This window comes from Candidatus Pseudothioglobus sp. Uisw_050_01 (genome assembly GCF_048085775.1).
Lineage (GTDB): Bacteria > Pseudomonadota > Gammaproteobacteria > PS1 > Pseudothioglobaceae > Pseudothioglobus.
In genome coordinates this window covers 517,742-575,412 of the sequence record NZ_CP159804.1, presented here as the reverse complement: position 1 = coordinate 575,412, position 57,671 = coordinate 517,742, and the positions used below count along the sequence as shown (strand labels likewise).

Sequence of the window (57,671 nt, the reverse complement as noted above, 5' to 3'; positions counted from 1 at the left end):
TTAGTCGATTGCTTAAGGTCTTTCATTAAATTTTGATAGCCAGGGTTATAAGATATAACCAATTGGAAATCAGGATGCGCTTCAATCAATTCGCCTTTCTTGTCGAGCGGTAAAGTTCGGCGATAATCTGTCAAAGGGTGAATCACAACGGTTGTATCTTGCCTGGCCTCTACGACCTCATCTAGATAACAAATACCGCCATAACGAGCGGCCATTGCAAGAGGACCATCTTTCCAAATTGTACCTTCCTTATCAAGAAGAAATCTCCCTACTAAATCACTGGCTGACATATCTTCATTGCAAGCAACTGTAATTAAAGGCTTACCTAATTTATACGCCATATATTCTACAAACCTAGACTTACCGCACCCAGTGGGGCCTTTCAACATAACCGGCATACGATTCATATACGCAGCGGTATACATATCTATTTCATCATTTTGAGGTTGGTAAAAGGGTTCTTTTGCAATTTTGTATTGATCTAATTCATTCATTTTTATATCCTCTTCAAAAAAAACCCCTGCACTTAGACAGGGGTTTATCCAATCAAGCTTACCTAATTTTACTTGATTATTTAAATCCTTTGCCTCTGTAAATAACCATTGAAGCGCCCTGTGATTGAGCGTAATTATCATAACCAATTAGTCGAACATGATTATCTGGGTTAGCATCATGGCACTCCTTACATTCAGCAAGAATTGTATCAACATCTGTCTCACCAAATAAAGGAAGTTTCCACATATACCAGTAATTTTCCATAGCATTTTCAACTTCAGTATGCTCTACGCCAGGATTGTAACCCTGATCAACAATGTACTGTACTTGTTGTCGAATTTGTTTATCATTCATTGCAGGTAAGTATGAAAATGTTTCAAACTTTCTGCTCGAGTTATCGCCAAGGCGTGATGGGTAATCTTGAACTTTGCTCATAATATTTTCCTTATATTAGTTTTTCTTGTAATAAAAGTTGATTGATGCATTACTTGTGCACTATGTCCAGCTTATCAACTGTATCGAACTCAAATTTAATCTCTTTCCATGTCTCCATTGCAATCTTAAGCTCAGGTGAGTGTTTTGCTGCACTAGTAAGAATCTCTTTAGATTCCTTTTCTAAGTCTTTTCCAGCGTTCCTTGCTTCAACACATGCTTCAACAGCAACTCGATTCGCAGCAGCACCTGCCGCATTACCCCATGGATGGCCAAGTGTTCCACCACCAAATTGGAGAACTGAGTCGTCACCAAATATATTTACAAGTGCTGGCATATGCCAGACATGAATTCCGCCTGAAGCGACAGGTAGCATCCCTGGCATTGACCCAAAGTCCTGATCAAAGAAAATACCTCTTGAGCGATCTTCTTTAATAAAGCTATCACGCATGCAATCAATCCAGCCCAAAGTAGACTCTCGGTCACCTTCAAGCTTCCCTACAACAGTTCCTGAGTGCATATGATCTCCTCCAGAAAGGCGTAAACACTTAGCAAGCACTCTGAAGTGAATGCCGTGATTTGGATTTCTATCTACAACAGCATGCATTGCTCTATGGATGTGAAGCAATAAGCCGTTATCGCGGCACCAATTTGCAAGACCGGTATTTGCTGTAAAGCCTGCCGTAAAGAAGTCATGCATAATAATTGGAGTTCCTAACTCTTTCGCATACTCAGCTCTTTTGTACATCTCTTCAGGCGTTGGAGCTGTTACATTTAAGTAGTGGCCTTTTCTTTCACCTGTTTCTCTTTCAGCCCTTTCAATTGCATCCTGAACAAAACCGAAGCGGTCTCTCCAGCGCATAAAAGGCTGTGAATTTACATTTTCGTCATCTTTTGTAAAGTCTAATCCACCACGAAGTCCTTCGTAACATGCACGTCCATAATTTTTAGCTGATAAGCCAAGTTTGGGTTTAATGGTACATCCCAACATCGGCCGGCCATATTTATTCATTTTATCTCTTTCAACCTGGATTCCATTAGGAGGGCCTCCACACGTCATAACGTAAGCTATCGGAAAACGAATATCTTCAAGTCTAAGAGCTCTTAATGCTTTAAAGCCGAATACATTTCCTACGAGAGAGGTAAGAACGTTAACGATTGAGCCCTCTTCGAATAAATCAATTGGGTATGCAATAAAAGCATAAATTGCATCATCTGATCCTGGCACGTCTTCAATGCGGTAGGCGCGTCCCTTGTAGTGGTCAAGATCTGTTAACAGATCAGTCCAAACCGTAGTCCAAGTTCCTGTTGAAGATTCAGCTGCAACAGCGGCTGCAACCTCTTCTCTAGGAACGCCTGGTTGGGGTGTAATTTTAAAGCATGCAAGAATATCAGTATCTTTTGGCTCATACTCGGGCATCCAATATGTATCGCGGTATTCCTTTACACCTGCATCGTAACCTTTCTTAGCCATAGTTCCACTCCCTGTTTAATATTAATATAAAAATGGAATCATTATAGTAGGTGAAATAAATAATGTAAAATAATATTTATTTAAATAATCATCAATTTATATTATGATTAATTATACATTAAAACAGCTCTATAGCTATGAATCAGTCATTAGATTAGGCGGATTTACAAGTGCAAGCAAAGAGCTCCATATCACTCAGCCTGCAGTATATATGCAGATACAGCAGCTTCAAGATAGTATTGGAGCAAAATTATTTGATATTAATGGAAAAAAAATCAGCGCTACATTTATTGGAAAAAAGCTTTATGAAACTGCAGTAAAAACGATCAGTACACTTGAAAATTCAAAACTTGAAATGGATGAAATACTCAGTCCAGATTCTGGCCATCTTCAAATAGCAGTTGCAACAACTGCAAATTCATTTATTAGCGCATTACTTGCAAAGTTTAAAAAAGAGTTTCCTAAAATGACTTTCTATATCGATGTTACAAATAGGCAGTCGCTTCTTAACAACCTAAAAAATAACAATGCTGATCTCGTAATAATGGGAGAGCCTCCAAAAAATATTCCATTAATTTCTCAAGCATTTATGAAAAATCCTTTGATTGCAATCGCTCACCCTGAGAATGAGCTGCTAAATAAGAAAAGAGTCACAATTAAAGATTTAGCCAAGGAGACTTTACTTACGAGGGAGGTTGGTTCAGGCACTCGCATAACAATTGAAAAGTTTACTGGTTTAAACTTTAATTCAGATATTCAAATTAACTCGAATGAAGCTATTGTTGAGGCGGTTCAAGCAGGATTAGGGATTGGTTTTGTTTCTATGCATTCTGTGAATCTTCAACTTAAAAACAATATTATCAAGCAGCTTAATGTTGCTCCCTTTCCGATTGTAAGGCAGTGGCATATTGTTCATCATGCAGAGGCAGAGTTGTCTCCAATTGCCAGAAAGTTTAAACAGTTTGTAATTGAAAATACGAAGGCTGAAAAATATCTATAAACCTTAACTGCGATATTCCGCATTAATCTTGACATAGTCATACGAAAGGTCTGTTGTCCATACGCTCTCACTAGTGTGCGCAGCCCCCAAACTAATCCTAATTGTGATATCAGACTTTTGCACTTCCAAGCTTCCAGAAGCCTCTGTGTAGTCTTTACTTATCTCACCTGAAGAGATAATTTGTAAATCATTTATGAAAATATCAATATTTTCAATAGAGATTCCATCTACTTTTGACCTTCCTACCGCAGCCAAGATCCTACCCCAATTTGCATCACTTGCAAATAATGCAGTTTTAACTAGTGGAGAGTGGGCAACGGTATACGCAACTTCCAAACAATCATCAACTGAAGACAGACCGCCAACTTTTATTTCTACAAATTTAGTGGCGCCCTCTCCATCTTTAATAATCATTTGGGCTAATGTTTTTGTTATTTCATTCAGTGCATTTTGAAATTCTTCTTTACAATCGTTGAGATTAACGCTAGATTGATCGGTAGCACTTAAAGTGCAGGCGTCATTTGTTGAAGTATCGCCATCAACTGTAATCCGGTTGAAAGACTGATTTACTGCAATATCTAAACAGTTATAAAGCTCTTCTTTTGATGCCCCAATATCAGTAACTATAAAACTTAACATCGTTGCCATATCCGGTCGAATCATTCCTGAGCCCTTAGCAATCCCTGATAGAGTGACATTATTTCCATTTATAGCAAAGGAAATCGAGCAAGATTTTTCAACTAAATCAGTAGTTAATATGCCTTTAGATACATCACTCATATTACTTGATGAGAGGCAATCAACTAGCTTTTCTGTATTTTTTTCAAATGGCTCTAGGGGTAATAACTGTCCAATTACTCCAGTTGAAAAAGGCAAAATTTGATCTGAATTAATATCCAATTTTCCTGCAAAAATCTCACACGTCTTCAAACAAGCCTCCAAGCCTTTTTGGCCGGTCCCTGCATTGGCGTTTCCACTATTGATAAGAAGGGCTTTTATATTTGAATTTAAGTGATTTTTTGCAACAAAAACTGGGGCAGCACAAAAAATGTTTTGAGTAAAAACTGCTGCAGTTTGAGTGCCATCAATTAGTGAAATTAATGACAGATCTAAGTCATTATTTTTCTTTATGCCAGAAGCAATAGAGGAGAATTTAACGCCTTTTACTTCAAGTAAATCATTACTCATAAAAATAATCTATTAGGGTAAATAATAAAATTATTTTACCTAATTCAAATAACAGCTATTTTTTTTTATAATCTGGCCATTGATGCTTTAATATTTCTCACTATCTAGTTTATTAAATATAAGCATTATAATTGCACCAAAAAGAACCATGATTAAAGCAGGTATTGCAGCTCTTTCATAAAGTCCCTCAGAACTTAACTCAAAAACACGAATTGCTAGAGTATCCCAGCCAAAAGGCCTTAATAAATAAGTCGCTGGTAGTTCCTTCATGACATCAACTGCTACCAATAACCCTCCAGCTAAGATTCCAGGCATCATCATTGGGAGGTAAACCTCGTTAATTAAGCGGAATCTTGAAGCGCCAAGGAGCCTTGCACTTTGCCCGTAGATAGGCTTAATTTGCTCAGCTGAAGCGCTAGTTGAATTATATGCAATTGCCATAAATCTTGATACATAAGCAAATAGCAACAATGCAACTGAACCAAATAGAATATGGTTAATTGATGAGCCGCCAAAATAAATGCTAATTAATGAGATATTTTGAACGCCATATAGCAAACCAACAGCCATTACTGATCCTGGGAGAGCATAACCAAGAGTTGAAAATCGTATCAATAGTTGAAGAGTTTTACTTTCTGATTTTCGGCGACTAGGGAGCGCCAATATTGTAGCAATAACAACTATAAGAGCTGTAGCGCTAATAGTTAGAATACCACTTGAAGCAAAATAATCAAAATAACGATCACTCCATTCTAATGAAAACACTTCAGAACTCCAAATTAATATTTGAAGTAATGGCATTGCAAATGAGAGCATAAATACTCCAAATACAAATATAAAAATTAACCAACCAGTAATTCCTTTTGCATAGTAAGCTTTTATATTTGAGACATCAGAAGAGTAATATTTAGCCTTGCCTCTGGCCTTTCTTTCAAAATAAATTAGAAAGAAAGATACGACTACAAGCAATGAAGCAAGCTGCGCTGCAACTTCTATTGAACGAAAGTCCCCCCATGCAGAATATATAGCAGTTGTGAAGGTTGAGTAATTAAATAAAGAAACAACACCAAAGTCTGCCAAAGTTTCCATTAGAGTTACTAGTAATCCAGCAGCTATTGCAGGTCTAGCTAGTGGGACAGAAATTCTCCAAAAAACTCTTAAAGGTTTGGCACCCAACATTTTTCCAGCCTCGATCATTTGAATTTTTTGTCGCTTGAACGAAGCTCTTGCCATCATATAAACATAAGGATAAAAAACTAGCACGAATGTTAGTATTATTGCCCAATGACCCGAGCGTATATCGAAGCCTGGAATCCCTAGATTTTCTCTTAACCATACTTGCACATAGCCTGAATAATCAAACACTCCCAGATAGACAAAAGCTAACACATAGGCTGGAATCGCAAATGGAAGGAAGAGCGCCCACTCAAGCCATGCTCGACCAGGAAAGTCGACCATAACAACAAGGTATGCCAATACAGTTCCCAAAACACTTACCCCAATACCAACACCAATAAGCAAAATTAGCGTCGAAGAAACTAGTTCAGGAAGTAATGTTTGAGCAAAATGAGACCAGAGATCAGTGCCTGGTAGAAACCAAGCTGAACCAACAACAAATATAGGGAGAGCAATAGCTAACGCTAAAGCGCCTAGCCAAATATTTGATTTGAAGAAGTTCTCTTTCATTGATAGAAGGCTGTAGAAATTTCTTCTATTTTAATACAAATTATCCAAGGCTTATAAGAAGCCCTGGATAAAGTTAAATTAATATTTAAATTACTACTTATAGCCTAACCTTTGCATCAACTTGACTGCATCCGCTTGAAGTATTCCAGTAATGGAAAGATTCATTTTGTCTTGTTTAAAGCTTCCCCAAGATGAGACAATTTCATCAGAACCAATATTTTGATTTGCAGGATACTCTTTATTAAGAGAGCCATAAATAGCTTGAGCTTCTGCTGATGATAACCATTCAAGTAGCTGCGTTGCTCCACTTGGATTTGAGGCATGTTTAGTAATACCCGCACCTGAAACATTTACGTGAACGCCAGTAGTCTCTTGATTAGCCCAAAAAAGCTTTACTGGAGCATCTGGAGTTTTCTCAATTAATCGACCATAATAATAAGTATTAACAAGGCCAACGTCACACTGACCGGCGATTATAGCGTCCATTACATGTGAGTCTTTAGCATTTGGAACTGCAGCTAAATTGTCTACCCAACCACTAATTACTTTTGAGGCTTGCTCTTCACCATGGTTATGGATGATTGAAGCAACTAATGATTTAGTATAAATTTTCTTACTAGTTCTTAGACAAAGTTTTTTATTCCAGTTGCTTGATGCTAAGTCTGAATAAGTTGATAGTTCAGATGGATTAACACGCTCTGTGCTATAAACAATCGTTCTAGCTCTAACTGACAAACCAGTCCATAATCCTTTTGGGTCTCTTAAGTAAGAAGGAATATTACTTTTAATTGTTTGTGTATTTACACTTTGAAAAATATTTTGAGTTCCGGCATACCATAGATCACCCGCATCTACTGTCATAAACATATCAGCAGGAGTATTTGAACCCTCTAACTTAAGTCGCTCTATTAGATCTCCCCCACTTCCAGTTAAGTAATTCACTTCAATACCAGTTTGCTTAGTAAATTGATCAAACAAAGGTTGAATTAAATGTTCTTTTCTTGAACTGTAGACTGTAATATCATCTCCAGACGCTGCCTGAATTTGAGTTACAGAACCCATTAATAGAGTTGAAAGTGTTAAAGAGATAACGATTAAACGTTTTGTATTCATTGCTTATTTCCTTAAATAATTGAAGTTAAATGTTGTTTTGTATCAAATGATAATGATTATCATTTGCGAATGATACACAATATCAATTAAGAAGCAACTGTTTTTTTTCAATTTTTCCAATTTTATCTGCAAAGGCCATAGCTTCCGCTTCATCATGAGTTACGAGGATTGAGGTAACTAACTGATTCTTTAATATCGAGCGAACATCTTTAACCAGTTCGTCACGGTGGGACTTATCTAAACTAGAGAAGGGCTCATCTAGTAATAAAAGCTTAGGAGAGTTTGCTAAAGCTCTAGCTAATGAAACGCGCTGTTGTTCTCCACCAGATAACTGGTGAGGATATTTTTTTTCAATTCCATTAAGATTTATTAATTCAAGGAGCGAGGTAACTTTCTCAGTTTTAGTTTTTTTAGATAGATGATCTATACTAAAACTAATATTTTGAAACACTGTCATGTGAGGGAAAAGAGCGTAATCCTGGAAGACCATACCAATTTCTCTTAGCTCTGGCTTTACTGAATGCGCCCCATTAAGGCTTAAGTTAGCTCCATCAAGCACCACTGATCCATTCTTTGCATTTTCAAGGCCAGCAATAAACCGAAGAGCTGAACTTTTTCCGCTTCCACTATCGCCTAATAGGGCAAAAATATCACCACTTTCAACGTTTAGATTAAACTCTTCCAAAACTTGACTCTCGTCAAACGAAATTGATAAATTACTTACACTAAGCACTGTTTAAATACAAATAGTAATGATTCTCATTATTATATAAGAGTAATTCTCTTTATGTAAGCTTATGAAGCAAAAATTTAAATCTACTGAATTATTGGTAATTTATCCGCAGCTCTTATACTGAGCCACTCAGGTCCGTTTTCAGTAATAACAATATTTTCTTCGTGAACCATTTCTTTACCTGGAAGAAACGCCATTCCTGGCTCTAAAGTCAAAACAACTCCTGGCTCAAGAACAGTATTATCAGTTGAAGTATTAGATGGCCACTCAGTTAACTGCATTCCAAGCCCGTGCCCAAGCCTGCCAACTGTGTTGCCTAAGGCTCCACCTTTTTGAAGGATATCATTCATTGCATTAAAAATATCTGAGGTTGTATTTCCGACTTGAGCAGCATTAAATCCTGCCTCGGTAGCATCATAGGCAACTCTATAAGCTTTTTTAGCTTCATCACCTATATGTCCAAATGCATAATTTCTATCAAAGTCACAAAAATAACTGTCAAAAACTGAGCCAGTATCTATTATAAAAAGATCGCCCTCTTCAATGATTTTCTCAGTTGGCCCCATAATAATTGAGCCATATCCTTCTTGTCCCGAACCTGAAACAATATAAGGAGTGTCATCTGCCCCTAAAGATAGAAGGTGCTGCTTGAATCTCTTACAATTTTCACGCTCGCTTTCACCAGCCTTAAGAAACCCTTCTAAATCTATAAAGCCTTGTGAAGTTAACTGACAGATATGTTTAATCTTTGCAATTTCTGCTGCTGATTTTACAAACCTTACTTTTCTGAGAATTTTGTTTGCATCTTTAATCTCAATACCATTTAAAGCGTTTATTAAATATTCGTAATCACCCAGTGGCATCCTTAGAGTGCTTTCGAGGGTTTTGGGAACGCCAAGACATTTATGAGTCTTCGTTAAGTAGTTTATTGAAGACAAGAGAATACTAATTCCATCGTCTTTTGGGTTGGGAGAGGTCCACGTCTTTATATCATCAACCCATGTTTCTCTCATTCCAGACTCACCGATCGTAGGAATAATTGCTTGAGGTTTACCACTGGCTGGAATCAGAACATACCAAGGCCTTGTTGGACTTTGAAAGAATTGAGTTTTAAAGCCTGTGTAATATTCAATATCAACCTGAGTAGTCAATAAGATAACATCCATCTTAGACTCAAACATAAGTTTTTGAATGTTATTAAGCCTATTTTCATATTCAGAAACCTCAAAGCCTCTAGTTGGAATAATCATTTCTTTATCTCCTGTCAAATTAAAGGCAGCTTAAAACTTCGGATGAAGACCTGCCCACTAATTCTTCGTACATCGTTTCATCCGTGTCGCCCTCTGTTCCAAAAAATAAAATCTTTGAACTCTCATTAATTGACAGTTTTTCTTTAAGGTCACTATCATTGCATGCTATGAGGAATCCTGCCAGTCCAGTAACAGCAGACTCTCCAGCAACAATAGGTTTGTCTCGATTGGCAAGAAGTTGCATCACTTTAGGGATTGATTCATCAGTTATTGACATAAAGTGGGGCACATAACTCTCAAGTATAGACCATGCTAATAAAGATACTTCTCCGCAAGCAAGACCAGCCATTATGGTATCTAGTTCACCATGGATAACAGTTGGCTTTTCATTAACCGCACTCTGAAATAAGCAATCAGCATTTGTCGGCTCTACCAACACGAAAATAGGAGGAAACTCGAGGCTCTCAACTATGAAGGAAACAACAGCTGCTGGGAAACCTCCAACGCCTCCTTGTAAAAAAACATGTGTTGGCATTTCATCCAACTGCTTGAGAGACTCATCCACCATTACAGTGTATCCCTGCATTACATCTTTTGGAATATCCGTATAACCTTCATAAGAGGTGTCAGATACAACCGTATAATCATTTTTATCGGCCACTTCAGCAGCTAAACGAACTGAATCATCGTAGTTCCCTTTAATTCTATTAACTTGTGCTCCATATTTAGCAATTGCCTCTTCTCGCCCAACACTGACATTTCGATGAATATAAATTTCACAGTTACACCCAAAATGAAGAGATCCCCAAGCAACTGACCTTCCGTGATTACCATCAGTTGCGCAGCAGACAGTAATTTTTGAAGTTTCATGTTTATATGTTCCAGCAATCAGATCCTTTGAACTAGCAGTGATTCCAATGTCCTTTAGTTTCTTGATTAAAAGATTGGCTACTGCATACGCACCTCCAAGGGCTTTAAAGCTTTTGAGAGAGAAACGAAAGTTTTCATCCTTGTATGCAATTGATGAAACGCCGGCATCTTTGGCCATATCAGGGAAAAAATGGAGCGGTGTGGGCTTATAATTATCCCACGTGGTGATTTCTTTATTTGCTCGTTCAAATGCCTCTAAACTCAATATATGCTGATGCTTATATTCAAAGTCAGCTTGAATGTTTAAATTCTCAAAATGTTTTGTTGAATGAACTAAGTGTTTGTATTGTGTAATCATAATCGTAAAAAATATTTGGTAGGTTTAGTATTAATTAATGTTGTTAATAAATTTTTTAAGAAACTCTTTAGTTCGTCTCTTTTCTGGATTTACAAAAATATTCTCAGGCTTTCCAGACTCCACTATTTGACCCGCGTCAAAAAATAAAACTCTATCTGCAAATTCTCGTGCAAAGTTCATTTCATGAGTAACCGTTAACATCGTAGTATCGGTATCAGATGCTAACTTACGAAGAACAGTTAATACTTCATCAACAAGCTCTGGATCTAGAGCTGAGGTAACTTCATCGAACAACATAATTTTTGGCTCCATAGCTAAGGCTCTAGCTATTGCTACGCGTTGCTGCTGGCCTCCTGATAATTCATGAGGATAATGATCTTTTTTATCGTTTAGCCCAATTAAATTAAATAATTCTTCAGCCTTATCTTTAGCCTCAGGCTTTGATCTTTTCTTTATTAAGATCTGGGGTTGTTCAACATTTTCAATAGCAGTTAGATGAGGGAATAAATTGAATTGCTGAAAGACCATCCCAATATGATCACGCATTTTATGAAGATGATTTTCAGAAGCCTGAATAATTTTTCCATTGTTTTTTTCATGCCATAAATATTCACCATTAACTGAAACAAAACCATCATCAATAGTTTCTAGCGTCATCAAAATTCGTAAAATTGTTGTCTTTCCAGAACCACTTGGCCCTATCAAAGCTAATTTTTCACCATCTTTCACTTCCAAATTTAACTTATCTAAAACCTTTAAATCACCGAAAGATTTTGAAACATTTTCAAACTGTATAATATTTTTCATAGTATTAAATTTTTAGTTAGTTATTAATTTTGTTTAAGTATTTTTATCAATTAAGGGTTTCTGGAGTTTTAAAAATATTCACATCCACAATTTCCTCTCTCTTTGCTTTTTTCACTTGTACTAAAGTTGTATGGCAAGTTGGTCCTTGACTTAAAGACGAAGTTCCAACATCTTTTGTGAGAACATTAGGGTTGCCATGCCTCTCTAAATTTAAAGTATAGTCTGGATCAAACCAGGCGCCAGTTGACAGTACAACAACTCCAGGCATAACACTATCAGAAATATTTGCGCCAGCCAATACCCTTCCTCTTTTATTAAATAACATCACAATATCACCATCCTGAATATCTCTTTCTAGAGCGTCTGATGGATTAATCATCACTGGCTCCTTGCCTTTTATTTTACTGTTCTGACTATTGGCAGCGTTATCAAGCTGACTGTGGAGTCTGTGCGTTGGCTGATTTGAAATTAAATGCAATGGATATTCATCTATGTTTCCTAACCACTCATATGGCTCAAACCAGTAAGGGTGGGAGAAACAATCACTTAATTTAAAGTTAGATATAGTTTCAGAAGATATTTCTATTTTTCCTGAAGGGGTATTTAAAGGGAAATTAATTGGATCTTTTCTAAAATCATTAAACATAATTTTTTCAATCTTTGGGGCTGGAAGTTCAAAATACCCTTTTTCCCAGAATTCTTCAAAACTTGGAAAACTTATATTTTTTTGATGTGCTTTTGAGCTGTTATTCCATATAAATTTTATCCAATCCAATTCACTCTTATCTTCAGTAAATGATTCTAGAAAGCCCAGTTTTTTTGATAACCCTGAAAATATTTCAAAATCAGTTTTTGAATTTTTATAGCTTTTCATAGCTTTTTTATTCGCTACAACTGTTGGATCTCTTGGATTCAGCATTAAATCATTTCTCTCTAAAGCGGTGTTAGCTGGAAAAATAATGTCAGCGTGGCGAGCTTGAGAATTCCACCAAATTTCATTAACAATAATTGTATTGGGTTTTTGCCAAGCTTTAGTCAGTCGATTTAAGTCTTGATGATGATGAAAGGGATTTCCTCCCGCCCAATAAATTAATTTTATATCTGGGTATGTTAATTTCTTTCCATCATAATCAAACTCCCCTCCTGGGTTTTCCAGCATATCAGTTACTCTTGCAACTGGAATAAAATCTTTAATCTTATTTTCACCTTGAGGTAGGCTTTGCCAAGGAATTTTATCAAATGAATCACCTGTACTATTCACACTAGAGTATCCAAATCCAAAGCCACCACTGGCAGTTCCGATTTGGCCTAGCATTGCCGCAAGAGTAATTCCCATCCACAAAGGCTGTTCCCCTCTCGACGCTCTTTGTAGGCTCCAAGATAAAGAAATCATGGTTTTTTTTGTTATTATTTTATTTGCTAGCTCGTAGATTGTTTTGACAGGAATATTTGTAATTTTTGATGCCCATTCAGGACTGCATTCTTGATTATTTTTTTTGCCTTGTACGTAGTCAGAAAAACTATCGAATCCCACAGTATATTTCTCTATGAAACCCTTATCATAAGATTGATTTTTAATCAAAATATGAGCTAGAGCCAACATTAAAGCAGTATCAGTATTTGGCCGAATAGGAACTTGCTGTGCTTTTAAAAATTTAGGCGCGTCATCTATAAGGGGGCTAATATTAATAAATTCGACCCCTTTATCAAAACATTTTTTTATGCCTAACTTTGTAACGTGCTTTCCTACTCCTCCAGCTGAAACTTTAGAGTTTTTTAATGGCATTCCGCCAAACATTAATATTAACTCACACTCTTTAGATAGAGCATTCCAGGTCGTATGCTCCTCTAGTGTTGTATATAAGTCTAAACCAATTATGTGAGGAAGGAGGGTTTGCGCTGCAGCGTATGAGTAACTTTGAAATGATGAGCTAAAGCCTCCAAATAAATTAAAGAAACGATTAACTTGGCTTTTAGCATGGTGAAATCTTCCAGCACTTGCCCATCCATACGACCCGGCATAAATTGCTGAATTACCATAGACCTTTTTAGTTTTTAATAGCTCTTTAGATGCAAGCTCAAATGCCTCATCCCAGCTGACGGGTATAAACTCATCTTGGCCTCTTTTGCCATCACTTTTACCTATATTATTTAGCCATCCTTTTCTGACATGAGGCTGAGTGATTCTTAAATTATCGATAGCAGCATCAGCCAGACCTAAACCAAATTCTGTTGGAGAAGAATCTAACCCCCAATTATCTAATTGTATTTTTTTATTCTTATCTACTGAAAAATTATAAGTTCCCCAGTGCGAACTCACGAAATTCATCGATTCACCTTTATTGGCTTAAATTTCTTTTCTAATTTCATTGCTATCATTGCTGAGGGAATAGATACGATTAAAAAGAACACACCAACAAGGGTCATAGGCTCAAGATAAGTGTAATAACTATTACTATATTGATCCGCTGCTCTAAATAATTCAACTACTGTAATAAATGCCAACAATGGCGTCTCCTTAAACATTGTGATCAAATAGTTTGCAAGTGGCGGAATCATAGGGGGGATAGCTTGAGGCAAAATAACATGCTTCCAAGCTTGATATGGATTATAGTTTAGAGACTTTGCAGCTTCCCACTGACCTTTAGAAACATTATCAATCCCGGCCCTAAAAACTTCAGACGTATATGTACTAAAGTGAATACCTAATACAATTACCCCACATGTAAACGCTTCTAGGAAAATTCCAAAATCAGGAAGGACATAAAATACAACATATAACTGCACTAGGATTGGTGTTCTTCTAACAAACTCCGTCATCCAATATAAGGAAACACGCACAAACTTGCTTTTAGACATCTTGAAAATAGCTATTGCTAATCCTAAAATATAAGCAATTAAGGATGCAACAATGGTAGCTTCAATTGTAATTACTAAGCCTTTAAGAAGCTGAGGTAAGACTGCATATGCATGATCCCAATTCCATTCCATGACTACTTGTCTCCTGCAGTCATAATATTTCTACCTTTAGAAAACTTCTTAGCAATCATGTCTACTATCTGAACTAAGACTGTAGCAATAATAAAATAAATAATGAGAATTAATAGGAATGGCTCTAATGTTAAAGCAGTCTGAACCCTGATTATTTGGGCCATGAAAGTAAGATCTGAAATAGTAATAAGAGAGCATACTGCTGTTAATTTCATCAACTCAATAAGTAAATTCCCAAATGTAGGAATCATAATTGGAATTGCTTGAGGAATAATAACGTATCTATATTTCTCGTAGCTTGAGTAGTTTAAAGCTTTTGATGCCTCATGTTGCTCCTTGCTAACAGCAAGTATAGCTCCTCTTACAGCTTCTGATCCATAGGCACCAACATTCAGGCCACAAGCAATGACACCAGCAGTTATGGCATCAAAATAAATGCCCCACATTGGCAAAACAAAATAAATAAAAAACATTTGAACAAGGGCTGAACTGCCACGAAAAAATTCTAAATAAATAATTGCTATTACTCTTACTGAGGCGAATGAAGATATTCTTGCAATTCCAACAATAAATGAAACAATGAGCGCTAAGATTGCCCCCATTACAGTCAACTGTATGGTTGTAATAGTTCCTTTAATAATTAATGGGTAAAACTCTAGAACTTCATTCATAAAAAACTCTAAAAAACTGCCCTGTAAAAAATCGACAGGGCAGATTAGGTTACTAAAAAAACTCTAAAAACAAACTCTGTCCCTAATATTTAATGGCAGAGTAAGGTTAGAATAAATTTACATTCCATCAGGACATTGAGTCAAATAAGACTTCGAAGCAGTTGCAGCTGCAGAGAAACCATAAGGCGCAATAATTGCCTCAAACTCTCCAGTAGCCTTTAACATAGCTAAAGCCATATTGTATTCAGACCTGAACTCTAAATCATCCTTGTTAAATGCTGCACCAGCACAACCCATAGGAACACCTGTAACAGGCATTATTAACTCAAGGTTTGGATCATTAGTTTTATTAAGTAGATCTGCTGTACCTAAACCTGATAGAGCAAAAACGTCAACTCTACCTTGTTGAAGCATCTTAATACCACTTGGAGGCGCATCAAAATAAACAATCTGATCCGCACTTACACCACGCTCTAAAGCATATTTTTCTTCAGCACAACCAGCACATGTAGTCATTTTTAAAGCTGGGTTCGCAGCAATGTCTTCATAAGTCAATAGGTTGTTTGGGTTTCCAGCTGGAACAGCAAAAGCTTCAGCGCCACATAAATCAGGCTCAGAATAAATGATAGACTCACATCTACCAGGCTTAATGTAAAGACCAGAAGTTGCCATATCTACTCTTCTTGCTTGAAGAGCAGGAATCATAGCACCATACATAATAACCTCAGCTTTTAACTCTGGAACACCTAGAACGGCAAGAACGGCACGCGCAACATCTGGTGCAGCACCAGTAACGTAGCCATCAGATTTAATATCACTGTAAGGTGGTTCATTTGCAACAGCAACTGTTGCATATCCTTGTTTCTTAAGTCTTTTTAATGTATCAGATTCAGCAGAAGATGTTTGTGCTAAACCTAAAACAAGAAAAAAACATGTAAAAATCGAAATGATTTTTTTCATAAAGTTCTCCTTTTTTATTTATGAAATGAGAGTTTAACACTATCATTAAGATTAGAAAGATTTACATTTGCTAAAATTTGCATAATTTACGCATTATTTTGATTTTTTTAAATAAATTATGTGATAACATCATTTAATGAATAAATTAGATAGTTTTGATTATAAAATTCTAAAAATTGTCCAAGAAAATAATAAGATTACTTCTCAGCAGTTAGCGAAAGAAGTGGGATTATCATCTTCAGCCTGCCAAAGACGATTAAATTCAATGCGTAAAACTGGCATTATAGAAAGAGATGTATCAGTTTTAGATCGCAATCAACTGGATAGAAAAATTACCATTATAGTTCAGATACTGAGTGATATAGAGGGCACAGCGCCTGATATTCAATTTAAAAAAACAATGTTTGATGCCCCAGAGGTTATGCAGTGTTATTACGTTACTGGTGATTATGATTATGTTTTAATGGCCACCTTTAAAGAAATGGGTGATTATGAAGATTTTACAAAAAAATATTTTTTAGAAAACCCAAATATCAAACGCTTTAGTTCAATGGTGGTTATGAATAAAGTTAAAGAGAATTTATCTATTCCAATTGACTAGCTTTGTTACTCAGTTAAAGATGAGTGCACTATTATTACATCTGAGGAGAGTTATGCTGCTTCAACTGCCTCCTCTCGATAGTAATTGAAGCAATTGCTACCATGATTACTCCTAATCCCTGAGTAATAGTAATTGCATCTGAATATGCCATAAAACCGAAAACTAACACCAATAGAGGCTCTGTATAGCCAATATTAGCCGTTCTTATCGGGCCATATTTACGAACAGACATGTGATAAAACATCATTCCTGTAGCAAAAAAAGTTCCCGAAATGAGAGACAGAATTATTCCTTCATTTTGTGGCCAATAAAAACCAGTTTCATTTATAAATAAGTATAAAAAGGTAAGCGCTGGAATAAGAGTAGTATATTTAACAATCTCCCAGTTTTTTAAACCACTCACTCTTGGCGTTGTAATTAGAATTAAAGAGTAGGTCATTGCGGAAAGTAAGGCTAAAACTATCCCAATTGCCATGGTGTAAAAACCTTCTGAGCTCTGAGAGAGCGCAGCAATTCCTAGGGTTGCAAGTATGAACATAAGTATTGTTATTAAATCGAGTGATCTTCGCTTTGTCAGTGAAACTATTAAATAAGTAATTAATGGATAAGTAAAAAGCACTACACTAGCAAGGCCTACCGACATATATTTTACGGCCTCAACATAAAGCCAGGACTGAATACCAAATAAAACAGAAAGAATTAGAATCCAAATGCCCAGTTTTTGATGTTTAATTTCACTAAATGAGAAAAGACTTTTGGTAACAAGAAGTGAAGTACAGAAAGTTGTACCAAAGCGAACAAATAAAAATAAAAAAGCGCTAATCTCAAAAGTATAAATTAACGGCACCATGGTTACATTAAGTGCATAAAAAAAAGAGGATAGAAGTGCAAATCGAATTACAAACATTTTGAATCCAAAACAACAAAAATTTATAAATTTGATTTTATAAGATAAATTTATAGCCAATTTAGTTCATTTCAATTCAAAACTGGTATTTTTTTTCCAATTTTTAAACACTTTAGGATATCATTGCCGCTTCATTTTATTTTAAGGAGAGGAAATGGATTTTGATCAAAATTTAATAGCACCTACACTTGGTGTTTTGGGCTTACTTATTGTTGTATTTATATATCAATGGATAAGTAAACAAGATGGCGGAAGTGGTGACGTTAAAAAAATTGGTGAACAAATTCATATTGGCGCAATTGTTTTCATGAAGCGTGAATATCAAATGCTAAGCATGTTTGCTTTAGCCCTATTAGTATTACTTTATATATTCCTTGGCCCTTTAAGTGCCTTATGTTTCTTTGTAGGAGCAGTAACTTCTGCTACTGCTGGTTATATAGGTATGAACACAGCAACTATTGCTAATGTAAGAACAGCTCAAGCGGCTCATGATAGCGGAAGCTCTGCTGCCCTAACTGTTGCATTCTTTGGTGGCTCAGTAATGGGCTTATCAGTTGCAGCTCTTGGTTTATTAGGACTTGGCGGACTTTACTACTTCTTTGGTGCAGAGCATTCAGAAGCACTTCATGGTTTTGCTATGGGCGCGTCAGTTGTTGCACTATTCTCTCGTGTTGGTGGCGGTATCTTTACTAAGAGTGCTGATGTTGGAGCTGACTTAGTTGGTAAATTAGAGGCAGGGATCCCAGAAGACGATCCTCGTAACCCTGCAGTTATTGCTGATAATGTTGGTGATAATGTAGGTGATATAGCTGGTATGGGCTCAGATATTTTTGAGTCATATTGTGGCTCAATGATTGCAACAATAGCAATTGCATCTACTCTTGCTATTGATGGTCTTACTGCACTTGGTGGAAACCGAGCTGAACTGATGTCTCTTCCTTTAGCGCTTGCATCACTTGGCTTAGTTTGCTCAATTCTTGGAATTTTATTTGTTAAATTATCTTCAAATAAATCACCTGAATCTGCTTTGAGAATGGGAACAATTGGTTCTGCTTTATTATTTATCGTTACATCTTATTTCCTAATTGATTTTTTAGATGTCTCAAATTCTATTTGGGTAGCTGTTCTAATGGGAAGCTTTGGCGGAATCATTATTGGTCTTGTTACTGAATATTATACTGCTGGAAAGCCAATTAGAGATATTGCGGAATCTGGAAAAACTGGTGCTGCAACAGTAATGATTAAAGGCCTAGCAATTGGAATGCAATCTGTTGTAATTCCAGTATTGATGATTTGCTTAATTATTTATGTCTCTAATCTTTTTGTTGGCTTGTATGGTGTTGGTATTGCTGCAATAGGAATGCTTGCAACGGTCGGTATGACTATGGCAATTGATGCTTATGGACCAATTGCAGATAATGCAGGCGGCATTGCAGAAATGGCTGGACTTGGAGAGGATACTCGTAAGATTACAGACTCTCTTGATGAGCTTGGTAATACAACTGCAGCTATTGGCAAGGGATTTGCGATCGGCGCTGCAGCTCTTGCTGCTCTCGCGATTATTACTGCCTACACTGAGACTGTTAGTGCTAATTACGCCGCAATGGGAATGAACTTTATACTTGAGTTAAATAGCGCAGACGTTTTAATTGGCTTATTTATTGGTGGTACGATTCCATTCTTAATTGCTTCTCTTACGATGACTGCTGTTGGTGATGCTGCTTTTGAAATGATTGAAGAAGTAAGAAGACAGTTTAAAGAGATAGAAGGACTTCTAGAAGGTAAGGCTGAGCCAGATACTGCTAAATGCGTTGACATTGCTACAACTGCAGCACTGAAGAAAATGATTCTTCCAGGAGTCATTGCAGTAGCAGCCCCCGTTATAGTAGGATTCCTTATTGGTCCTGAGGCACTTGGCGGAATGCTTGGTGGCGCTCTTCTTGGTTGTGTTCTAATGGCTCTAATGATGGCTAATGCTGGTGGTGCTTGGGATAACGCTAAGAAGTATGTTGAAAAAGGAAACTTAGGTGGGAAAGGTACTGACACTCATGCAGCAACTGTTGTAGGTGATACGGTTGGTGACCCGTTCAAGGATACCTCTGGTCCAGCGATGAATATTCTTATCAATGTAATGGCGATTGTAAGTTTAGTTATTGCGCCGTTATTGTAAAAAGATACTCTATCAGCCCTGCCATCCTGGTGGGGCTGATAAACTTATTAATGCCTCCAAAAAGCTCTATGGAAAATGGCAATAATGGTCAAAACCTCAAGCCTTCCAATCAGCATTGAAAAACTCAAAATCCACTTAGCTGTTTCGCCCAGGGATCCATAGTTTTGTGCTACTTCTCCAAGGCCTGGTCCAAGATTATTCATCGTTGCTGCTGTTGCAGAATAGGCAGTTACCTGATCTAAACCTGCAAACATTAACAACATCATAATAAAAATAAAAGAAATTGCATAGAGTGAAAAGAAGCCAAGTACTGAAACCAAGGCTTTTTCATTAATACTAGCCTTATTTAGTTTAATACTAACCTGAGCATTAGGGCGAATAAACTTATGTATTTCTTTCATTCCCAATCTAAACATGACAAGCACTCGAACCACTTTAATCCCACCTCCAGTAGATCCAACACATGCACCAATAAAACTAACCATTATTAGGAAAACGGGTATTGCTGCAGGCCAGTTGCTGTAATTTTGTGAAGTAAAGCCAGTTGTGGTAGCTATTGAAATAGTTTGAAATAAGCTGTGTCTTATTGTTTCTGAAGTTGAGCCATACTCACCATTAAGAGAAAGGGCAAGTACTACAATAGCAGATGCAGAAAACAAAACCATTGCGTAAGTTTTAAATTCAGAATCTTTAATATAATCAACTAGTGAGCGGTTATTCCACGCCACAAAGTGTAATGAAAAATTAATACCCGCTAAAAACATAAAAAACATAGCAATCATTTCTATTGATACCGAGTTGAAATAACCAATAGAGCTGTCATGCGTTGAAAAACCTCCAATTGCAACCGTAGAAAAGCTGTGGCTAATAGCATCAAAAATAGACATTCCTAAAAAGAAATAAGCAAGTGCGCATAAAACAGTCAACGAAAGGTAAATTTTCCAAAGAGCTATCGCAGTATTTCGCAACTTTGGCGTAAGCCTATCTTTCGCAATACCACTAGACTCTGCATGATAAAGTTCCATTCCTCCAACACCCAATAAAGGCAGGACTGCAACAGCAAGAACAATAATCCCCATGCCTCCAAGCCACTGAAGTTGCTGTCTATAAAAAAGAATACTTTTGGGTAAATCATCAAGTTGGCTTAAAACAGTAGCGCCCGTTGTTGTTAAGCCAGACATTGACTCAAAAAATGCATTAGAAAATGAAAGATTACTAATCGATTCAGTAATTAGAAAAGGAAGCGTTCCAAAAAGAGACAAAACAATCCAAAAACTAACGACTATTAAAACGCCTTCTCTAAGTCGAAAGCTTTTCTTTATTGCTCTAAAAGGCCACCATAATAAAAGGCCTCCGAATACTGTCAGGATAAATGAAAAGACAAAAGTTAGATACTCACCTTCTGAGTATATCAAGTCAACTAATATTGGAGGTACCTGGGCAAAGCTGAAAACCATTAAAAGAAGGCCTAAAGTTTTTGCAACAATACTTAACTGCATTTAGTCCATACCTTTTTAGTATTTAATTGAAAGTAACTACTAATCATTCTCAAGGAATAAAGCCTCAACTTCATGAATTTTACCAACATCCATTAATACCATTAAAACATGGTCTCCCTCTTCTATAACTAGTTTTTTTGAGCCCATTAATAATTCATCATTTCTTACAATAGCTCCAACAACTACATCTTCAGGTAAAGGCAAATCTTTAATTTGAACTCCAACTACCTCAGATGTTTTTTCATTACCATGAACCACTATCTCTATCGCCTCAGCTTTTCCATGCTGCAAGGAATGAACCTTCATACAGTCACCCTTTCTAAGATGAGATAAGATTCCACTTACTGTAATTTGATCAGGAGAAACAATAATATCTACATCTCCACTTTGCTCAGCGAGAGCTGCATAAACATCGCGCTTTACCAGTGCAATAGTTTTATGAGCGCCTAAACGCTTAGCTAAAATTGATACAATAACATTTACTTCATCTGAATCCGTTAAAGCTAAAAATAGATCTGTATTTTCAATGCCTTCTTCCTTTAGCAGGTCTTCATCAGAAGCGTTACCTTGAAGCACTAAAGTATTATTAAGCTTCTCACTTAAATACTTAGCTCTATCTTCACTTAGCTCAATAATCCTTATATTGTGAGTGTCTTCAAGAAGTCTAGCAACATTAATACCAATACTTCCTCCTCCAGCAATGAAGATTTTTTGATAAGTATTTTCAGCACGTCTAAACTCTTTTAAAGCTCTAGAAATATGATCTTTTTTAGCTAGGAAGTAGACTTGGTCTCCCTCTCTTATAATAGTATCACTTTTGGCAGGGATAGCTTTTTCATTTCGATAAAGGCTTACTATGCGTATTTTTACATCAGGCATATGCTCATGGAGCTCTTTAACTGGTCTATTAACAATTGGCGTTCCAATGAAGGCACGCGTTTCAACAAGTTGCACCAGCCCATTTTCAAAATCAAAGACTTGAGAGGCCCCAGGCTGTTCAACAATACCCTGAATATATTCAGTGATTAAATTCTCAGGGGTAATTAAAAAGTCTATTGGTAACGCATCATTAGAGAATATTTCCGGTCTGAGTAAATATTCAGTAGTTCTTATTCGAGCAATCTTTTTCTTTACGTTATATAACGTATGTGCCATCCTGCAAGCAACCATATTTCGCTCATCAGAGCGCATTACAGCAATAACAACGTCCATTGATTTAATACCAGCCTTTTCTAAAATACTAGGATAAGCGCCATAGCCAATGACAGTTTTTATATCTAAATGCCTCTGTAATGGAGTCAACATTTCTTCTTTTTGATCTACAATCGTAATATCATTATCATCATCTGAGCAAAGGTACTTTGCAAGAGTTGAACCAACCTGACCAGCACCTAGAATCAATATTTTCATTTCTTGTCAATCCCTAAATCTTTAAGTTTTCTATATAGCGTTGTTCTTTCTAGGCCCGCAATCTCTGCAACAACTGCAATATTATTATCATTAGCCGAAAGATGATGTAGTAAATATTGACTTTCAAAAATATTTCTAGCTTCTTTAAGCTTAAGGGAATAATCAATACCACTAACTTGCTGAGTTGATTTTTCTGGCTCTTTACGAGTCATAATATTTCTTAATATTGGTAAAAAATCATGAAGGGGTTTTTTTAAAAAATCTACAGCACCAAGCTTCATAGCTCTAACGATATCACTAGGTTCTGCATGCCCTGACATCATTACTACAGGAGTTGATAACCCTTCAGAATGCCAATCTGATAAAAGTGAAATACCATCTTGACCAGGCATCCAAACATCCATTAGTATTAAATCAAAAGTGTTAGCGGCTACTATCGCTTTTGCTTCACTAGCACTTCTAGCTAGCATGGTCGTATAACTTACATCTTCAAGAATATCTTTAATAATCTCAGTATTATCTCTCTCATCATCAATAATCAATATTTTTCCAAATGTAGAATCTTGTTTCATTTCATCTCCCTTAGGGCATCAATTATACTGAATTCAATTGTTATTCTAGCACCATGCGGTTTTACATTGCTTGCAAATATCTGACCATCATGCTGCTCGATAATATTTTGCACAATTGCAAGCCCAAGCCCTCCACTTTTATCTTTTGTTGTAATATAAGGCTCAAATACTTTATCAATAATATCTTCAGGAAAGCCATTACCATCGTCAATAATTGTTAATCGGATGATCCCCTCTTTTTTCAAAACTCTTGACTTAATTTTAATGCTTAGCTTATCTTTTTCTCTCCTTGCTTCGGTTGCATTTTTAATTAAGTTAAGTAATACTCTAGAAATAGCATCTTTATCAAGCTGAAGTTTAGGTAAATCTCCACTCAAATCTAGATCAACCCTAATGCCACTATGATTGTCATATAGTGAGGCTGATTTATTTATTAGAGAGTTTAGCGACGATAAAGTCTTTTGAATTTCAGGTGTATTTGCATAATTTGCAAAAGCACTAACCATAGAATCCATAGATGCAACCTGATCCATAATGGTTTGAGTAGTTTTATTTATAATTGCAGAGTCCTTCTTATCTAGCTTTTCTAAAAATAAATTCCTAAGCCTCTGTGCAGAAAGTAATATAGGGGTAAGCGGATTCTTAATTTCATGCGCCATACGAACAGCAACTTCTCCCCATGCGGCTTTCTTTTGGGCTCTATTTAGTTTGGAAATATCAGTTATTATAATTACGTAACCAAGAGTTTTATTTTCCACCTCTAGGATTGCGCCCTGACAATAGATAAGCCTACTTCTATCATCAAGTGTTAACTCAATTTCTTTATCCCACTCTAATGAATCTTGATCAATCTCCTCTTGAATAAATGAAAAAAGTGGGCTTAGATTCTCATAATTTTTAACAACAACATCATACGACTGCCCAATAAATTTCGTCTCATCTGCAATTTGAAGTATTTTGCCAATAACTGGATTAATAATTTGTATCTTCTTATCTTGGTTAAGGGCAATAACACCAAAAGAGTACTTTAGAATAGTTTCTAAATAAAGGTTATGTGTATCAAGACCCTCTCTAGATTGCCTGATTCTACTGCTCATTTCATTAAAATATCCTATTAAATCTTGCATATCCTTATTTTTAGGATCTTGTTTAATTTCTACATCATAGTTTCCAGAAGAAATTTCTCTTGTAGCAACTGACAAGTTATGCATTGGCCTCATTAACTGATCAATCATTCGAAAAACAATAAGCAATGCACTTAAAACTGATAATAAAATTGTTGACGTAAAATCAATCAAAAAACGAGTTTTAATAATTGATGAGTTAAGGGTTAACTCAGCATCTTTTGCAGCAGAGCGAAAGCGAGTCATCCTCGAAACGAGGCTTTCAATATTAATATCTGAAGAGTAATGTGCAATTAAAGTAAACTCATCAGTTGAAGCTGTATAACCATCCAATAAGCAGGTTGAATTGTCTCTTTTACTTATTGCGGCAAGATTCATTTGAGAGTCATATAGTTTAAGCTCACAAGCCCAAAAGTCAGCAACTAAAAGGTCTAGTACAGACTGCATTTGCGCAACAGGTTTCCTAGGCGCATCAAAATAATTGATAAGCTTTCCTATATTGCGTGTTTTATCCTCGTAATACTTAATAGCAACATTATTAGTATTTCTATAAAGTTCGTCAACCTCACCGCCAACCTTTAAGTTAAATTCATCAAATTGAATTTCAGCAATTTGAAGGTTATCTCTTATTGATTCAAAAGAAAATAAATAAAATGATAAAACTGGAAGTAAAACCAAAACTGGAACAATTTTTATAAAAGACCAGGTAAATCTTGATCCAATTACTCCCTGCTCAGTATTTAGCTTTAACTTTCTCATGGAAAGCACAATATAATATATTGCAATAAAGCTCATTAGAATATTAAATCCAACTAAAACTAGGTACCACTTTTCAATTAACTCAGGATTTAGACCAAGATAAAACATTCCAGAAAATGAAATTACAAAGACACCAATCCAAAACAAGGCACGAGGAGCTTCTTTTATAGAAAAAGCTTGATTTAGCAACATAAATTTTGTTGATAAAATGTTAAAGTGTTTTGATTATCTCATAAATGAATTATTACTAGCATGAGTTGTTGATAAAATACAACAATCTATCTGAGACAATTCCTTTGATTTCAAGCGAGCTACAACTTAACAAATATCTGCAAAGTATTCAAAATGACTTTCTTCTTGCAATTGATACTGAGTTTAGAAGAATTGATTCATATTTCCCAGAACTTTGCTTAATTCAAATTGCAGCTGGTAACTATTTAGAGTGCATAGATGTTCTTGCAATTAAAAATTTAGAACCTCTTTTTGAAAAACTATACGATAGTAAAACTATTTGGGTTATTCATTCTGCTAGACAAGATATTGAGGCTCTTTATTACTTATCTGAAAGAATACCTCATACAATTTTTGATACTCAAATTGCGGCCTCACTATTAAATTATCCTCTTCAAGTATCATATCAAGCATTAACTGAAACATTACAAAATATTTATTTAGAAAAAAAGCATACACGATTCGACTGGAAAACAAGACCCCTTCCAGAGGATGTATTACAGTATGCACTTGATGATGTGAAATACTTACTTCCTCATTATGAAATGCTTAAAACTGAGTTAATTGAAAGTAAAAAACTTCAGTGGCTTAGTGAAGAAGTTGGCTTCCTGTTAGAGCCAAGTCTTTATGAGCCAAATTTTAAGCAAATTATTAAAAAAACTAGTGGGATTTCACAAATAGATTCTAAGTCACAAAAACAGGCAATAAATTTAGTAATATGGCGAGAAGATACTGCAAGGAAAGATAATAAACCTCGTAAATGGATAATGTCTGATGAGCGCTTAATAGATTATGCTACAGGAAAAAATAAGTTATCTTCAAGCTCTCAAGAGCTTTTTGAAAAATTTCTAAACACTAACCAAACTGAAAAAAAACTTCAAGCCCCTCTTTTATCTCAAAAACCATTATCTGCAGATGAAAAGCTGAAAAAAAATCATGCACAGGAGTATATTAAAAAAATATCGATTGAATATGATATTGCTCCTGAACTTATTTGCTCATCAAAAAATCTTGTTAAATTCATTAGAGGTGATAAAGATGTTTCTATTAACAGGGGATGGAGATCAAAAATATTTAAACTAAAATCATATCTAGAAACTTAACTTATCATTTAATTACTTTAACCCTATCAAAGATAATACTTTTAAAATAATTGCAGGAAATCTTAAAGGAAGGAAATTTAATTTTCCTGATGCTGAAGGGCTTCGCCCTACTCCTGGTAAAACAAGGGAAACCCTTTTTAATTGGCTTCAATTTAATATTGCTGATAAGACCATTATTGATCCTTTTGCTGGAAGTGGGGCTCTTAGCCTTGAGGCGATATCTAGAGGAGCCAAAAAAGTCTGTTTAATTGAAAAAAATAGCATAGTTTTTAAAAGTCTTGAATCTAATTTTAAGCTCCTTGAAAACTTTCAATATCAACTGAATAATAGTGATTCAATTATCTTTCTTGATAAACAAAATAATAATCCTTTCGATTTAGTTTTTTTAGACCCTCCATTTAACCAAAATTTAATACCAATAACTCTTGAGCTGTTATCTCAAAAAAATTACTTACATAATGAAAGCCAGATTTATATTGAGTCTGAGTACGAAATAACACCCTCACTCATAGAAAATCACCTTGAGTATGATTGTAGAATCAGAAAACAGAAAAAATCAGGCAATGTTCACTATTGTCTGATAAGCTTGGAGGTAACATGAAAAAAATTGCAATATATCCTGGATCTTTTGATCCTATTACTAATGGACACGTTGATCTAATAAAGCGTGCATCAAAAATTTTTGATGAAGTAATTATTGCAATTACTCAAAATGCTAATAAATCTAGCTTTTTATCGATTGATCAGAGGGTTGGAGCAGTTGAAAGCTCAATAGATTCTCTAAGTAACACCAGAGTATTAAGTTTTAATTCTCTTCTAGTTGACTTTGCAAGAGATCATGATGCTCAAATAATTATTAGAGGCCTCAGAGCTGTATCAGATTTTGAATATGAGTTTCAACTTAGCGGAATGAATAAGCGCCTTAACTCTGAAATTGAAACTTTGTTTATGACCCCCTCTGAAGAATTTGCTAATATTTCATCGTCCTTGGTTCGCGAAATTCTATCTCTTGGTGGTGATATTAGCCCATTTGTTCCAGCCCAAGTCAAAACAATACTCCTTGACAGACTTCAAAAATAATTTTGTTAATACCTTGAAATAATATTTTAAACCCCTAAATAGGGTTTATATAAAAATACAAGGAGTATATGGAATGTCAAAAATAATTGGAATTGATTTAGGAACAACAAACTCATGTGTCTCTGTGATGGATGGTGGAGTTGCTAAGATTATTGAAAACTCAGAAGGAAACCGAACAACACCTTCTATTATTGCTTACCCTAAAGACTCAGATGAGATCTTAGTAGGCCAGCCTGCTAAAAGACAAGCTGTTACAAATCCAGAAAATACGCTATATGCTATCAAAAGGTTAATTGGGCGTCGCTTTGATGAAGAAGCGGTTCAAAAAGATATTGATCTTGTTCCTTATAAAATCATCAAAGCTAAAAATGGTGATGCCTGGGTTGAAGTCAAAGGTAAAAAAATGGCAGCTCCAGAAATATCTGCTCGTGTAATTCAAAAAATGAAACAAACGGCTGAAGATTATTTAGGATCAGAAGTCACCGAAGCAGTAATTACTGTCCCAGCCTACTTTAATGACTCTCAGCGTCAGGCAACAAAAGATGCTGGAAAAATCGCAGGACTAACTGTTAAAAGAATTATAAATGAGCCTACTGCTGCTGCATTGGCATATGGTGTTGATAAATCTACAGGTGACAAAAAAGTTGCAGTTTATGATTTAGGTGGTGGAACATTTGATGTCTCTATCATTGAGATGGAAGATATTGATGGTGAAAAACACTTTGAAGTTCTTTCAACCAATGGTGATACATTTTTAGGTGGTGAAGATTTTGATCATAGAATCATTAACTATTTAGTAGAAGAATTTAAAAAAGAGCAGGGTTTAGATCTTTCTAAAGACGCGATGGCCCTTCAAAGACTTAAAGAAGCTGCAGAGAAAGCAAAAATTGAACTATCTTCATCAGAGCAAACTGAAGTAAGCTTGCCATACATAACTGCGGACGCCTCTGGTCCAAAACATCTTAATATCAAAATGACAAGGTCAAAGCTAGAATCTCTAGTTGCTGATTTATTAAAGCGATCAATTGATCCCTGCAAAATAGCACTTAAAGATGCTGGACTATCAAGTGGTGACGTTGATGAAGTTATCCTTGTCGGTGGGCAAACTAGAATGCCTAAAGTTCAAGCAATGGTAAAAGATTTTTTTGGAAAAGAACCTAAGAAAGATTTAAATCCTGATGAAGCTGTTGCTATGGGTGCAGCAATTCAAGCGGGAGTTTTAGGTGGAGATGTTAAAGATGTCTTACTTCTTGACGTAACTCCTCTATCGCTAGGCATTGAAACTATGGGCGGCGTAATGACTAAATTGATTGAGAAGAATACAACAATTCCAACCAACCAATCTCAAGTTTTTTCAACTGCTGCAGATAATCAATCGGCTGTAACGGTTCATGTTCTTCAGGGTGAAAGAGAGGTTGCGAGCGCAAACAAATCACTGGGTCAGTTTAATCTTGAAGGTATTCCAAATGCGCCTAAAGGCCAACCTCAGATTGAAGTTTCACTTGATCTTGACTCTGATGGTATCTTGAATGTATCTGCCAAAGATAAAAATACTGGAAAAGAACAATCTATAACAATCAAATCTTCAAGTGGTCTTTCTGATGATGAGGTTGAGAAAATGATTAAGGATGCTGAAGCGCACGCTGAAGAAGATCAAAAATTCCATGAACTAGTAACATCAAGGAATATGGCTGATTCTTTGGTGCATTCTACAAAGCAATCTCTAGAAGAGCTAAAAGATGAAATTTCTGACGATGAAAAAAGTGCAATCGAAACCGCGCTTAGTGAGCTTGAAGAAAGTATCAAAGGCGATGATAAAGAAGCAATCGATACTCAGGTTCAAAATCTAAGTGAAAAAGCGCAAGTTCTAGCCCAAAAAGCTCAAGAAAAAGCAACAGCAGAAGGTGGTGAAGATGACAAATCAGAAGGAAATGATGATGTTGTAGATGCTGACTTTGAAGAGGTCAATGAAGAAAAATAAGCAACATAAGAAATTAACACATAAATAAAACCTCCCTTGTCTGGTGCATGGGAGGTTTAATAATATAAGGGACCCATGGCAGAAAGAGATTATTACGAAATTTTAGGCGTTGATAAAGGTGCAGACGAGGCCAAAATTAAAAAAGCCTATAAGCGTCTTGCAATGAAATATCATCCTGATAGAAATGCTGATGATAAAGCTGGTTCCGAGAAAAAATTTAAAGAAGTCCGTAAAGCATATGATGTAATCTCAGATCCTCAAAAAAGATCAGCCTACGACCAATTCGGTCATGCAGGAGTTGAGCAAGGCGGTAATGGCTTTGGTGGTGGAAATCCATTTGGTGGATCTGGTGGTGGTTTTGGTGATATTTTTGGTGATATTTTTGGTGGAGGCAACTCAAAGCCCGATAACAGGGGCTCTGACCTTCGCTATGACCTAGAAATAGATTTAAAGCAAGCCGCAGAAAGTGATACTGTAAAAATTCGAGTTCCCAAAAATGATACCTGTGAGCCTTGCTCTGGAAGTGGCGCCAAACCTGGTACCTCTGTAAAAACTTGTGTAAATTGTCGCGGAACAGGGCAAACAACTATGCAGCAAGGATTTTTTGCTGTCCAAAGGCCTTGTAATCAATGCAATGGTTCAGGTGAAAAAATTGAATCTCCGTGCGGTACATGTCGTGGACAGGGTGTTGTAAGAAGTCAAAAAACTCTTTCAGTTAAGATTCCTGCGGGCGTAGATACTGGAAATAGAATTCGATTGAGTGGTGAAGGTGAAGCTGGATTACGCGGTGGACCGCATGGTGATCTTTATGTCCAAATTCATATCAAAGAGCATTCAATTTTTGAGCGTGATGGTAATGACTTATATTGTGAAGTCCCTATTGATTTTGCAACATCCACGCTTGGTGGCTCAATAGAAGTTCCAACATTACAAGGGAAGCTCAAAATTAAAGTCCCTGCAGGAACGCAATCTTCGAAATTATTTAGACTGCGAGGTAAAGGTATGCCTGCTATGAGGCATAATGGATCTGGTGATTTGCTATGCCAGGTTAAAATCGAAACGCCTGTAAACTTAAACTCCAAACAGAAAAAATTATTAAAAGAGTTTTCAGACTCATGCGAAGCAAAGCATCACCCAGAGTCAAATTCATTTTTTGGAAAGATGAAGTCATTCTTTGAGTAAACTTGAAACAATTTGTAACATAGTATTAATTACTCAAGTATAAAATTACTCTTTTCTCTAACTTAAAAACCTTTTTTAAAGATGATTAAAAAAATTATTGCACGTGAAGTACTTGATTCAAGGGGTAACCCTACTGTTGAAGCTGATGTTATTTTAACTAATGGTATTCTTGGAAGGGCTATTGTTCCATCAGGAGCATCTACGGGGCAAAGAGAGGCTTTAGAGCTTAGAGATGGTGATAAAAGCCGCTATCTGGGCAAAGGTGTTTTAAAAGCTGTTAATTTTATTAATACTGAGATTAGTGACTCCCTTAAAGGTATGGATGTATCTAATCAAAAAGCCATTGATCATAAAATGATTGATATGGATGGCACTGATACAAAATCTAGATTAGGTGCAAACTCAATATTAGCTGTTTCTTTAGCCTGCGCTCATGCAAATGCGCAAAATAAAAACCAATCATTATTTCGTTCATTTGACTTTTCAGAAACTTTTCAAATGCCTGTCCCTATGATGAATATTATTAATGGTGGTGAGCACGCTAATAATAGTGTTGATATTCAAGAGTTTATGATAATTCCTGCAGGTGCTCCTAGTTTTAAAGAAGCATTACGCTATGGAACTGAAGTATTTCATCATTTAAAAGCAGTACTTGAACAAAAAGCATTAAATACTGCAGTTGGTGATGAAGGTGGATTTGCTCCAGATCTAAAATCAAATGAAGAAGCGCTAGAAGTTATTATTGAAGCGATTAATAATGCCGGCTATACCCCTGGAAAAGATATATTTATTGGGATAGACGCAGCAAGCTCAGAATTCTATAAGAATGGAACTTATAATTTGGCCTCAGAAGGCTTAAAACTTTCTAACTCTGAATTTACAGAGTACCTTGCATCATGGGTTGAGAAGTACCCAATTATTTCGATCGAAGATGGTATGGACGAGAATGATTGGGAGGGCTGGGAGATGCTTACTCAAAAATTATCCAATTCTGTTCAACTTGTTGGTGATGATTTATTTGTAACAAATAGTAAGATTCTTGCGAAAGGTATTAAAAATAATATAGCAAACTCTATTCTAATAAAAGTTAACCAGATTGGTACTCTGACTGAAACCTTTGATGCAATGAAAATGGCTCTAGATGCTGGCTATACATGTGTTATGTCTCATAGAAGTGGCGAAACAGAAGACACCACCATTGCAGACCTTTCAGTTGCAACAAATTGTGGTCAAATTAAAACAGGATCTTTGTCTAGATCTGACAGATTAGCTAAATATAATCGACTCCTTCGAATTGAAGAAGAGCTTGGTGATGAAGCTAAATATCCTGGTCTAGCTGCGTTTAAAAACCAGTCATAAATCTCTCAAACAAGTTGTTCAGAGACTTTTGACTAATTTAAGGTTAAAATAAACTTTGATTGATTATTTTGGGTGACTAATTGGAATCACTTTCCACTTTTTGGCTTAGTGTTTTACTGTTTGTACTAATTCTAGCTTCGGCTTTCTTTTCCGCATCTGAAACTTCGATGATGGCATTGAATCGCTATCGCCTAAAAACCTTGAGCTCAAAAAATAATCTTCAGGCACAAAGAGTAGAAAGGCTTCTAAAAAATATTGATTATTTAATTGGTGGAATTCTTCTAGGAAACAACTTTGTTAATATACTTGCTGCAAGTATAGCAACCCTTCTTGCTCTGAAGATTTGGGGCGAGGGATCAGTAATTATTGCCTCCTTAGCTTTAACATTAGTTATTTTAATTTTTGCTGAAAACACCCCAAAAACATTTGCAGCAAAAAACCCTGAAAAAATTGCTTTGCCTGCCTCCTGGCTTCTTGATCTTCTAATTAAAATTTTTAAGCCACTAATATATCTAATATCTTTGATATCAAAATCTATTCTAAATTTTCTTGGACTGAAGAACATTAGTAAAGATATTCTCAATTCTGAAGAACTTAGAATGGCTGTTGTTGATTCAAAATCAGTATTATCCAAGAGTTACCAAAATATGTTACTTAATATTATTGATCTTGAAAAAGTTAAAGTTGATGACATTATGATTCCTCATCACGAACTCGTAAGTGCAGATATTAATAATGAAGAGGAATTATTTGAACAATTGAAAAGAATCCAACATACTCGCCTGTTAATTTTTGATGGCTCTGAAAATAATATTATAGGAACTATTCATATGAGAGATGTTGTGAATATATACGCCAGAGATGAAATCAATATGGCCAAAATTAAAGAGATAATAAGAGAGCCTTATTTTATTCCTGAAGGTACTCCTTTATCTCAACAACTTGAACACTTTAAAACTCAAAAACGAAGACTTGGTATTGTTGTTGATGAATATGGAGAGGTTCAAGGTATGGTTGTTTTAGATGATATTTTGGAAGAAATTGTTGGGCAATTTACTTCTTCTCAAGGTGAAAGTATAGATGAAATCAATATCCAATCTGATGGAAGTTACCTTGTAGACCCTAGGATTAGTATTCGCGAGTTGAATGCAAAGCTTAAAGTCAGCCTTCCTTTTGACAATGCAAAAACACTTAATGGTCTTATCCTCGAGCAACTTCAAAGCTTCCCTCAACACAATGTTTCTTTTAAAGTGGACTCACTAATTATTGAAATCGTTCAGGTAAATAAGCAAGGTGTAAAACTTGTTAAAATCACCAAAGTTAATTAGGTATTATCATTACCAACAAATAACTATCTCCAAATCAAAAAGGAAAAATAATGTTTAAATTTTTTACTGAAAAAAAATGGTTTCTTTGGGCCTATCTTGGCTCTGCAATTATTCTCAGCTCATTATGGATAACAGTTCAAATTGATGTGATGATAAATGAATGGTTTGGTGAATTTTATGACATGATTCAAAAAGCACTTGGAGCTCCAAATGCAATTACGATGGATGAATATACTGGTGGATTATGGAGCTTTGCAAAACTTGCTGCAATAGCTATTGCTTTAGGCCTTGCAACCTCATTCCTTACTGCTCACTTCTTATTTAGATGGAGAGCATCAATGGTTGAGTTCTATCATAGTGTTTATGACAAAGCGCGAACTATTGAAGGTGCCTCTCAGCGAGTTCAAGAAGACACTGTTAGATTTTCTAGAATCATGGAAAGTCTTGGAACAGCTTTAATTGAATCTATCATGGTTTTGGTAGAGTACTTTCCGTTATTAATGGGATTAGCAGTCGGTATTCCAATTATGTGGTTTGGTGACTGGGAATATGGCCTAGTAACTGGCGCCCTTATTTGGGCTGTAGGGGGAACGGTTCTAATGATTGGAGCTTCATGGATCTTAGGTCTTGTAGGTATAGAATATGACCTTCAAAAAAGAGAAGCTTCCTATCGAAAAATACTTGTTATTGCGGAGGATGATGGCACCGTTAGGCCAAAAGATATTGATGAGCTTTTTGAAGGCGTTCGAAAGATTAATTATAAAAACTACTTGTACTACTTATACTTTAATATTGTTAGGCTTGCCTATCTTCAAGCAAATGTATTAGTTGCCTATGTTATTTTAGCACCTGCTATAGTAGCTGGAGTTATGACATTAGGAGTAATGCAGCAAATAATTAGGGCGTTTGGAAGAGTAGAAGGCTCTCTCCAATACCTTTTTAAAGCATGGCCTACTATTATTGAGCTCGCAAGTGTCTATAAGCGTTTAATGGAGTTTGAGGCGCAAATTGAGTCTATGGATAAGTTAGAAACTGTATAGTTAACCTGTAACTGATTGGCCCATTTTAAGGGCCTGTCCAACCTCAAGATTAAGCTCAGGGGAGCCCTCTGGCATCAACATGATAACTGTAGAGCCCATGTTAAAACGGCCCAATTCATCGCCTTTTAATAGCTTAATCTGATGATCTTTATAATCATAGTTTTTAACTGCTTTAGAATAAGGCGGGGTGATTAAACCCTCCCATGAAGTTTGCATCGATCCTACAAAAATTGCGCCAACTAATACAAAAACCATAACGCCAAAATCAGTTTCAAATAAACAAACTAAACGTTCATTTCGAGCAAAAACCCCATCAATATTATCTACGGTATTCTGGTTAACTGAAAAAAGGTCACCAGGTATATATTTCATCGAAATCAAAGCACCATCGCATGGCATATGAATGCGATGATAATCTTTAGGCGATAAATATATTGTTGCAAAACTTCCATTTTGTATTTCTATAGACGGCATATCATCAATTAATGCTGAAATGCTATATTTACGACCTTTGGCTTGGACAATTTGGGAATTATAAACTTTACCAGACTGAGAAACAACACCATCAACAGGGGAGATAATATCCGATTCTGATATTGGTCTCAAACCTGGCTTAATTGCACGAGTAAAAAAATCATTAAAGGAAATAAAATCCTCGATATTTTCGATTTCAGCTTCTGAGAGATTGACTTGATATTGTTTAATAAACCAGCGAGTAAAATTATTTTTAACCCAAGAATTTTCTATTCTGGCAAATCGGAACATCAGCCTTGATAACAAATGCTGAGGAAGAAGATATTGAAAAAATGCCATCAATCAAGCTTATCAAGAATATAGCTTACTACTTCATTAAAATCCACTTCAACTTTATCGGGCATTTTTCTTGATTTATATTCAATTTTCCCATTATCAGCATGGGTGTCACTAATGACCAGTCGATGTGGTATACCAATAAGCTCAGAATCTGCAAACATTATTCCAGGACGCTCTTTTCGATCATCAAGCAATACTTCAATATTTTGCTCTATACAGTCCATATAAAGCTGATCTGCCAAAGCCTTAACTCGTGATGACTTATTATAATTAATTGGAACAATAACAAGCTGGAATGGAGCAATAGCCTCTGGAAAAATAATCCCCCTATCATCATGGTTCTGTTCAATACTTGCTGCAATAATTCTTGTAACACCAATACCATAACAGCCCATATTCATATTAACTGATCGACCATCTTCTCCAATAACGTTGGCATTCATTGAATCTGAATACTTGGTACCTAATTGAAAAATATGCCCTACTTCAATGCCTCTTTTAATTTCAAGATTACCCTTTCCATCAGGAGAAGGATCACCTGAGACAACAATACGTAAATCACTTGCAATAATTTTTTTAGTGTCTCTCCCCCAGTTGACCCCGACAAAGTGCTTATCATCCTCATTAGCGCCACAAATAAAATCTGACAAAGCTGCAGCCGCAAAGTCAACAATAACTGGAATTTCAAGATTAACAACACCAATTGAACCGAAAGAGCAACCTAATTGCTTCTTAACCACTACTTCTTCTGCCATTTGAAGAGGTTGTTTAATGCCATCAATCTTTGAAGCCTTAACTTCATTTAACTCATGATCACCTCGTAAAACCAGTGCAACTAGATTATTATCATTTCCTTGAACAATTAATGTTTTAATAGAATTAATTGGCTCAACTTTTAGCAATTTACAAACATCAGCAATAGTTTTAACACCTGGTGTCTCAACAAGTTCTAAAGCTTTCTCAGCTGATTTTGGCTCTCCTTGATGCAGAGTCTCTACTCGCTCAATATTAGCAGCATAATCAGAGCCATCAGAAAAACAAATTGCATCCTCTCCCGACTCTGCAAGTACATGAAATTCATGAGAGCTGTCTCCTCCAATAGTTCCTGAATCTGCTAAAACAGGCCTATAGTCAAAACCAATTCTATCAAAAATATTACAGTAAGTCTGGTGCATTAATTGATAAGTCTCATTTAGTGATTGCTCATCAATATGAAACGAATAAGCATCCTTCATAATAAACTCTCTAGAGCGCATTACCCCAAAACGAGGACGAATTTCATCTCTAAACTTAGCCTGTATTTGATACAAATTTATTGGAAGTTGCTTATAGCTTCTAAGGTACTGTTTAGCAATTTTAGTAATAACCTCTTCATGAGTTGGACCCAAGCAGAAATCTCTATCATGCCTATCTTTAAATCGCAATAACTCAGGACCATACTCTTCCCATCTTTTTGATTCTTTCCATATTTCTGCAGGCTGTGCAACTGGCATTAATACTTCCAATGCTTTAGATTTATTCATCTCCTCACGTATTATTTTTTCTACCTTTTGGATTATTCTTAAACCCATTGGGAGATACGAATACAGTCCCGACGCTAACTTAGAAATCAAACCAGCTCTTATCATTAATTGATGAGATATGATTTGAGCATCATTAGGTGCTTCTTTGACTGTTGAGATTAAAAAATCACTGCTTTTCATATAAAATGGTTTTCATATCAATAAATAATGCAATTTTACCTAATGCCTGATTTTCAAACTTTATTAATTTATATTATTCCTCTTCTTTTTGCAATAACCCTTCATGAGGCAGCTCATGGCTGGGTAGCAAGTAAATTAGGTGATCATACTGCAAGAATGATGGGGAGAGTTACCCTTAATCCAGTAAAACATATCGATCCAGTAGGCACAATCGCTATTCCGTTGCTTTTATTAATATCTTCATCTGGATTTATCTTTGGCTGGGCTAAGCCAGTTCCCATTAATTTTAATGCCTTGCGCTCTGGAAAATCTGGAATGATCTGGGTTGCTTTAGCGGGCCCAGGAGCAAATTTATTTATGGCTGTGTGTTGGCTGTTTATTATGATTCTCGCAATTAATATGAACATTCCTGTTTTAATAGAAATGGGCCGCATTGGAATAATGGTAAATTGTGTTTTAGCTGTTTTTAATCTTCTACCAATACCTCCACTGGATGGATCTAGAGTAATCAGTGCCCTTCTTCCAAATCGTCTTGCCTATCAATATAATCAACTTGAACAATATGGATTATTTATATTACTTGGGCTTATGTTTATTGGTGGCTTTAATTACTTAGTTCTTCCAGTCGTTGGATTGCTCTTAAGCTGGTTTCAGTTCGCTTTGGTATTTCTAGGATGAGCAACTAAGCTCTAAGTTTTGAGCCCACTCAGGAGGCTCACTATCATAAGACTCATATCCTTCATGGTTATCAAATGGTTTTTTGAGTAATTGAAAAAGAGTTTCAATTTCATCGTATTCATTTAAATCTTCTGCTTTTCGAATTGCAACTTCAGCTAAATAATTTCTTAAAACATATTTAGGATTAACCTTGTGCATCATAGTTACCCTTTGATTCATCTTTGAAGTCTCTTTCTCAAGCCTTGCCTTATAACGAACAAACCAAGAATCAAAATTATTCCCCAATGTATGCTCACTCTTACTTGAAAGTTGTCTCATAGAGCGGTGGTAATCTTTTTTATTAGTATAAAGCAACTCTAAAAACTCATTAATTAATGAGTTATCTTCATCATAAGCCTCTAATAATCCAAACTTTCTTCTCATTAATGAAGAGTACTCTTTAACTAATGACGACTCATATTCAGTAATAGCTTCTTTCAACTGAGTTTCATCAACAAGCGACTTAAAAGCATCAGCCAAGCGGTGCAAGTTCCATAATGCGACTGATGGCTGCTTTTCAAATGAATAGCGGCCCTGAGTATCAGAATGATTACAGATAAAACCAGGGTTATAAGTCTCCATAAAGCTGAATGGGCCATAATCAATAGTCAAGCCTAGGATTGACATATTATCCGTATTCATTACGCCATGTGCAAATCCTTGGCCCTGCCATCGCGCAATCATTAATGCAGTTGACCTAACTACCTCCTTGAATAATTCTAAATAATTTTCTTGATCGACATGAGGCAAGTGATGCGTAATAACAAAATCAGCTAATTTTTTTACGTTTTCTGTTTGACCTCTTGCTGCAAAGAATTCAAAGTGGCCAAAACGAATATGGCTTTCTGCAACACGAGTCACAATTGATGCATTTTCTAGGTGCTCACGGTAAACACCGGTATCACTTGCAACAAGAGCTAGAGCCTTCGTGGTTGGGATATTTAAAGCCTCCATGGCTATTGAACATAAATACTCTCGAATACTTGATCTAAGGACAGCGCGTCCATCAGCACCTCGAGAAAAGGGGGAAGTTCCAGCGCCTTTTAAAGAAACCTCATAGTTACTAATTTCACCAATAAGGCATGAGCGGCCATCTCCAAGCTGTGGCACAAAGTAGCCAAACTGATGGCCTGCATAAACTGTAGAAATAGGATTTACATCACCCAATTTTTTTTCACCTGAGCAAATACTTAAAAGATTTTCATCACTCATGTCTAAATTAAGATCTTTTTTAAGGCTATGATTTACATGAACTAATTTACTATTTTCAAGCTTTTTAGTCTCAACTTGAGCAAAGTAATCATCACCTAAACTTAAGTATTTAAGAGAGCCTATCATTTAAAATTTGATTAACTTGTTTTGGATTTGCTTTTCCCTGAGTAGCTTTCATGACTTGGCCAACAAAAAAACCTAAAAGCTTAGTATTTCCATTTTTAAATTGCTCAACTTGATTAAGATTTTTTGCAATGATTTCATCAATAACAGACTCTAAAGCGCCAATATCTGTCATTTGCTCTAAGTCTTGGTCTTTAATTATCTCATCTACACTTCTTTTTTCATCCCACATGAGCCTAAAGACATCCTTAGCTATTTTTCCTGAAATAGTATTATCAGTAATTCTTGAAATTAGATTAAAAAGCTCAGAGGCTGCTATTGGTGAATCCTGAATATCAATTTGATTTTTATTTAGGGAGGCTGAAAGCTCACCCATAACCCAGTTTGCTGCAAGCTTAACATCAGCGCCCTTATCAATAATAATTTCATAGTAATCAGCCATTGCTTTTTGCGAGGTTAGGTTCTCAGCATCATATTCGCTCAACCCAAATTTATCTATAAACCTAGCCTTCTTCTCAGATGGAAGTTCAGGCAGTCTATCTTTAATTGCTTTAAGAAGCTCATCATCAATCACAACAGGTAGCAAGTCAGGATCAGGAAAATATCTGTAATCATTGGCTTCTTCTTTTGAGCGCATAGACCGTGTTTCATTTTTAATTGAATCATAAAGTCTAGTTTCTTGAGCTACAGAGCCTCCATCTTCTAAAATATCTATTTGCCTTTCAACCTCGAGATTAATAGCTTTTTCTAAAAATTTAAATGAGTTAATGTTTTTTATTTCAGCTCTAGTACCTAACCCTTCACCCGCCCTTCTAACAGAAACATTAGCGTCACACCTAAACGATCCTTCCTGCATATTTCCATCACAAATATCAATATATTGAACCAATGCATGAATTTTTTTAGCATATGCAACTGCTTCTTTAGCATTACTCATATCAGGGTCAGATACTATTTCTAATAATGGTGTTCCTGCTCGATTCAGGTCAATGGCTGTGTAATCATCATATAAATCATGGATTGATTTTCCAGCATCTTCTTCTAAATGTGCACGGGTAATTCCTACCATCTTCTTTTCACCATTATCTAGAGGAATATCAATTGCTCCATTTCCAACAATTGGAATTTCAAACTGTGAAATTTGGTAGCCTTTTGGGAGGTCTGGATAAAAATAATTTTTTCGCGCAAAAATAGAGTGCTTATTAATAGTGGCATTAACTGCCAAGCCAAATCTAAGCGCCATTCGAACTGCCTCTTTATTTAAAACAGGCAAAACACCAGGGAAGCCTAGATCAACAGCGCATGCCTGAGTATTTGCTTTTGCACCAAACTCAGTAGATGCACCAGAAAATATTTTTGATTTTGTTTTTAATTGCGAGTGTATTTCCAGTCCAATTACAGTTTCCCAGGTCATAATAAACTCTCCCCTATAACTCAATTGGTGAGGAAGTATGCCAATCAGTTTTCAATTGAAACTGATGGGCAGTATTAAGCAAAAGCTCTTCAGACCAGTGATTGCCTATCAACTGAAGACCTACTGGCAGTTCATTTGAGAAGCCTGCAGGAATGCTCATTCCAGGAAGTCCTGCTAAGTTAACTGAGAGAGTATAAATGTCCGCTAAATACATTGAGACAGGATCTTTAACAGAGCCTAAGTCAAAAGCAGGTGTCGGGGCAACTGGCCCCATAATGACATCAACACTTTGAAAAGCTTTTTTAAAATCCTCACTAATTAGTTGTCGAACTTTTTGAGCTTTTAGATAATATGCATCATAATAACCAGCAGAAAGTGCATAAGCACCAATCATAATTCGTCTTTTAACTTCCTTACCAAACCCTTCTGAGCGAGACCTTAAATATAAATCATCTAAATCTTTAGGATCTTCACATCGATACCCATACCTTACTCCATCAAATCTAGATAGATTAGAAGAGCATTCGCAAGGCGCGACAATATAGTAAGTTGGAATTGCATGCATTGAATTAGGAAGTGAGACCTCTTGAATCTTAGCGCCCATCGACTCATATTCTTTAATTGCCTCCATAACAACTTTTTCAACTCCCTCATCTAGGCCACTGGAAAAAAATTCTTTAGGAAGTCCAATCTTTAATCCATCCAAAGAGTTTGTTAATTGATTAGTGTAATCAGGTGTTTCTTTAGCAGCACTGGTTGAATCTTTATTATCAAAGCCCGCCATAGCATTCAAAACGATTGCTGCATCTTCAGCAGTCTGGGTCATTGGGCCAGCTTGATCAAGACTCGAAGCATAAGCAATCATCCCGTATCTAGAAACTCTTCCATACGTTGGCTTGAGCCCAGTAATGCCGCACAAACTCGCAGGCTGGCGAATACTGCCTCCAGTATCAGTTCCAGTTGCAAATGGAGCAATACGAGATGCAACAGCAGCAGCAGAACCTCCAGAAGAGCCTCCTGGGATTTTCTTTAAGTTCCAAGGGTTTTTTACTGGCCCATAATAGGAATTTTCATTTGATGACCCCATTGCAAACTCATCCATATTTGTCTTTCCAAGCATTACCATATTTTCTGAATTAAATTTATGACTCAGTGTTGCATCATATGGAGAAATAAATGAATCTAGCATCTTAGAACCTGCAGAGGTTTTTACGCCCTTAGTGCAAAAAATATCTTTATGTGCATATGGAATTCCGGTCAAAGGAGTATTGTCTCCTTTGGCTATTTTCAAGTCTGCTTCATTTGCCTGTGCAAGCGCAAGATTTTCAGTCACTGAGATAAATGCATTGAGCTTAGATTTATTAATTCGATTTAGATAATGTTGGGTCAACTCTACAGATGAAAAATCTTTATTTTTGAGTCCCTTGATTAGAGCGGCAACAGATAGATTATGCATCATCATTCAATTACCGTTGGGACAAGAAAGTGACTCTTGCCTATTTTGGGGGCAATTGCTTGAAATTCTTCAGCTAAGTTTTCTTCAGTCACTTCATCATCTCTTAAGCGCTGAGACATATGCAGTGGATGCGCCATAGGCTCAACATCGCCAGTATCTATTTCATTAAGATCATCCATCAAGCTAAGTATATTATTTAATTCTGACGTACTTTGCTCTAACTCTGCATCTTCAATACTTAGTCTCGCTAAATAGGCAATCTCTTTAACTTGTTTTTTATCTAATGACATGTTTAATTAATATTTATTAACAAAAATTTGATATAACTTTTTGAAAGTTTTCTTTTGAATACGATCCAGTAACAAAAGAGCTTCCTACACTATTTAAAAGCACAAGACGCAAACTACCATCAACTGCCTTTTTATCGACTGACATTGCCTGAATTAAGCTTTCACTCTTAACTTCCTTGCTTATGCTAATTGGTAAATTAGCCTTACTAAGAATACTCTGAATTCGCTCAAAGTCAGTTTGGGACAATTCTCCTTCGAACTGCGATAGCATTGAAGCCATACACATACCAATAGAAACAGCCTCCCCATGCAAGTAGACCCCATACCCAAAAGTATTCTCTATAGCATGCCCAAAAGTATGCCCAAAATTTAATAGCGCCCTCTTTCCATGCTCAAATTCATCCTGAGAAACGATGATCGACTTGTCTTTACACGAGCGATAAATTAAATCAATAATCAAACTATTATCACGCTTCATAATTGGATCAATATTGGCTTCAAGATGGGATAAAAAATCAATATTACCCAGTAATCCATATTTTATAACCTCAGCCATTCCTGCTGAGTATTCACGATCATTCAATGTACTTAGGGTGTCAACATCAATGATAACTGCTTGCGGCTGATAGAATGCACCAATCATATTTTTACCTAACTCATGATTAACACCCGTTTTACCGCCTACACTAGAATCTACTTGAGATAGAAGAGTCGTTGGAACCTGGATAAAATTAATACCACGCTGGTATGACGCTGCAGCAAAACCGGTTATATCACCAACCACACCGCCGCCAAGAGCTATCAAAGTGGCACTTCGATCAAATTTTTCTTGAAGAAGTGCATCAAATATAAGATTTGTAGTTTCAAGTGTTTTATATTGCTCGCCATCAGGCAATATAACGACCTTCACAGTAAAGTTATCTAATGACTTAGTCACTTTATCTAAATATAATGGGGCAACCGTGGAGTTAGACACAACCATAACTTGCTGACCGCTTATATGGTCTTCAAAAAAAGATTTTTGAGACAACAAGTCACATCCAATATAGATTGGATATGACTTATCCCCAAGCTCTACATTTAGAATTGTTTGATCATTTGTCATTAAGCAAATATCCTAGTTTCTCCGTCACCTGCAACATTTTCTATGCAGCGACTACAGAGGTCTTTATGCAATTTATTTTGACCTATTTCAGGCCTATGATGCCAACATCGAACGCATTTTTCATACTCACTTTTTCTAACTAAGATTGCCAGTGAGTTATCAATATTAATAGCATTTGCTGGCTTATCCTTCAGCTGATGAACTTTTGCATCTGAAGTAATAAACAAAAACCTTAATTCATCTTTTAGTTCTAACAGAGCCTGATAATTTTCATCTTCACAGTAAATATCGACCTCAGCATCTAGTGATGAACCAATAGTTTTAGCGCGCCTCATCTCTTCAAGTTCTTTTCTTAGATGGGCATTGATGTCTCTAGAAACATCAATTGAATGATTATTGAATTTAGCTTCCAGCCCTTCATACCAGGTCTGTAAAAAAATACTTTCGTTTGAAGCACCTGGTAAAAATTGCCATATCTCTTCGGCGGTAAACGTCAAGATAGGAGCCAACCAACGAACCATGGCATGGGAAATATGAAATAGTGCACTCTGAGCAGAGCGTCTCGCTAAAGAATCAGATTGAGTAGTATATTGTCTATCTTTAATAATATCTAAATAAAAACCGCCCAGATCATTTGTACAAAAATTTAATATTGCCTTCATTGCAAAGTGAAAATTGTACTCATCATATTCACTAATAACATTTTTTTGTAATTCAGCAGTCTTAGAGACAATCCACTTATCTAAAACGAGCATATGATCTGTCTCTACAAGATCTTTACTTGGATCAAAGCCTTCCATGTTTGCCAACATAAAGCGCATTGTATTTCGAATCCTGCGATAACTATCAGCACTTCTATTAAGAATCTCATCGGACACCGTCATTTCACCAGAATAATCAGTACTTCCAATCCAGAGTCTTAAAATATCTGCGCCAAGCGAGTTAACAACTTTTTGAGGGGGAACTACATTACCAACCGATTTACTCATTTTATGACCATTTTGATCCACAGTAAAGCCATGAGTAAGAACTTGCTTATAAGGCGCCCTGCCATTAATTGCACATGAAGTTAACAGAGATGATTGAAACCATCCTCGATGCTGATCTGAGCCCTCTAGATACATATCAGCGACATCACTTAAATGATCACTTGCCTTCAATACTGCATAATGACTTACGCCCGAGTCAAACCAAACATCCAATGTATCGGTAGTTTTTTCGTAATCAGGTGCTTCATCACCTAAAATATCTTCAACTTTAAGTTTAAACCAGGCCTCTATACCCTCAAGTTCAATTTTTTTAGCGACAATTTCAAATAGTGATTCTGTCTCAGGATGCAACTCTCCAGAATTTTTATTAACAAATAAAGTAATTGGAGTTCCCCAATACCTTTGGCGTGAAATGCACCAGTCAGGTCTATTTCCAACCATTAATTCAATGCGTTTCTGACCCCAGTCAGGGATCCATTTAACATTTAGAATCTCTTCATTAACTTTATCTCTTAATTTCTTTTGAGTCATTGAGACAAACCACTGAGGTGTCGCACGAAATATTACAGGCGTCTTATGTCTCCAGCAATGAGGATAAGAGTGCGTAATGGGCTCGTGTTTGACTAAAGTGCCTTTATTTTGAAGTAGGGTAATAATAGTGCTGTTAGCTTTAAAGATAAACTCTCCAGCAACACCATTAGTTGTCTCTATGAAAACGCCCCTTCCATCAACAGGGCACTCTACGGGTAAGTTATATTTAAGGCCGACTATGTAATCATCTTGGCCATGAGCAGGAGCCGTGTGAACTGCACCAGTACCAGCTTCTGTTGTTACATGTTCACCTAAGATAATTGGCACCTGCTTATCATAGAATGGGTGTTGAAGCATTATGCCTTCAAGGTCAGAGCCTTTATAAACTTTATCTATCTTATTCTTTAACTTTAGGTCAAACCTTTCAAGAGCAGACTCAAGTAAATCTTCAGCAAGAATAAAGTATTGCTCCCCGACATCAACTAAAACATAGTCCAACTCAGGATTAAGAGCAACCGCTTCATTTGCAGGTAACGTCCAGGGTGTTGTTGTCCAAATAACAATAGAAACAGGCTTATCTAGATCAAAAAAATCACCAATAATCTTAAAAGCCACATCTACTGTATCAGAACCTTTATCTTTATACTCAACCTCAGCCTCTGCAAGCGCTGAAGAGCATTCTGTGCACCAATGCACTGGCTTAAAACCCTTAGCAATGTGTCCATTTTTAACAATTTTCCCAAGCGAGCGTACAATATCAGCTTCATACTTAAAGTTCTTAGTTAGATATGGATTATCCCAGTCTCCAAGAATCCCTAAACGCTTAAAATCAACCTTTTGTTTTTCAATCTGTTGATCTGCATAAACCCTACATGCAGCTCGAAACTCATCAGCATTTATTTTATGACCAACCTTTCCCTTCTTTTTTTCCACCATGTGCTCAATAGGGAGTCCATGACAATCCCAACCTGGAACGTACGGAGCGTCAAAACCTGACAAGGTTTTGCTTTTGACAATAACATCTTTTAGCACTTTATTTACTGCGTGACCAATATGAATATCTCCATTCGCATAGGGAGGCCCATCATGAAGCACAAATAATGGCTTGCCTTTAAACTTGTGACGAATTTGTTGGTATAAATCCTGATCCTGCCATGTTTTTAGGAAACCACCTTCACGATTTGCTAAATTAGCTTTCATCGGAAAATCAGTTGCAGGTAAATTTAAGGTGTTTTTATAGTCAGACATTAAGGCGTTAATTTTTTCTATATAAAGACGCCATTATACTTGACACATATGGTTTAACAAGATTGATAATGCTTTTGAAAAGTAAATTAAAGCCTGTAAAAGAAGATTAAATTAACCTTTTAATTTAACAGCATTAAGTAACGCTTGAACTTGTTTAGGTTTAAGAAGTTCAGATTGATTTGCACGTAAGTTATCTGGCATCCGAATGTCACTAAATCTTGTTCTAATAAGCCTTGAAACTTTAAAATCTAGAGCCTCCCAAAGTCTCCTAACTTCTCTTTTTCTGCCTTCCCTTACAACAACGTGATACCATCGATTTGCACCATCGCCGCCGCCAAGAGTTACTTTATGAAATTTAGCAAACCCATCATCAAGCTCTATTCCACTAATTAATTGTTTTATATCCTCATCACTAACTCTTCCTAAGACGCGCACTGCATATTCTCTATCTATTTCAGAGCTCGGATGCATTAGCTTGTTTGCTAGATCTCCATTGTTAGTAAATAGTAACAACCCAGATGTATTAAGGTCTAGTCGACCCACCATAACCCAACGCGTATTTTCGGGCAAGAAGTCAAATACACTTTTACGGCCCTCTTCATCTTTATTTGAACAAATAACGCCTGCTTGCTTGTTGAGCATCAACACCTTAGTCTCTTCTTCTGAATAACGCTTTAGGTCTATCAACCTTCCATCAATTGTTACCTTGTCGGCGATTGTTGCCTTATCGCCAAGCGTCGCTTCTTTGTTATTGACAGAAATTCTTCCCTGCTCTATAAGCCTTTCCGCCCAGCGTCTTGATCCATAGCCAGCATTGGCAATAAGTTTTTGTAGTCTTTCTGACATTTAGTTTTATCTCTTTTTAGTAGGTTATACCCATCGCATCTCGAACCTCTTCCATTGTGCTTCGCGCAACTACCCTTGCACTCTCTGAGCCCTCAAAGATGATTTCTTGTATAAGGTTTGGATTGGATTGATACTTTGCTATATTCTCTTGGATAGGTTCTAACTCAGCATTAATTGCTTCTATAACAGGCATCTTACATTCAATGCAGCCTATTTTAGCTTTTGTGCATCCTTCATTTACCCACTTGAGAGTTTCTTCTGATGAATATATTTGATGTAACTGTGATACTGGGCATTTTTTTGGATCACCCGGGTCAGTTAATTTAACGCGAGCAGGGTCAGTGGGCATTCTATTAATTTTTTGCTTGACGGCTTCAGGCTTCTCTCTCAAGGAAATCATATTATTATAAGATTTTGACATTTTCTGTCCATCCAGGCCAGGCATTTTAGATGCTTTGGTTAAAAGAGCCTCAGGCTCAGTTAAAATTATCTTCCCTAAGCCTTCTGCATACCCTAAAAGCCTTTCTCTATCACCAAGAGTAATATTTTGCTGCTCACCAAGTAAAGCTTTTGCCTTAATTAAAGACTCATCATCACCCGTCTCTTGATAAGACTTTCTTAATGCTCTATAGAGTTTTGATTGTTTTTTACCCATCTTAGTCACAGCGGCTTCGGCTTTCTCTTCGAAATCAGCTTCGCGACCATAAATAAAATTAAAGCGTCTTGCAACTTCTCGGGTAAATTCAACGTGCGCGACCTGATCTTCACCAACTGGAACCAGGCCAGCTTTATAAATTAATATGTCAGCACTTTGTAATAGAGGATAGCCCAAAAAACCATAGGTCGATAGATCCTTAGTCTTAAGTTTTTCTTGCTGGTCTTTATAAGATGGCACTCTTTCTAACCAGCTAAGAGGGGTTGTCATCGAGAGCAGTAAATGAAGCTCTGCATGTTCTGGCACTTTAGATTGAACAAAAATTGTAGAAGTATTAGGATTAAGGCCAGTTGCCAGCCAGTCAACAACCATATCCGAAACATTTTCTTCTAAATTAATTCTGTCAGAATAGTGTGTTGTAAAGGCGTGCCAATCAGCAACAAAATAATAAGAGTCATACTCATTTTGAAGTTGGATCCAATTTTTTAGGACCCCATGATAGTGGCCAAGGTGTAATTGGCCTGTGGGCCGCATTCCAGATAATACTCGATGATCTTTCATAGTGCTTAATAGAAGGCTTAAATGTTAATGTCTCAATTATCCCATAGATTGGCTATAGCTTTCCAGGCCATCCAAAACCAAATTATCAAAGGATTTAACCGATACAGGAAGCTCTTTAATTATCTCTTTGACAATGCCGCCACAGATAGTTATAACGCCGCCTGGGTATTTTAATTCAAAATTATGTATTTGAGAATTAACTGCTGACACAAGCATTGCATGAGTTCCACTTTGCCACGCCCCCTCAGTACTATTTTTCAGCTCAGAAGTGTTTATCGATAAATCATTTGTTGAAAACTTAACAAAGCTTTCTCTTAGGGCCCGAATGCCAGGCATTATGAGTCCGCCTTGGTGCATTCCTTTAGCGTCAATAACGTCAAAGGTAACTGTGCTTCCAGCGTCAATTACTAGTAAAGGTGGATTTGGGAAGCGCTCAAGAGCCGCCAGCATAGCAAGAAAACGATCAACACCAAGCTTAGATGGATCATCATAGGACAAGGTTAATCTTCCATATTGCTTTAACGGCTCTACTAACTTAACGTTAGAAAATTGAGCCTTTATGGCTTGCACGATATTTGGATGCGCAACAGCACTCACCCAAACTGAATCCGCTTTGGGCAATAATTCTAATGAAAAAAGATCTACGGCCTCAGTAAAAACCTCAGAGTCACATGTACGCCACTTAACAGCAGAGTTACCTATATCAATAAAGAGGCTAGATTGGGACATCAAAGAGGGCTGCGTTGATCCATAAGTGCATGAAAATACTTGCCACATAGCCTAGAGCAATAGCCCATATCCATTTAAGGTGTGAGACGAACGTATAGTGTCCTTGTGATTGCCCCATCAACGCAACACCTGCCGCCGATCCGATAGAAAGCATACTTCCTCCAACGCCTGCAGTGAGTGTTACCAAGAGCCACTGACCCAGAGACATGTCGGGAGTCATCGTTAAGACTGCAAACATTACTGGAATGTTATCAACGATGGCAGAAAGGATGCCTACTAAAACATTTGCATAGGTAGCGCCCAACTGAACATACATCGCCTCAGAAACTAATGCTAGGTAACCCATAAAGCCTAAACCACCAACACTTACAATAACGCCAAAAAAGAAGAGTAGAGTATCCCACTCTGCCCTAGAGACCTTTCTAAATACATCAAACCTCTCTGAAATTGAGTCATTCGAGTTATGCCTAACCTTAATAAAGTAGCCCACTACCATAAGGTATCCAAGTCCTGTCATCATTCCCATCGCAGGTGGGAGATGCAGGAAGTTATGAAAACTTACCGCTGTTGCAATCGTCAACAAAAACATAAAGGTTATCACAATGCCGCCATCCTTAATAACAACCACTTCATCTACAACCTCTGGCTTCTCATTTTTAATTGCAAAGTGCATGATCGCAGCGGGTATAAGAAAATTAACCAGTGATGGAAAGAATAAGACAAAGAACTGCTGGAAGTCAACCAGACCCTTCTGCCAGACCATAAGCGTAGTAATATCTCCAAACGGACTAAACGCGCCGCCAGCATTAGCAGCAACAACGATATTCACAAACGCCACCGAAATAAACTTTGCATTCCCAGCACCAACTGCCAAGACCACTGCGCCCATGACAAGCGCTGTAGTAAGATTATCAGCAATAGGCGACATAAAGAACGCTATAAATCCTGTCAGCCAGAATAGCTGTCTATAACTGAATCCTTTTGATATAAGATATACCTTCAATTTCTCAAAAACGAGGCGCTCACGCATCGCCTCAATATAAGTCATTGCTACTAACAAAAATAAGAATAGCTCTGCATATTCTAAAAAATTATGCCTTAGAGCTGCCTCTGCTGCATGTGGTATATCTTTGGAGGCATACACCCAACCTATAATTCCCCATATTAATCCAGCAACCAAAATAACTGGCTTTGACTTACGAAAATGTGTGAACTCTTCAAGCATCACAAAGGCATAAGCAATAACAAATAGCGTTATGGCAAGATAGCCAGCCCAGTGACTCGTTAAGTCAAGATTTACAGCATCGGTTGAGGCGAGAGTTAAGCTTGGGGTTAAACCAAGCATTATTAGTAATATTTTATTCATTTTTTTATTCTTGTTAGTGTTAGACCTTGTTCATTATTAAGGGTTATTTTTGCATCTTTAAGCTCAACATCTAGAGTAGCCAAACAGTAAAAATTCGAATTATATTTTATCCTAAATATTACTATTCCGCTAGATTTATAACGTGCACCTCTAGCTTGGGCAGACTTTGAAGAAGGGCAATAAAGTAAATCACCAATATTAATTTCTAAGCTTGACTGAAAAGCAAACAGGCGACGTTTGGCAGAGCCCAGATAGTGAAGCCTTGCAACCACTTCCTGGCCTGGATAGCAACCCTTTGAGAAATTAACACCAAATTCGTTAATATCCAAATTAAGCATTTGTGGCACCAGTTTTTCACTAGTCAATAGATAGATTTCAGGAAGCAGTGAGTCAATACAAGCCTTATGCCAAATATCAATTGACTCAGCATCAATTACTGCAGCTACATTATTGTCTTTCTTGAGTAGGACTGACAACTGATCTTTAATATTAAATGCATTTTCATTAGTTTCATTAATTAAGCCAATCTGACAGAATTCATTTGATACATCTTGAATTACAACATCAGACATGATTACAAACATTTGAAGTCGAGAATGTATTTTTTCAACAAGATCGATTGGAAAGGAAAGAAGAAGACTTCCTTCATAGCGCATCACCCAAAAAAGTGCGATAATTTTTCCTTGGTGCTGACAATAGGCATTTAACTGGGCCGAAGAATTATCAAGCTTACTAATATCATTACTAAGCTGGTTTTGCAAAAATAATTCAGAATCACTTCCTGAAATTTTTAACAGTGCTCGATCATTTAAAGTTACTTGCATTATTTTTTATTTTTTTGAATGTTTACATGCATTTTAATCACTTTTCATTAATTTTAATTTTCATTGAGTATAAAAAAACCCAGAGCAAGCCCTGGGTTTTGTGACACTAACTTATTCCTAAGTCAACTACTACATCTAAACAAATTTAGAATGCAACAGAAGCCTTAAGTGTAAGTGAACTATCAAGAGTATCATATGTAGCTGCTAATGCCGCGCCTGAAGTTAGGTCACGTGAGATAGCGATTGTAGTAAACGCGTCTCTAATATCAGTAGCATTTGTGTTAGCAATTGTTGCAGCTGAAGCGCCTGAACCAGCGTTTGCAGTTGCAGTTGCAGCAGCACGCTCAGCAGTGTGAGATACAGTTACAATGTTACCTGTTACACCGAATGCTGCAGAGATAGACTTATCACTATTTAAAGTGATAGCTGCTCCAGCAACAGTTGTTCCAATGCTCCAAGTAGAGCTTCCACCGTCATTAGTCAAACTAACATCCATTCCCGCGATTGAAGCTGAACCAACAGTTTTGTCAGCGCCATCCTTAACAGTATGAGCAAGAGTAACACCAGACCATGTACCACTAACTGTTACATCACCTGAATCATCAAGGCCGATTGTAGCATCGCCGATAGGAGCATCTAGACTTACAGTAATGCTTCTGTCAACTGTAGCGTCAGCAATTACACCACCGTCATCGTTACCATTAGGCATACCAGTACGTGCGATATCATCAACAGCGTCAGAGTTATCTTCGTTATAGAAGTCTACAGCAACCGACAAAGGTCCGATTGTAGTAGTCATTGAACCAATATTAAGTGTAGGATTTGTTCCATCAACGTCCCAACCTAAGTTTACTGTAGTACTACCAGTAGTTCCAGTCAAAGTGATGTCAGCATCATAAGTAGTTGTTGAAGCTCCATCCATATTTACAGCGCCGCCAGCTGATCCGTTGTCATCGTATGATACTGACGCTGAACCACCCATTTCAACAGCTGCAATCGCTGAAGTCGACGCAATGGTCGATACAGCAAATAGTGCGATTAGTTTTTTCATTTTATTCTCCATTTAGAATATATTAATTGCTAAGGACTTCCTTAGCAGCCTTTTGCTACTCTTACGAATAACAATACATCAATAATAATCACTTCTTATGTCATTGTCAACAACTTTTTGTAAAAATAATACATTTAGTTGTTTTTTTTCAACAATTCATATATTTTTCTGAATTAACGTTTGTAGAATAGGCAACTCCTGCTTTATTTCATTGCATGTATTAATTCATTAATTGTTAATATTTTATTCTTTTCATTTAATTTGGAATTTTTTTGTTGCTTTTGTGCATTTTTGTTGTTTTTTTACTTATTAAAATAAAAAACCGGGCGAACCCGGTTTTAAAGTTTGACTTAATCTTAGTTATTTAAAACAAATACCCACCATGACCAGCACCAATCATACACAGAAGCATTGGAACCGAAAGCACTACATTAGTACGTGAAGCCATAGCTGCAGTGAACTTTGCCTTAGCAATTTCCTCAGCACTAGCCTCAACCATACCAAGGATTTTTTTCTGATTTGGCCAAATAAGGACCCACACGTTAAATAGCATAATAGTTCCTAACCAAGATCCTAAGCCAATCATTTCAGCGCCAGGCTTTAAAAGAAATGCGTTAGTGAAACCATAGCCCAATGAAAGTGCCCATGCCCCTGTTAGCCATGTCACTGCTGCTGACATACGGAACCATAATAAGGCTTTTGGAGCAATATATTTACCAATTGCAGCTGGCCCAGGACCGCCTTCATCAGCTAGCGCTTCAGCCATTGCGGGAACCTGAACAAAATTAAAGTAATACAAAAGCCCAACCCAAGTAACACCTGCAAGTGCGTGAAGCCATACACTAAGGTTACGTTGAATTAAAGATGAGCCTTCAGGTGACAAATAAAATGCAACAAGAATTGCCAAAACAAAGCCTGATGCAATAGTGCCTTTAACAGAGGTTAATGGATTCATAAAAATAACTTCCTTTAGTTATAAAATCATTATTATAAATTGTTCATAATTAGGGAAATGTATTTTTGTAATTTATATTTGTAATTATAATATGATTGATTTAATTTTAAATAAAAATTTAGGAAATCAATATGTTTAATAACTTTAAAAGACTTCTACCATTAATCCTATTATTTAGTTTCTTTTCGTTGGCTCCAGCATATGCTGCTGAACCTCCGAGCGAGATTGAGTATCAAGGCGCAAAGCTCACTCTTAATGGTAAAGGAGTCAGGATAAAGTTTTTCATGAAGGTTTATGAAGGTAGCCTTTATCTAGAGTCTTCTAGTAGCAATGCTGAAGAAATAATTAAAAGTGACGCGCCAATGTCCATCCGTATCGATGTTTTGTCCTCTTTAGTAACCCCTGAAGCAATGAGAACAGCTTTAAATGAAGGGTTAGAAAAATCAACTGGAAAAAATACATCCCCAATTATGAAAGAGATCAGTCAACTAAATGCCTCATTTAATAGTGACGTTGGTTCTGGTGATTTTTATGAATTCATTTATCTCCCAGATTTAGGAGTTGACGTCCTTAAAAACTCCAAATACATTGACACAATTGTTGGAATAGAATTTAAAAAGGCTTTTTTTGGAATTTTCTTATCTAGTAGTCCAATTCAAAAAAGTTTGAAAAAAGCCATGCTAGGAGGTTAATTTTCATGATAGTCCATACCGCTTCGTTTAAAGACTGGCAAAGCTACCTCAAAATACTTGACCCTGTTCATCGCCAATAACAGAAAAATGCCTGAACTTCCTGAGGTTGAGACTACCCGACGAGGCCTAGAGCCTTTAATTGTTGAAAGAAAAATTTTATCTGTTCACATCTATAAAAAACAGCTTCGGTGGGAAATACCTTTTCATCTTATTAAAACTATAAAAAATCAAATCATTAAAAAAATATCAAGACGTGGCAAATACTTATTGGTAGACTTTGAAGTTGGACAGTTAGTAATGCATCTGGGAATGTCTGGTTCTATTAGTGTAGTGCCCTCAAGTGAGCCATTAAAAAAGCATCACCACTTTGAACTAAAATTCGACAACTCTTTTAGTATGCGCTTTCATGACCCGCGTCGTTTTGGCTCAATCCTTTGGCAAAAAAATAATGAACAACTGAAACTGTTAAACAATCTTGGTCCAGAGCCTTTGAGCTATGAGTTTGATGACTACTCACTATATAATTTATCAATCGGTAAAACAAAAAATATAAAGTCTTTTATTATGGATAGTAATATTGTCGTTGGTGTTGGTAATATTTATGCATCTGAAAGTTTATTTTTGGCAGGAATTTCTCCAAAAAGAGTTTCTGGAAAAACATCAAGGGATAGATACAAAAAACTTACTCAATGCATAAAAAAAATATTATCGGATGCCATTAATAATGGAGGCACCACTCTAAATGATTTTTCAAATGTTGATGGTGAACCTGGTTATTTTTCTCAAATCTTATCTGTCTATGGCCGTAATGATATGCCTTGTAATAGATGTGATGGTAAAATTAAAAAAATAATACAAAATCAAAGAGCCACATATTATTGCCCTCAATGTCAGCATTAGACAACCCCAAGGCTTTATTTCAAAGCACTTGCTCAACTAATTCAGAGCCATATGCGCTTCAAAACATTGGTAATATGATGTCGCCTGAATTCAGTGAAAATTCCATTATCATTGTTGATCCTGGAATGCCAATTCATAATAAAGCTTATGTCATTATTGATTTTAATGATGAGCTATACTTTCGTCAGTTCGTTATCGAAAATAATAAGCAGCTATTGAGATGCCTTAACTCTTCATACGACGATATAGAGCTAAATAATGATTTTGAAGTTCGTGGATGTATCACTCAGCAAAAACAACGCAAGCAGAAATCACTGCACTATTACTTACTTGATAAAGACAATGGAGAAATGAAATTTAGTGTTAAAGGTAAAGAGAAATAAGCAAGCCTTTCATAATAGCCTTACTATGGCTCTCTAATACTTATCTAGCTCGTAAATGGCGTAGAGTTGTTTTGATACTCTATTGTATTTGGTATAAGTACTATCAATTGCTTTTTAAAGCCAAAACTTTGCCTTAATATTTTTTTAATAATCAAAAAAATACATTCCTGAGTGATATACTCAATTTTTATGTGAATTAATTTTTTGAACTTAAATAAATGAATGAACAATTTAGAGTTGCTCAAAAAATTGGCCTCATGTTTCGTCCAGGTACTAAGCTACCCAAAGACATAAAAAATTGGGCAATCTCTCAATTACATGCCGATTCTCTAGCACTTGGAATTAGCCGCAAGACTGGAAAAGTTGAGCCTTGGCCTCAGTCCATGCAGCCTGATCTTGAAGAGCGCGCTAGGCTTTTTAGGTTATACAAAGAAAACAGGAAAAAAGAGGAGGAAAGAAAAGATGGCCAAGAGCTTGAGTCAGCAAAGCGAGCGAATCGAGAAGACAACCGCATGGAAAAGAAAGATGAGATGAAATTTGCCCATCGAAACGTCTATGGCAAAGACCAAATCAGGATGCGTTTGATGTCGTTTTGGGCTAACCATTTCACAATTAGCAACAGTAATGGTGCTTGGCAAGTGGTTGGACATGCAATGGAGGAGGCGATTTTAGCCAACTTGAATGGTTCGTTTTCCAACATGTTATACAAAGTAACCACTCACCCTGGGATGTTGGCTTATCTGGACAATATCTGGAGCTCTGGAGAGGACTCAAAGTATAACATTTCGTGCAAACAAAAAGTAGATTGCCAGTCAGGCTTAAACGACAATCTGGGAAGAGAGTTGTTGGAGCTTCATACCGTCTCACAAAAGGCAGGTTATAGCGAAAATGACATAAGACAGACGGCGAAAACTTTGGCAGGATGGGGAGCATATCTTGGCGATAGTGAAGAAAAATTAAAGAAAAAAGGAGGTACTACAGATCACTGGGATATGTATAAAACTCAATACGCCGAGCCTGGTAACAAAAAAATACTGGGTAAGGAAATCGGTGCAGGCAAGGGTGGACTTCGACAATTGACTAATTACCTTGCTTCAAACGAATACACGATAATGCATCTTTCAGAAAAACTCTGTCAACACTTTGTAAGCGAAAATCCTCAGAAAAAAGACATTGACTTCATTGCCAATTCATGGAGACGTGGTAAAGGCGACCTAGACCAGATACATTCTGCTGTCATTGATCGTGCTATTAATTCTAAAGATGATAAATTTCAGTGGCCTATGATGTGGCTTTTTCAGGTTCTAAGGCTTAGTGATGCAACTTTCTTCAAGGGTTGGCAAAATATATATAACTACGATAATGATTTAATGGATGTTGAAGATATATTTGAGGAATTAGGCCAGAATTTTTGGAGTAATAATCAGCCTGATGGCTATTCGAGTAAAAAGGAGGAATGGTCTTCAGTTGAAATGTTTGAGCGTCGTATAAGGTTTGCTGACGCTATATATAAAGTTGGAAAACCTAAAACTTCGCCAGAAGAAATAATGGACAGGATCGGGGCAAATATGACCACACGTAATTTAGTCGAGAGTGTAGGAAGTGATAAAGGAAGTCGCTTTGTTGCCTTGATGTGCAGTCCTGAATTGATGGGGTTAAAAAGTGTCTAAATATAAAATGTCAAGAAGAGACTTTCTAAAATTTTCTGGAGCTTCGTTGTTTCTCGCAGGCGTTCCTATTTCCGGATACACGAAAGACAAGCCACCTGGAAATATTTCGGTTATCCTTTTGGAAGGTGCAATGGATGGTCTTACTGCTGTTCCACCTTATGGAGATCCAAACCTCATAACAATGAGACAAAAAATAACACCAAAAAATTTTACGAAAATCAACTCATTCTTTGGCCTTCACCCATCACTTCCCAACTTTTCAAGATTAATAGCAAAAAATAATGCCTCGGTTGTCCATGCAACCTCCTTTCCTTATGTCAGAAGGTCGCACTTTGAAGGACAAAACTTAGTGCAAGGCGGTGGACTCAGCCCGTTTGCTGAAAAAACAGGCTGGCTGGGTAGGTCGCTTGATTTAGCACAGGTCCCAGGAAAAGCTTTTTCACTTGACATGCCTTTAATTCTAAGAGGAAATATAGATATCGATAATTTCTACCCTGCAAAAATTAGAAACTCAACTCTAAATAGTGATTTAATTAATCTAATCTCAATGTCTCATAGTAAAGATGAAGCTCAAATTTTTTCCAAGCTGAGTAAAAAAAATACAAAAGCGTCACTAGTTCCAAGACATCCCGTTAGGTTGGCTGAATATGCTGGCAAAGAGATGTCCAAAGAAAATGGTCCTGTCGCTTCTGTTATTCGCGTAGGCAGTTTTGACACACACGCCAATCAAGTCTCAAATGATGGCAATGATAGGAATGATAATCATGCCAGGCAACTGGAGGTACTCGACGACGTCATTGCTGGCTATCGTGAAGGTCTTGGAGATGCTTGGGATAGAAGCATAATACTAACTTTGACAGAGTTTGGCAGAACTGTGGCTGTCAACGGTGCAATGGGAACTGACCACGGTTACGGAAGTGTTGGCCTTCTAGCAGGTGGAACTATTTCAAAAAGCCGCATCATAACACAATGGCCAGGGCTAAGTAAAAAAGAACAATTTGATGGTAGAGATTTGATGGCTACATTAGATTACCGTTCAGTTTGTGCTGCATGCATTGAGAGAT

The 57,671-nt window shown here is 36.6% G+C and carries 51 protein-coding genes (2 of these 51 running past the window's edge); 17 read left to right on the top strand and 34 right to left on the bottom strand.

What is annotated here, in order from left to right:
- The 3 genes from ABXT51_RS02850 to ABXT51_RS02840 all read right to left on the bottom strand — a co-directional run.
- Nucleotides 1-494 carry the 5' portion of a CbbQ/NirQ/NorQ/GpvN family protein gene (locus ABXT51_RS02850; RefSeq protein WP_271556431.1) on the bottom strand. 310 nt of this gene lie to the left of the window's left edge, so only the first 494 of its 804 coding nucleotides appear in the window; the start codon lies at nt 492-494; the stop codon falls past the left edge of the window.
- A 76-nt stretch (nt 495-570) separates the two neighbouring features.
- Complete coding sequence (locus tag ABXT51_RS02845; RefSeq protein ID WP_271537665.1) at nt 571-930, bottom strand: ribulose bisphosphate carboxylase small subunit; 360 nt, start codon at nt 928-930, stop codon at nt 571-573.
- A 49-nt stretch (nt 931-979) separates the two neighbouring features.
- Nucleotides 980-2,401 (bottom strand): form I ribulose bisphosphate carboxylase large subunit, encoded by a 1,422-nt coding sequence (locus ABXT51_RS02840; protein ID WP_271537666.1) that lies wholly within the window; start codon nt 2,399-2,401, stop codon nt 980-982.
- A gap of 103 nt (nt 2,402-2,504) precedes the next feature.
- Here ABXT51_RS02840 and ABXT51_RS02835 point away from each other — a divergent pair, with 103 nt between their 5' ends.
- Nucleotides 2,505-3,401 carry a LysR family transcriptional regulator gene (locus ABXT51_RS02835; protein ID WP_416679030.1) on the top strand — a complete coding sequence of 299 codons (897 nt, stop codon included), beginning with the start codon at nt 2,505-2,507 and terminating at the stop codon, nt 3,399-3,401.
- A 3-nt stretch (nt 3,402-3,404) separates the two neighbouring features.
- Here ABXT51_RS02835 and argJ read toward each other — a convergent pair whose 3' ends face one another.
- The 11 genes from argJ to ehuB form a co-directional block, all read right to left on the bottom strand.
- Nucleotides 3,405-4,589, bottom strand: a complete 1,185-nt coding sequence (argJ, locus tag ABXT51_RS02830) for a bifunctional glutamate N-acetyltransferase/amino-acid acetyltransferase ArgJ (protein WP_416696051.1) — start codon at nt 4,587-4,589, stop codon at nt 3,405-3,407.
- 87 nt (nt 4,590-4,676) lie between these two features.
- Complete coding sequence (locus tag ABXT51_RS02825; RefSeq protein WP_416696050.1) at nt 4,677-6,275, bottom strand: ABC transporter permease; 1,599 nt, start codon at nt 6,273-6,275, stop codon at nt 4,677-4,679.
- Nucleotides 6,276-6,368: 93 nt separating this feature from the next.
- A complete protein-coding gene (locus ABXT51_RS02820; protein WP_416696049.1) occupies nt 6,369-7,388 on the bottom strand; it encodes an extracellular solute-binding protein in 1,020 nt (339 codons plus the stop codon).
- An 82-nt stretch (nt 7,389-7,470) separates the two neighbouring features.
- Nucleotides 7,471-8,121 (bottom strand): ABC transporter ATP-binding protein, encoded by a 651-nt coding sequence (locus ABXT51_RS02815; RefSeq protein WP_416696048.1) that lies wholly within the window; start codon nt 8,119-8,121, stop codon nt 7,471-7,473.
- 83 nt (nt 8,122-8,204) lie between these two features.
- Entirely contained in the window at nt 8,205-9,371 is a 1,167-nt protein-coding gene (locus ABXT51_RS02810) for a M24 family metallopeptidase (RefSeq protein ID WP_416696047.1), read from the bottom strand.
- A gap of 19 nt (nt 9,372-9,390) precedes the next feature.
- Nucleotides 9,391-10,599, bottom strand: a complete 1,209-nt coding sequence (locus tag ABXT51_RS02805) for a diaminopropionate ammonia-lyase (RefSeq protein WP_416696046.1) — start codon at nt 10,597-10,599, stop codon at nt 9,391-9,393.
- Nucleotides 10,600-10,629: 30 nt separating this feature from the next.
- Nucleotides 10,630-11,406, bottom strand: a complete 777-nt coding sequence (ehuA, locus tag ABXT51_RS02800; protein ID WP_416696045.1) for an ectoine/hydroxyectoine ABC transporter ATP-binding protein EhuA — start codon at nt 11,404-11,406, stop codon at nt 10,630-10,632.
- A gap of 46 nt (nt 11,407-11,452) precedes the next feature.
- Nucleotides 11,453-13,735 carry a molybdopterin-dependent oxidoreductase gene (locus ABXT51_RS02795; protein ID WP_416696044.1) on the bottom strand — a complete coding sequence of 761 codons (2,283 nt, stop codon included), beginning with the start codon at nt 13,733-13,735 and terminating at the stop codon, nt 11,453-11,455.
- A complete protein-coding gene (gene ehuD, locus ABXT51_RS02790) occupies nt 13,732-14,397 on the bottom strand; it encodes an ectoine/hydroxyectoine ABC transporter permease subunit EhuD (RefSeq protein WP_416679013.1) in 666 nt (221 codons plus the stop codon). The genes ABXT51_RS02795 and ehuD overlap by 4 nt, the downstream gene beginning before the upstream one ends.
- Nucleotides 14,398-14,399: 2 nt before the next feature.
- Nucleotides 14,400-15,068 carry an ectoine/hydroxyectoine ABC transporter permease subunit EhuC gene (gene ehuC / locus ABXT51_RS02785; protein ID WP_416679010.1) on the bottom strand — a complete coding sequence of 223 codons (669 nt, stop codon included), beginning with the start codon at nt 15,066-15,068 and terminating at the stop codon, nt 14,400-14,402.
- Nucleotides 15,069-15,185: 117 nt separating this feature from the next.
- Nucleotides 15,186-16,028: an ectoine/hydroxyectoine ABC transporter substrate-binding protein EhuB gene (gene ehuB, locus ABXT51_RS02780; protein ID WP_271541642.1), complete on the bottom strand. Its 843-nt coding sequence runs from the start codon at nt 16,026-16,028 to the stop codon at nt 15,186-15,188.
- A 136-nt stretch (nt 16,029-16,164) separates the two neighbouring features.
- Between ehuB and ABXT51_RS02775 the strand changes: the two genes are divergently transcribed.
- Nucleotides 16,165-16,629 carry an Lrp/AsnC family transcriptional regulator gene (locus ABXT51_RS02775; protein WP_416696043.1) on the top strand — a complete coding sequence of 155 codons (465 nt, stop codon included), beginning with the start codon at nt 16,165-16,167 and terminating at the stop codon, nt 16,627-16,629.
- 34 nt (nt 16,630-16,663) lie between these two features.
- Here ABXT51_RS02775 and ABXT51_RS02770 read toward each other — a convergent pair whose 3' ends face one another.
- Nucleotides 16,664-17,536: a DMT family transporter gene (locus ABXT51_RS02770; protein ID WP_416696042.1), complete on the bottom strand. Its 873-nt coding sequence runs from the start codon at nt 17,534-17,536 to the stop codon at nt 16,664-16,666.
- A 154-nt stretch (nt 17,537-17,690) separates the two neighbouring features.
- Here ABXT51_RS02770 and ABXT51_RS02765 point away from each other — a divergent pair, with 154 nt between their 5' ends.
- Nucleotides 17,691-19,706 carry a sodium-translocating pyrophosphatase gene (locus ABXT51_RS02765; RefSeq protein WP_416696041.1) on the top strand — a complete coding sequence of 672 codons (2,016 nt, stop codon included), beginning with the start codon at nt 17,691-17,693 and terminating at the stop codon, nt 19,704-19,706.
- Between the two features lie 47 nt (nt 19,707-19,753).
- Here the strand turns inward: ABXT51_RS02765 and ABXT51_RS02760 are convergent, their stop codons facing one another.
- Genes ABXT51_RS02760 through ABXT51_RS02745 form a run of 4 tightly spaced genes read right to left on the bottom strand, consistent with a single transcriptional unit; the run spans nt 19,754 to nt 25,262 of the window.
- Entirely contained in the window at nt 19,754-21,205 is a 1,452-nt protein-coding gene (locus ABXT51_RS02760) for a TrkH family potassium uptake protein (protein ID WP_416696040.1), read from the bottom strand.
- A gap of 39 nt (nt 21,206-21,244) precedes the next feature.
- On the bottom strand, nt 21,245-22,615 hold the full coding sequence (trkA, locus tag ABXT51_RS02755; RefSeq protein WP_416696039.1) for a Trk system potassium transporter TrkA: 1,371 nt from the start codon (nt 22,613-22,615) through the stop codon (nt 21,245-21,247).
- Entirely contained in the window at nt 22,612-23,187 is a 576-nt protein-coding gene (locus ABXT51_RS02750; RefSeq protein ID WP_416696038.1) for a response regulator, read from the bottom strand. Before ABXT51_RS02750 ends, trkA begins: the two co-directional genes overlap by 4 nt.
- Nucleotides 23,184-25,262 (bottom strand): sensor histidine kinase, encoded by a 2,079-nt coding sequence (locus ABXT51_RS02745; protein WP_416696037.1) that lies wholly within the window; start codon nt 25,260-25,262, stop codon nt 23,184-23,186. Before ABXT51_RS02745 ends, ABXT51_RS02750 begins: the two co-directional genes overlap by 4 nt.
- Before the next feature lie 68 nt (nt 25,263-25,330).
- On the opposite strand from ABXT51_RS02745, the gene ABXT51_RS02740 reads away from it, so the two are divergent.
- The 8 genes from ABXT51_RS02740 (at nt 25,331) to ABXT51_RS02705 (ending at nt 34,374) form a co-directional block, all read left to right on the top strand.
- Nucleotides 25,331-26,404, top strand: a complete 1,074-nt coding sequence (locus ABXT51_RS02740; RefSeq protein ID WP_416696036.1) for a ribonuclease D — start codon at nt 25,331-25,333, stop codon at nt 26,402-26,404.
- A gap of 25 nt (nt 26,405-26,429) precedes the next feature.
- A complete protein-coding gene (rsmD, locus tag ABXT51_RS02735; RefSeq protein WP_416696292.1) occupies nt 26,430-27,005 on the top strand; it encodes a 16S rRNA (guanine(966)-N(2))-methyltransferase RsmD in 576 nt (191 codons plus the stop codon).
- Nucleotides 27,002-27,484 carry a pantetheine-phosphate adenylyltransferase gene (coaD, locus tag ABXT51_RS02730; RefSeq protein WP_271541628.1) on the top strand — a complete coding sequence of 161 codons (483 nt, stop codon included), beginning with the start codon at nt 27,002-27,004 and terminating at the stop codon, nt 27,482-27,484. Before rsmD ends, coaD begins: the two co-directional genes overlap by 4 nt.
- A gap of 73 nt (nt 27,485-27,557) precedes the next feature.
- Complete coding sequence (gene dnaK / locus ABXT51_RS02725) at nt 27,558-29,465, top strand: molecular chaperone DnaK (RefSeq protein ID WP_271556589.1); 1,908 nt, start codon at nt 27,558-27,560, stop codon at nt 29,463-29,465.
- A gap of 75 nt (nt 29,466-29,540) precedes the next feature.
- A complete protein-coding gene (gene dnaJ / locus ABXT51_RS02720) occupies nt 29,541-30,647 on the top strand; it encodes a molecular chaperone DnaJ (protein ID WP_416696035.1) in 1,107 nt (368 codons plus the stop codon).
- An 81-nt stretch (nt 30,648-30,728) separates the two neighbouring features.
- Complete coding sequence (gene eno, locus ABXT51_RS02715) at nt 30,729-32,006, top strand: phosphopyruvate hydratase (protein ID WP_416696034.1); 1,278 nt, start codon at nt 30,729-30,731, stop codon at nt 32,004-32,006.
- Nucleotides 32,007-32,086: 80 nt separating this feature from the next.
- On the top strand, nt 32,087-33,334 hold the full coding sequence (locus ABXT51_RS02710; protein ID WP_271556586.1) for a CNNM domain-containing protein: 1,248 nt from the start codon (nt 32,087-32,089) through the stop codon (nt 33,332-33,334).
- Between the two features lie 50 nt (nt 33,335-33,384).
- On the top strand, nt 33,385-34,374 hold the full coding sequence (locus tag ABXT51_RS02705) for a putative transporter (RefSeq protein WP_416696033.1): 990 nt from the start codon (nt 33,385-33,387) through the stop codon (nt 34,372-34,374).
- Here ABXT51_RS02705 and asd read toward each other — a convergent pair whose 3' ends face one another.
- Together asd and ABXT51_RS02695 are read right to left on the bottom strand one after the other, a co-directional pair.
- Nucleotides 34,375-35,139 carry an archaetidylserine decarboxylase gene (gene asd, locus ABXT51_RS02700; protein ID WP_416696291.1) on the bottom strand — a complete coding sequence of 255 codons (765 nt, stop codon included), beginning with the start codon at nt 35,137-35,139 and terminating at the stop codon, nt 34,375-34,377.
- 47 nt (nt 35,140-35,186) lie between these two features.
- Nucleotides 35,187-36,890 (bottom strand): proline--tRNA ligase, encoded by a 1,704-nt coding sequence (locus ABXT51_RS02695; RefSeq protein ID WP_416696032.1) that lies wholly within the window; start codon nt 36,888-36,890, stop codon nt 35,187-35,189.
- Nucleotides 36,891-36,932: 42 nt separating this feature from the next.
- On the opposite strand from ABXT51_RS02695, the gene ABXT51_RS02690 reads away from it, so the two are divergent.
- Nucleotides 36,933-37,568 carry a site-2 protease family protein gene (locus ABXT51_RS02690; protein ID WP_416696290.1) on the top strand — a complete coding sequence of 212 codons (636 nt, stop codon included), beginning with the start codon at nt 36,933-36,935 and terminating at the stop codon, nt 37,566-37,568.
- Here the strand turns inward: ABXT51_RS02690 and ABXT51_RS02685 are convergent.
- The 13 genes from ABXT51_RS02685 to ABXT51_RS02625 all read right to left on the bottom strand — a co-directional run bounded on the left by ABXT51_RS02685 (nt 37,560) and on the right by ABXT51_RS02625 (nt 52,962).
- A complete protein-coding gene (locus tag ABXT51_RS02685; RefSeq protein WP_416696031.1) occupies nt 37,560-38,945 on the bottom strand; it encodes a protein adenylyltransferase SelO in 1,386 nt (461 codons plus the stop codon). The two genes, ABXT51_RS02690 and ABXT51_RS02685, sit on opposite strands and share 9 nt — an antisense overlap.
- Nucleotides 38,929-40,356: an Asp-tRNA(Asn)/Glu-tRNA(Gln) amidotransferase subunit GatB gene (gene gatB / locus ABXT51_RS02680; RefSeq protein ID WP_416696030.1), complete on the bottom strand. Its 1,428-nt coding sequence runs from the start codon at nt 40,354-40,356 to the stop codon at nt 38,929-38,931. The genes ABXT51_RS02685 and gatB overlap by 17 nt, the downstream gene beginning before the upstream one ends.
- Before the next feature lie 13 nt (nt 40,357-40,369).
- Entirely contained in the window at nt 40,370-41,812 is a 1,443-nt protein-coding gene (gene gatA / locus ABXT51_RS02675) for an Asp-tRNA(Asn)/Glu-tRNA(Gln) amidotransferase subunit GatA (protein ID WP_416696289.1), read from the bottom strand.
- Between the two features lie 2 nt (nt 41,813-41,814).
- Nucleotides 41,815-42,102: an Asp-tRNA(Asn)/Glu-tRNA(Gln) amidotransferase subunit GatC gene (gene gatC / locus ABXT51_RS02670; protein ID WP_416696029.1), complete on the bottom strand. Its 288-nt coding sequence runs from the start codon at nt 42,100-42,102 to the stop codon at nt 41,815-41,817.
- Between the two features lie 16 nt (nt 42,103-42,118).
- Nucleotides 42,119-43,207 (bottom strand): 3-dehydroquinate synthase, encoded by a 1,089-nt coding sequence (gene aroB / locus ABXT51_RS02665; protein WP_416696028.1) that lies wholly within the window; start codon nt 43,205-43,207, stop codon nt 42,119-42,121.
- A complete protein-coding gene (gene ileS / locus ABXT51_RS02660; protein WP_416696027.1) occupies nt 43,207-45,975 on the bottom strand; it encodes an isoleucine--tRNA ligase in 2,769 nt (922 codons plus the stop codon). The genes aroB and ileS overlap by 1 nt, the downstream gene beginning before the upstream one ends.
- 111 nt (nt 45,976-46,086) lie before the next feature.
- Nucleotides 46,087-46,821, bottom strand: a complete 735-nt coding sequence (locus tag ABXT51_RS02655) for a pseudouridine synthase (RefSeq protein WP_271537910.1) — start codon at nt 46,819-46,821, stop codon at nt 46,087-46,089.
- A 16-nt stretch (nt 46,822-46,837) separates the two neighbouring features.
- The gene (locus ABXT51_RS02650) at nt 46,838-48,037 is read right to left on the bottom strand and encodes a tryptophan--tRNA ligase (RefSeq protein ID WP_416696026.1); all 1,200 of its coding nucleotides are present in this window, start codon (nt 48,035-48,037) and stop codon (nt 46,838-46,840) included.
- A 36-nt stretch (nt 48,038-48,073) separates the two neighbouring features.
- On the bottom strand, nt 48,074-48,814 hold the full coding sequence (locus ABXT51_RS02645) for a type III pantothenate kinase (protein WP_416696025.1): 741 nt from the start codon (nt 48,812-48,814) through the stop codon (nt 48,074-48,076).
- Nucleotides 48,753-50,132: a sodium:proton antiporter NhaD gene (gene nhaD / locus ABXT51_RS02640; protein ID WP_416696024.1), complete on the bottom strand. Its 1,380-nt coding sequence runs from the start codon at nt 50,130-50,132 to the stop codon at nt 48,753-48,755. The genes ABXT51_RS02645 and nhaD overlap by 62 nt, the downstream gene beginning before the upstream one ends.
- Nucleotides 50,129-50,956 carry a YgfZ/GcvT domain-containing protein gene (locus ABXT51_RS02635; RefSeq protein ID WP_416696023.1) on the bottom strand — a complete coding sequence of 276 codons (828 nt, stop codon included), beginning with the start codon at nt 50,954-50,956 and terminating at the stop codon, nt 50,129-50,131. Before ABXT51_RS02635 ends, nhaD begins: the two co-directional genes overlap by 4 nt.
- Nucleotides 50,957-51,101: 145 nt before the next feature.
- Nucleotides 51,102-52,007, bottom strand: a complete 906-nt coding sequence (locus ABXT51_RS02630) for a hypothetical protein (protein WP_416696022.1) — start codon at nt 52,005-52,007, stop codon at nt 51,102-51,104.
- A gap of 364 nt (nt 52,008-52,371) precedes the next feature.
- A complete protein-coding gene (locus tag ABXT51_RS02625) occupies nt 52,372-52,962 on the bottom strand; it encodes a urate hydroxylase PuuD (RefSeq protein ID WP_416696021.1) in 591 nt (196 codons plus the stop codon).
- A 131-nt stretch (nt 52,963-53,093) separates the two neighbouring features.
- Here ABXT51_RS02625 and ABXT51_RS02620 point away from each other — a divergent pair, with 131 nt between their 5' ends.
- The 5 genes from ABXT51_RS02620 to ABXT51_RS02600 form a co-directional block, all read left to right on the top strand.
- Nucleotides 53,094-53,654: a chalcone isomerase family protein gene (locus tag ABXT51_RS02620; protein WP_416696020.1), complete on the top strand. Its 561-nt coding sequence runs from the start codon at nt 53,094-53,096 to the stop codon at nt 53,652-53,654.
- 87 nt (nt 53,655-53,741) lie between these two features.
- Nucleotides 53,742-54,554 carry a bifunctional DNA-formamidopyrimidine glycosylase/DNA-(apurinic or apyrimidinic site) lyase gene (mutM, locus tag ABXT51_RS02615; protein WP_416696019.1) on the top strand — a complete coding sequence of 271 codons (813 nt, stop codon included), beginning with the start codon at nt 53,742-53,744 and terminating at the stop codon, nt 54,552-54,554.
- The gene (locus ABXT51_RS02610) at nt 54,542-54,937 is read left to right on the top strand and encodes a S24 family peptidase (protein WP_416696018.1); all 396 of its coding nucleotides are present in this window, start codon (nt 54,542-54,544) and stop codon (nt 54,935-54,937) included. The genes mutM and ABXT51_RS02610 overlap by 13 nt, the downstream gene beginning before the upstream one ends.
- A 218-nt stretch (nt 54,938-55,155) precedes the next feature.
- Complete coding sequence (locus ABXT51_RS02605; protein WP_416696017.1) at nt 55,156-56,607, top strand: DUF1800 family protein; 1,452 nt, start codon at nt 55,156-55,158, stop codon at nt 56,605-56,607.
- On the top strand, nt 56,600-57,671 hold the 5' portion of the coding sequence (locus ABXT51_RS02600; protein WP_416696016.1) for a DUF1501 domain-containing protein. It continues 86 nt past the right edge of the window; the window shows 1,072 of its 1,158 coding nt (coding positions 1-1,072); it begins with the start codon at nt 56,600-56,602; its stop codon lies off the right edge, out of view. The genes ABXT51_RS02605 and ABXT51_RS02600 overlap by 8 nt, the downstream gene beginning before the upstream one ends.

Coding starts and splice junctions, on each gene's coding strand:
- argJ (WP_416696051.1), bottom strand. CDS start 4,589: ATGAGTAATGATTTACTTGAAGTAAAAGGCGTTAAATTCTCCTCTATT.
- ABXT51_RS02775 (WP_416696043.1), top strand. CDS start 16,165: ATGAATAAATTAGATAGTTTTGATTATAAAATTCTAAAAATTGTCCAA.
- ABXT51_RS02695 (WP_416696032.1), bottom strand. CDS start 36,890: ATGAAAAGCAGTGATTTTTTAATCTCAACAGTCAAAGAAGCACCTAAT.
- ehuA (WP_416696045.1), bottom strand. CDS start 11,406: ATGAAAAATATTATACAGTTTGAAAATGTTTCAAAATCTTTCGGTGAT.
- trkA (WP_416696039.1), bottom strand. CDS start 22,615: ATGAAAATATTGATTCTAGGTGCTGGTCAGGTTGGTTCAACTCTTGCA.
- eno (WP_416696034.1), top strand. CDS start 30,729: ATGATTAAAAAAATTATTGCACGTGAAGTACTTGATTCAAGGGGTAAC.
- asd (WP_416696291.1), bottom strand. CDS start 35,139: ATGTTCCGATTTGCCAGAATAGAAAATTCTTGGGTTAAAAATAATTTT.
- nhaD (WP_416696024.1), bottom strand. CDS start 50,132: ATGAATAAAATATTACTAATAATGCTTGGTTTAACCCCAAGCTTAACT.
- gatC (WP_416696029.1), bottom strand. CDS start 42,102: ATGTCATTAGATAAAAAACAAGTTAAAGAGATTGCCTATTTAGCGAGA.
- ABXT51_RS02745 (WP_416696037.1), bottom strand. CDS start 25,262: ATGTTGCTAAATCAAGCTTTTTCTATAAAAGAAGCTCCTCGTGCCTTG.
- ABXT51_RS02840 (WP_271537666.1), bottom strand. CDS start 2,401: ATGGCTAAGAAAGGTTACGATGCAGGTGTAAAGGAATACCGCGATACA.
- gatA (WP_416696289.1), bottom strand. CDS start 41,812: ATGCATAATCTATCTGTTGCCGCTCTAATCAAGGGACTCAAAAATAAA.
- ABXT51_RS02655 (WP_271537910.1), bottom strand. CDS start 46,821: ATGTCAGAAAGACTACAAAAACTTATTGCCAATGCTGGCTATGGATCA.
- ABXT51_RS02770 (WP_416696042.1), bottom strand. CDS start 17,536: ATGTTTGTAATTCGATTTGCACTTCTATCCTCTTTTTTTTATGCACTT.
- ABXT51_RS02805 (WP_416696046.1), bottom strand. CDS start 10,599: ATGATTACACAATACAAACACTTAGTTCATTCAACAAAACATTTTGAG.
- dnaJ (WP_416696035.1), top strand. CDS start 29,541: ATGGCAGAAAGAGATTATTACGAAATTTTAGGCGTTGATAAAGGTGCA.
- mutM (WP_416696019.1), top strand. CDS start 53,742: ATGCCTGAACTTCCTGAGGTTGAGACTACCCGACGAGGCCTAGAGCCT.
- ABXT51_RS02690 (WP_416696290.1), top strand. CDS start 36,933: ATGCCTGATTTTCAAACTTTATTAATTTATATTATTCCTCTTCTTTTT.
- ehuC (WP_416679010.1), bottom strand. CDS start 15,068: ATGAATGAAGTTCTAGAGTTTTACCCATTAATTATTAAAGGAACTATT.
- ABXT51_RS02650 (WP_416696026.1), bottom strand. CDS start 48,037: ATGAAAGATCATCGAGTATTATCTGGAATGCGGCCCACAGGCCAATTA.
- ABXT51_RS02820 (WP_416696049.1), bottom strand. CDS start 7,388: ATGAATACAAAACGTTTAATCGTTATCTCTTTAACACTTTCAACTCTA.
- ABXT51_RS02625 (WP_416696021.1), bottom strand. CDS start 52,962: ATGAATCCATTAACCTCTGTTAAAGGCACTATTGCATCAGGCTTTGTT.
- dnaK (WP_271556589.1), top strand. CDS start 27,558: ATGTCAAAAATAATTGGAATTGATTTAGGAACAACAAACTCATGTGTC.
- ABXT51_RS02750 (WP_416696038.1), bottom strand. CDS start 23,187: ATGAAACAAGATTCTACATTTGGAAAAATATTGATTATTGATGATGAG.
- ABXT51_RS02605 (WP_416696017.1), top strand. CDS start 55,156: ATGAATGAACAATTTAGAGTTGCTCAAAAAATTGGCCTCATGTTTCGT.
- gatB (WP_416696030.1), bottom strand. CDS start 40,356: ATGACCTGGGAAACTGTAATTGGACTGGAAATACACTCGCAATTAAAA.
- ABXT51_RS02810 (WP_416696047.1), bottom strand. CDS start 9,371: ATGATTATTCCAACTAGAGGCTTTGAGGTTTCTGAATATGAAAATAGG.
- ABXT51_RS02635 (WP_416696023.1), bottom strand. CDS start 50,956: ATGCAAGTAACTTTAAATGATCGAGCACTGTTAAAAATTTCAGGAAGT.
- ABXT51_RS02610 (WP_416696018.1), top strand. CDS start 54,542: ATGTCAGCATTAGACAACCCCAAGGCTTTATTTCAAAGCACTTGCTCA.
- ABXT51_RS02845 (WP_271537665.1), bottom strand. CDS start 930: ATGAGCAAAGTTCAAGATTACCCATCACGCCTTGGCGATAACTCGAGC.
- ileS (WP_416696027.1), bottom strand. CDS start 45,975: ATGTCTGACTATAAAAACACCTTAAATTTACCTGCAACTGATTTTCCG.
- ABXT51_RS02705 (WP_416696033.1), top strand. CDS start 33,385: ATGTTTAAATTTTTTACTGAAAAAAAATGGTTTCTTTGGGCCTATCTT.
- ABXT51_RS02630 (WP_416696022.1), bottom strand. CDS start 52,007: ATGAAAAAACTAATCGCACTATTTGCTGTATCGACCATTGCGTCGACT.
- ABXT51_RS02825 (WP_416696050.1), bottom strand. CDS start 6,275: ATGAAAGAGAACTTCTTCAAATCAAATATTTGGCTAGGCGCTTTAGCG.
- ABXT51_RS02685 (WP_416696031.1), bottom strand. CDS start 38,945: ATGATAGGCTCTCTTAAATACTTAAGTTTAGGTGATGATTACTTTGCT.
- ABXT51_RS02620 (WP_416696020.1), top strand. CDS start 53,094: ATGTTTAATAACTTTAAAAGACTTCTACCATTAATCCTATTATTTAGT.
- ABXT51_RS02765 (WP_416696041.1), top strand. CDS start 17,691: ATGGATTTTGATCAAAATTTAATAGCACCTACACTTGGTGTTTTGGGC.
- ABXT51_RS02795 (WP_416696044.1), bottom strand. CDS start 13,735: ATGAATTTCGTGAGTTCGCACTGGGGAACTTATAATTTTTCAGTAGAT.
- ABXT51_RS02760 (WP_416696040.1), bottom strand. CDS start 21,205: ATGCAGTTAAGTATTGTTGCAAAAACTTTAGGCCTTCTTTTAATGGTT.
- ehuD (WP_416679013.1), bottom strand. CDS start 14,397: ATGGAATGGAATTGGGATCATGCATATGCAGTCTTACCTCAGCTTCTT.
- ehuB (WP_271541642.1), bottom strand. CDS start 16,028: ATGAAAAAAATCATTTCGATTTTTACATGTTTTTTTCTTGTTTTAGGT.
- ABXT51_RS02835 (WP_416679030.1), top strand. CDS start 2,505: ATGATTAATTATACATTAAAACAGCTCTATAGCTATGAATCAGTCATT.
- coaD (WP_271541628.1), top strand. CDS start 27,002: ATGAAAAAAATTGCAATATATCCTGGATCTTTTGATCCTATTACTAAT.
- aroB (WP_416696028.1), bottom strand. CDS start 43,207: ATGACAAATGATCAAACAATTCTAAATGTAGAGCTTGGGGATAAGTCA.
- ABXT51_RS02645 (WP_416696025.1), bottom strand. CDS start 48,814: ATGTGGCAAGTATTTTCATGCACTTATGGATCAACGCAGCCCTCTTTG.